Annotated in this window: 52 protein-coding genes, 1 tRNA gene, 2 other RNA genes and 2 pseudogenes (2 of these 57 running past the window's edge); 27 read left to right on the top strand and 30 right to left on the bottom strand. The window is 49.7% G+C overall.

Going from position 1 to position 57671, the window contains the following annotated elements; translation table 11 throughout:
* Positions 1-444, bottom strand: the beginning of a protein-coding gene (locus NWAT_RS02450; protein WP_013219572.1) for a beta-barrel assembly-enhancing protease. It extends 996 nt beyond the left edge of the window; 444 of the gene's 1440 nt are visible here — the first part of the coding sequence; it begins with the start codon at positions 442-444; its stop codon lies off the left edge, out of view.
* Between the two features lie 290 nt (positions 445-734).
* Here NWAT_RS02450 and NWAT_RS02455 point away from each other — a divergent pair, with 290 nt between their 5' ends.
* The 3 genes from NWAT_RS02455 to NWAT_RS02465 all read left to right on the top strand — a co-directional run bounded on the left by NWAT_RS02455 (position 735) and on the right by NWAT_RS02465 (position 3121).
* Complete coding sequence (locus NWAT_RS02455) at positions 735-977, top strand: sulfurtransferase TusA family protein (RefSeq protein WP_013219573.1); 243 nt, start codon at positions 735-737, stop codon at positions 975-977.
* Between the two features lie 88 nt (positions 978-1065).
* Positions 1066-1704: a protein-L-isoaspartate O-methyltransferase family protein gene (locus tag NWAT_RS02460; protein WP_013219574.1), complete on the top strand. Its 639-nt coding sequence runs from the start codon at positions 1066-1068 to the stop codon at positions 1702-1704.
* A gap of 64 nt (positions 1705-1768) precedes the next feature.
* Positions 1769-3121: a TolC family outer membrane protein gene (locus tag NWAT_RS02465; RefSeq protein ID WP_013219575.1), complete on the top strand. Its 1353-nt coding sequence runs from the start codon at positions 1769-1771 to the stop codon at positions 3119-3121.
* A gap of 9 nt (positions 3122-3130) precedes the next feature.
* Here the strand turns inward: NWAT_RS02465 and waaA are convergent, their stop codons facing one another.
* From waaA to hldE, 3 genes are read right to left on the bottom strand one after another with little or no spacing between them, the layout of a single operon-like run.
* On the bottom strand, positions 3131-4411 hold the full coding sequence (waaA, locus tag NWAT_RS02470; RefSeq protein ID WP_013219576.1) for a lipid IV(A) 3-deoxy-D-manno-octulosonic acid transferase: 1281 nt from the start codon (positions 4409-4411) through the stop codon (positions 3131-3133).
* A 34-nt stretch (positions 4412-4445) separates the two neighbouring features.
* A complete protein-coding gene (gene rfaD, locus NWAT_RS02475; RefSeq protein WP_013219577.1) occupies positions 4446-5399 on the bottom strand; it encodes an ADP-glyceromanno-heptose 6-epimerase in 954 nt (317 codons plus the stop codon).
* Positions 5400-5411: 12 nt separating this feature from the next.
* Positions 5412-6833, bottom strand: coding sequence for a bifunctional D-glycero-beta-D-manno-heptose-7-phosphate kinase/D-glycero-beta-D-manno-heptose 1-phosphate adenylyltransferase HldE (hldE, locus tag NWAT_RS02480; protein WP_013219578.1), 1422 nt, complete (start codon positions 6831-6833; stop codon positions 5412-5414).
* A 191-nt stretch (positions 6834-7024) separates the two neighbouring features.
* Here hldE and NWAT_RS02485 point away from each other — a divergent pair, with 191 nt between their 5' ends.
* Positions 7025-8146 carry a multicopper oxidase domain-containing protein gene (locus NWAT_RS02485; RefSeq protein ID WP_013219579.1) on the top strand — a complete coding sequence of 374 codons (1122 nt, stop codon included), beginning with the start codon at positions 7025-7027 and terminating at the stop codon, positions 8144-8146.
* 82 nt (positions 8147-8228) lie between these two features.
* Here the strand turns inward: NWAT_RS02485 and NWAT_RS02490 are convergent, their stop codons facing one another.
* Positions 8229-9731 carry a DEAD/DEAH box helicase gene (locus tag NWAT_RS02490; protein WP_013219580.1) on the bottom strand — a complete coding sequence of 501 codons (1503 nt, stop codon included), beginning with the start codon at positions 9729-9731 and terminating at the stop codon, positions 8229-8231.
* 48 nt (positions 9732-9779) lie between these two features.
* Here NWAT_RS02490 and NWAT_RS16570 point away from each other — a divergent pair, with 48 nt between their 5' ends.
* Positions 9780-10169, top strand: a complete 390-nt coding sequence (locus tag NWAT_RS16570) for a hypothetical protein (protein ID WP_157679782.1) — start codon at positions 9780-9782, stop codon at positions 10167-10169.
* Positions 10170-10269: 100 nt separating this feature from the next.
* Here the strand turns inward: NWAT_RS16570 and NWAT_RS02495 are convergent, their stop codons facing one another.
* The 7 genes from NWAT_RS02495 to NWAT_RS02525 form a co-directional block, all read right to left on the bottom strand.
* A complete protein-coding gene (locus NWAT_RS02495; protein ID WP_013219581.1) occupies positions 10270-10545 on the bottom strand; it encodes an RNA recognition motif domain-containing protein in 276 nt (91 codons plus the stop codon).
* 81 nt (positions 10546-10626) lie between these two features.
* Positions 10627-10836 carry a cold-shock protein gene (locus NWAT_RS02500; protein WP_013219582.1) on the bottom strand — a complete coding sequence of 70 codons (210 nt, stop codon included), beginning with the start codon at positions 10834-10836 and terminating at the stop codon, positions 10627-10629.
* 430 nt (positions 10837-11266) lie between these two features.
* On the bottom strand, positions 11267-12580 hold the full coding sequence (locus tag NWAT_RS02505) for a M24 family metallopeptidase (RefSeq protein ID WP_013219583.1): 1314 nt from the start codon (positions 12578-12580) through the stop codon (positions 11267-11269).
* Positions 12581-12668: 88 nt separating this feature from the next.
* Positions 12669-13808, bottom strand: coding sequence for an acetylornithine deacetylase (argE, locus tag NWAT_RS02510; RefSeq protein WP_013219584.1), 1140 nt, complete (start codon positions 13806-13808; stop codon positions 12669-12671).
* Complete coding sequence (locus NWAT_RS02515) at positions 13808-14848, bottom strand: threonine aldolase family protein (protein ID WP_013219585.1); 1041 nt, start codon at positions 14846-14848, stop codon at positions 13808-13810. The genes argE and NWAT_RS02515 overlap by 1 nt, the downstream gene beginning before the upstream one ends.
* A gap of 8 nt (positions 14849-14856) precedes the next feature.
* Complete coding sequence (locus tag NWAT_RS02520; protein ID WP_013219586.1) at positions 14857-16341, bottom strand: aldehyde dehydrogenase family protein; 1485 nt, start codon at positions 16339-16341, stop codon at positions 14857-14859.
* Positions 16342-16446: 105 nt separating this feature from the next.
* Positions 16447-17349, bottom strand: a complete 903-nt coding sequence (locus tag NWAT_RS02525; RefSeq protein ID WP_013219587.1) for a PLP-dependent cysteine synthase family protein — start codon at positions 17347-17349, stop codon at positions 16447-16449.
* Between the two features lie 1161 nt (positions 17350-18510).
* Between NWAT_RS02525 and tadA the strand changes: the two genes are divergently transcribed.
* A complete protein-coding gene (tadA, locus tag NWAT_RS02530; protein ID WP_041350849.1) occupies positions 18511-18978 on the top strand; it encodes a tRNA adenosine(34) deaminase TadA in 468 nt (155 codons plus the stop codon).
* A gap of 797 nt (positions 18979-19775) precedes the next feature.
* Positions 19776-21131 (top strand): porin, encoded by a 1356-nt coding sequence (locus tag NWAT_RS02540; protein WP_013219589.1) that lies wholly within the window; start codon positions 19776-19778, stop codon positions 21129-21131.
* Positions 21132-21182: 51 nt separating this feature from the next.
* Here the strand turns inward: NWAT_RS02540 and NWAT_RS02545 are convergent, their stop codons facing one another.
* Positions 21183-21710 (bottom strand): zinc ribbon-containing protein, encoded by a 528-nt coding sequence (locus NWAT_RS02545; protein WP_013219590.1) that lies wholly within the window; start codon positions 21708-21710, stop codon positions 21183-21185.
* 145 nt (positions 21711-21855) lie between these two features.
* On the opposite strand from NWAT_RS02545, the gene NWAT_RS02550 reads away from it, so the two are divergent.
* Positions 21856-22365 (top strand): disulfide bond formation protein B, encoded by a 510-nt coding sequence (locus NWAT_RS02550; protein ID WP_013219591.1) that lies wholly within the window; start codon positions 21856-21858, stop codon positions 22363-22365.
* A gap of 119 nt (positions 22366-22484) precedes the next feature.
* On the opposite strand, the gene infA is transcribed toward NWAT_RS02550, so the two are convergent.
* From infA to NWAT_RS02595, 9 genes and pseudogenes are all read right to left on the bottom strand, one after another.
* The gene (gene infA / locus NWAT_RS02555) at positions 22485-22703 is read right to left on the bottom strand and encodes a translation initiation factor IF-1 (RefSeq protein ID WP_013219592.1); all 219 of its coding nucleotides are present in this window, start codon (positions 22701-22703) and stop codon (positions 22485-22487) included.
* A 53-nt stretch (positions 22704-22756) separates the two neighbouring features.
* Positions 22757-23473, bottom strand: a complete 717-nt coding sequence (locus NWAT_RS02560; protein WP_013219593.1) for an arginyltransferase — start codon at positions 23471-23473, stop codon at positions 22757-22759.
* Entirely contained in the window at positions 23470-24192 is a 723-nt protein-coding gene (gene aat / locus NWAT_RS02565; protein WP_013219594.1) for a leucyl/phenylalanyl-tRNA--protein transferase, read from the bottom strand. Before aat ends, NWAT_RS02560 begins: the two co-directional genes overlap by 4 nt.
* Before the next feature lie 84 nt (positions 24193-24276).
* Positions 24277-24876 (bottom strand): recombination mediator RecR, encoded by a 600-nt coding sequence (gene recR / locus NWAT_RS02570; protein ID WP_013219595.1) that lies wholly within the window; start codon positions 24874-24876, stop codon positions 24277-24279.
* Positions 24877-24904: 28 nt separating this feature from the next.
* Positions 24905-25225 (bottom strand): YbaB/EbfC family nucleoid-associated protein, encoded by a 321-nt coding sequence (locus tag NWAT_RS02575; RefSeq protein WP_013219596.1) that lies wholly within the window; start codon positions 25223-25225, stop codon positions 24905-24907.
* 50 nt (positions 25226-25275) lie between these two features.
* Positions 25276-26865: a DNA polymerase III subunit gamma/tau gene (gene dnaX / locus NWAT_RS02580; RefSeq protein ID WP_013219597.1), complete on the bottom strand. Its 1590-nt coding sequence runs from the start codon at positions 26863-26865 to the stop codon at positions 25276-25278.
* A gap of 258 nt (positions 26866-27123) precedes the next feature.
* Positions 27124-27220: signal recognition particle sRNA small type (gene ffs / locus NWAT_RS15790), an RNA gene on the bottom strand.
* Between the two features lie 296 nt (positions 27221-27516).
* Positions 27517-28023 (bottom strand): annotated as a pseudogene (locus tag NWAT_RS17245) (hypothetical protein); the annotation flags it as partial.
* A gap of 865 nt (positions 28024-28888) precedes the next feature.
* Positions 28889-28979: transfer RNA gene (locus tag NWAT_RS02595), tRNA-Ser, on the bottom strand.
* A gap of 260 nt (positions 28980-29239) precedes the next feature.
* Here NWAT_RS02595 and rho point away from each other — a divergent pair.
* The 8 genes from rho (at position 29240) to NWAT_RS02635 (ending at position 38136) form a co-directional block, all read left to right on the top strand.
* The gene (rho, locus tag NWAT_RS02600) at positions 29240-30496 is read left to right on the top strand and encodes a transcription termination factor Rho (RefSeq protein ID WP_013219598.1); all 1257 of its coding nucleotides are present in this window, start codon (positions 29240-29242) and stop codon (positions 30494-30496) included.
* Between the two features lie 34 nt (positions 30497-30530).
* Positions 30531-31475, top strand: a complete 945-nt coding sequence (miaA, locus tag NWAT_RS02605; RefSeq protein WP_013219599.1) for a tRNA (adenosine(37)-N6)-dimethylallyltransferase MiaA — start codon at positions 30531-30533, stop codon at positions 31473-31475.
* 329 nt (positions 31476-31804) lie between these two features.
* Positions 31805-32077: an RNA chaperone Hfq gene (gene hfq / locus NWAT_RS02610; protein ID WP_013219600.1), complete on the top strand. Its 273-nt coding sequence runs from the start codon at positions 31805-31807 to the stop codon at positions 32075-32077.
* Positions 32078-32124: 47 nt separating this feature from the next.
* Positions 32125-33270: a ribosome rescue GTPase HflX gene (gene hflX, locus NWAT_RS02615; RefSeq protein WP_456299421.1), complete on the top strand. Its 1146-nt coding sequence runs from the start codon at positions 32125-32127 to the stop codon at positions 33268-33270.
* A 126-nt stretch (positions 33271-33396) separates the two neighbouring features.
* Positions 33397-34644 (top strand): FtsH protease activity modulator HflK, encoded by a 1248-nt coding sequence (gene hflK / locus NWAT_RS02620; RefSeq protein WP_013219602.1) that lies wholly within the window; start codon positions 33397-33399, stop codon positions 34642-34644.
* Positions 34644-35558: a protease modulator HflC gene (gene hflC / locus NWAT_RS02625; RefSeq protein WP_013219603.1), complete on the top strand. Its 915-nt coding sequence runs from the start codon at positions 34644-34646 to the stop codon at positions 35556-35558. Before hflK ends, hflC begins: the two co-directional genes overlap by 1 nt.
* 96 nt (positions 35559-35654) lie before the next feature.
* On the top strand, positions 35655-36848 hold the full coding sequence (locus NWAT_RS02630) for an ATP phosphoribosyltransferase regulatory subunit (protein WP_013219604.1): 1194 nt from the start codon (positions 35655-35657) through the stop codon (positions 36846-36848).
* A complete protein-coding gene (locus NWAT_RS02635) occupies positions 36841-38136 on the top strand; it encodes an adenylosuccinate synthase (RefSeq protein WP_013219605.1) in 1296 nt (431 codons plus the stop codon). Before NWAT_RS02630 ends, NWAT_RS02635 begins: the two co-directional genes overlap by 8 nt.
* Positions 38137-38213: 77 nt before the next feature.
* Here NWAT_RS02635 and NWAT_RS02640 read toward each other — a convergent pair whose 3' ends face one another.
* A complete protein-coding gene (locus NWAT_RS02640; protein ID WP_013219606.1) occupies positions 38214-38684 on the bottom strand; it encodes an RT0821/Lpp0805 family surface protein in 471 nt (156 codons plus the stop codon).
* 59 nt (positions 38685-38743) lie between these two features.
* Positions 38744-39076, bottom strand: coding sequence for a thioredoxin TrxA (gene trxA, locus NWAT_RS02645; RefSeq protein ID WP_013219607.1), 333 nt, complete (start codon positions 39074-39076; stop codon positions 38744-38746).
* Positions 39077-39310: 234 nt separating this feature from the next.
* On the opposite strand from trxA, the gene NWAT_RS02650 reads away from it, so the two are divergent.
* Complete coding sequence (locus NWAT_RS02650; protein WP_013219608.1) at positions 39311-40606, top strand: DEAD/DEAH box helicase; 1296 nt, start codon at positions 39311-39313, stop codon at positions 40604-40606.
* Between the two features lie 13 nt (positions 40607-40619).
* Here the strand turns inward: NWAT_RS02650 and NWAT_RS02655 are convergent, their stop codons facing one another.
* Genes NWAT_RS02655 through NWAT_RS02670 form a run of 4 tightly spaced genes read right to left on the bottom strand, consistent with a single transcriptional unit; the run spans position 40620 to position 44990 of the window.
* Complete coding sequence (locus NWAT_RS02655; RefSeq protein WP_013219609.1) at positions 40620-41867, bottom strand: UbiH/UbiF/VisC/COQ6 family ubiquinone biosynthesis hydroxylase; 1248 nt, start codon at positions 41865-41867, stop codon at positions 40620-40622.
* A complete protein-coding gene (gene ubiH / locus NWAT_RS02660) occupies positions 41864-43093 on the bottom strand; it encodes a 2-octaprenyl-6-methoxyphenyl hydroxylase (protein ID WP_041350850.1) in 1230 nt (409 codons plus the stop codon). The genes NWAT_RS02655 and ubiH overlap by 4 nt, the downstream gene beginning before the upstream one ends.
* Positions 43093-44424, bottom strand: a complete 1332-nt coding sequence (gene pepP, locus NWAT_RS02665; RefSeq protein ID WP_013219611.1) for a Xaa-Pro aminopeptidase — start codon at positions 44422-44424, stop codon at positions 43093-43095. Before pepP ends, ubiH begins: the two co-directional genes overlap by 1 nt.
* A 35-nt stretch (positions 44425-44459) precedes the next feature.
* Positions 44460-44990, bottom strand: a complete 531-nt coding sequence (locus tag NWAT_RS02670; RefSeq protein ID WP_013219612.1) for a UPF0149 family protein — start codon at positions 44988-44990, stop codon at positions 44460-44462.
* A gap of 137 nt (positions 44991-45127) precedes the next feature.
* Here NWAT_RS02670 and NWAT_RS02675 point away from each other — a divergent pair, with 137 nt between their 5' ends.
* The 3 genes from NWAT_RS02675 to ssrS all read left to right on the top strand — a co-directional run bounded on the left by NWAT_RS02675 (position 45128) and on the right by ssrS (position 45874).
* On the top strand, positions 45128-45337 hold the full coding sequence (locus NWAT_RS02675) for a TIGR02449 family protein (RefSeq protein ID WP_013219613.1): 210 nt from the start codon (positions 45128-45130) through the stop codon (positions 45335-45337).
* Positions 45334-45645: a cell division protein ZapA gene (locus tag NWAT_RS02680; RefSeq protein WP_013219614.1), complete on the top strand. Its 312-nt coding sequence runs from the start codon at positions 45334-45336 to the stop codon at positions 45643-45645. Before NWAT_RS02675 ends, NWAT_RS02680 begins: the two co-directional genes overlap by 4 nt.
* 43 nt (positions 45646-45688) lie before the next feature.
* Positions 45689-45874, top strand: a non-coding RNA gene (gene ssrS / locus NWAT_RS15910) — 6S RNA.
* A gap of 15 nt (positions 45875-45889) precedes the next feature.
* Here ssrS and aroE read toward each other — a convergent pair.
* Both aroE and hemB read right to left on the bottom strand, forming a co-directional pair.
* Positions 45890-46699: pseudogene (gene aroE, locus NWAT_RS02685) on the bottom strand (shikimate dehydrogenase); the annotation flags it as partial.
* Positions 46700-46713: 14 nt separating this feature from the next.
* A complete protein-coding gene (gene hemB / locus NWAT_RS02690; RefSeq protein WP_049773041.1) occupies positions 46714-47775 on the bottom strand; it encodes a porphobilinogen synthase in 1062 nt (353 codons plus the stop codon).
* Between the two features lie 138 nt (positions 47776-47913).
* Here hemB and carA point away from each other — a divergent pair, with 138 nt between their 5' ends.
* From carA to glmM, 7 genes are all read left to right on the top strand, one after another.
* On the top strand, positions 47914-49059 hold the full coding sequence (gene carA / locus NWAT_RS02695) for a glutamine-hydrolyzing carbamoyl-phosphate synthase small subunit (protein ID WP_013219617.1): 1146 nt from the start codon (positions 47914-47916) through the stop codon (positions 49057-49059).
* A gap of 81 nt (positions 49060-49140) precedes the next feature.
* On the top strand, positions 49141-52362 hold the full coding sequence (gene carB, locus NWAT_RS02700; RefSeq protein ID WP_013219618.1) for a carbamoyl-phosphate synthase large subunit: 3222 nt from the start codon (positions 49141-49143) through the stop codon (positions 52360-52362).
* On the top strand, positions 52359-52835 hold the full coding sequence (gene greA, locus NWAT_RS02705; RefSeq protein WP_013219619.1) for a transcription elongation factor GreA: 477 nt from the start codon (positions 52359-52361) through the stop codon (positions 52833-52835). The genes carB and greA overlap by 4 nt, the downstream gene beginning before the upstream one ends.
* Before the next feature lie 361 nt (positions 52836-53196).
* Positions 53197-53835 carry a 23S rRNA (uridine(2552)-2'-O)-methyltransferase RlmE gene (rlmE, locus tag NWAT_RS02710; protein ID WP_013219621.1) on the top strand — a complete coding sequence of 213 codons (639 nt, stop codon included), beginning with the start codon at positions 53197-53199 and terminating at the stop codon, positions 53833-53835.
* 75 nt (positions 53836-53910) lie between these two features.
* Positions 53911-55830 (top strand): ATP-dependent zinc metalloprotease FtsH, encoded by a 1920-nt coding sequence (gene ftsH, locus NWAT_RS02715; RefSeq protein ID WP_013219622.1) that lies wholly within the window; start codon positions 53911-53913, stop codon positions 55828-55830.
* Between the two features lie 94 nt (positions 55831-55924).
* Positions 55925-56785: a dihydropteroate synthase gene (folP, locus tag NWAT_RS02720; protein WP_013219623.1), complete on the top strand. Its 861-nt coding sequence runs from the start codon at positions 55925-55927 to the stop codon at positions 56783-56785.
* A 15-nt stretch (positions 56786-56800) separates the two neighbouring features.
* Positions 56801-57671: the 5' portion of a phosphoglucosamine mutase gene (gene glmM / locus NWAT_RS02725; protein WP_013219624.1), read on the top strand. The gene runs 485 nt beyond the window's last position; the window shows 871 of its 1356 coding nt (coding positions 1-871); its start codon is at positions 56801-56803; its stop codon lies off the right edge, out of view.

Raw genomic sequence — 57671 nt, forward strand, 5'->3', positions numbered from 1 at the left:
ACGGCTGCGTTGTTCGAAAGCTCGCGCCAGGTGACGTTGGGTGACATGGGCAATTTCATGGGCCAGTACGGCTGCTAGCTCACTTTCGGTCTGGGAATTTTCCACGAGGCCGGAATGGATCCCGATATACCCCCCTGGGGCAGCAAAGGCATTAATAGTCGGATCCTGAACGACAAAAAAAGTGAATCCTTGTCCCGGATTATCGCTATTGGCGACCAATCGAAACCCCAGCGATTGGATATAAGTCGTTATTTCCGGATCTTCAATAATGGTGACCGAATTACGCAGGCGGCGCATAAAGGCTTGCCCGATACTGCGTTCCTGTTCCGGCGATATGGCGACTCCAGAATGATCGCCGATTTCCGGTAACTCAATTTCATCGGCGCTTAGGGTGGGCGCTGTTAGTAAAATGACGCTCCATAAGACCGTGCTAAACAACTGCACTCGCAATTTCTCTATCCCTGATGTTTTTAATGTAAAGTTAACCTATTAAGACTCAGTCTGGTCAGTCCGGTTCAGTGAAGAAATCTATTTCCTTAACTTGGCTCAAACAGCTTGCTAGTATAGCCGTTGAAAATGAGCCGTCTGCTTACGATAATTGGATTAGGGCAGCAGGCGGGCGCGCCGCCGGGCAGCAGCACCCGTCTTCAAAAAACGCTTAGCTTATAAGTTAGCTTTTTCCAAGCTATGATGGCGCCTCATGTTGTTACTCATTATGTTAGAGTTAAGCTACCATGCCTGATTATGATGCCGAGCTCAATGCTATTGGTTTACCCTGTCCTTTGCCTGTATTGCGGATTCGTAAAGCACTACAGACTCTAGAAGGAGGACAGACTTTGTATGTAGTGGCCACAGATCCGGATTCTTTAAAGGATGTGGAAGCTTTCACCCGCATTACCGAGCATGAGCTTTTGGAAGCTCGCGAGGAAGAGAGCACATACCATTTCGTAATCCGTAAAGGTATGACTCCTAAATAGATCATTTTAAATGTGAGAGTTCTTTGTTGCACCGCCTGAAAAAAATCCTTACCCTTAAGCGTCCTACAGTGATGAAGGTGAAGCGTCGATGAACCTGGAGCAAGCTCGCGTTAATATGGTGGAACAGCAGATCCGCCCCTGGGAAGTACTCGATCAGCGGGTATTGGATCGGCTTGCCGCCGTGCTTCGGGAAGATTTTGTTCCGCCAGCATTTAGAAACCTGGCTTACGCGGATGTTCAAATACCTCTTGGGCAAGGACAAGTGATGTTGCCCCCCATCATCGAGGGCCGTTTACTCCAAGCTTTGGATCTTAAGGAGTCAGAATCCGTTTTGGAGATAGGAACCGGGACTGGTTATCTAACAACAGTTATGGCCGGTTTGGCTGGCCATGTTACTAGTGTCGATATTTTTCCTGAATTACGGCGCTTTTCTGAACAGCCACTAGCCAATATTTCTCTGGAGGTAGGAGATGCAGCCCGTGGCTGGTCTAAGGGAGGGCCTTTCGATGCCATTGCGATCACGGGCGCTCTTCCTGATTTGCCTCGTGCTTTTCTGGAAACACTCAAACTGGGTGGACGTTTGTTTGCGGTTCTAGGCCGGGCGCCGGTGATGGAGGCAGTGCTCATTACCCGCGTAGGTGAGCAAGAGTGGTCCCGGGAAGGGTTGTTTGAGACGGTTATACCACCCTTGCTTAATAGCGAGCCCAAGCCAAAATTCGTGTTTTAACCACCGGAAGTTTCGGGCTCAGGGAATTAAGTATTTTATGTATTGCACAGTAACAGAGTAAGCCGTGGCTTTCATAAAAAACGGCTTTTTTCTAATTATCCTTGGTTTTGTCGCCTCTTGGCCTGTCCAAGCTTCTGACCTGTTGGAGGTTTATCGCTTGGCGCGGGGGAACGATCCCCAGCTGTGGGCTCAGGTGGCGGAAGTGCAGGCCGCATTGGAAGCCAAGCCTCAAGCCAGGGCTTTATTTTTTCCGACGGTTGATATTTCCTCCAATTTTAACTGGACTAATCAGAATCTCACCTTGCTCCAGCAACGAGTAGATCCAAATACTGGTTTTACCATTCCTGGTTTTCAGGGCTCCTATATTAATTATGGTTATAGCCTGAACTTAGCTCAACCGGTGTACCAGCGGGAAAATTTTGTTCTTCTCAAACAGGCGGACGCTACTATTGCCCAGGCCCGGGCAAATTTGGTGGCTGAGGAGCAAGGATTATTGGTCCGGGCGTCTGAGCGTTATTTTGGCGTGCTTACGGCTCAAACAGGACTTTCCTTTGCCCAGGCGGAAAAAGAGGCCATTGCCAAGCAGTTGGAGCAGACCAAGCAGCGCTTCGAAGTGGGGATGAATACAATTGTGGATGTCAATGAGGCCCAGGCTGCTTATGATTTAGCGGTTGCGCAGGTGATCGCTGCCGAAAATGCCCTATCCAATAGCTATGAGCAATTACGAGAGGTGACAGGACAATATGTTCGAGATCTGGCCGATCTGAAAGACAATACCCCCTTACTGAAGCCAGATCCCATGAATATTGACCGATGGGCCGAGACCGCGCTGCAGCAGAACCCCCAAATTGATGCCTCGGCGGCGGCGGTGGATAATGCCCGCCAAGAAATACAACGGCAGAAATCCGGCCATTATCCTACGCTGGAGGTGGTGGGTTCTAAATCCACCAATGTGACGGGGGGAGGACGTTTTGGTGGGTTCCAAAATGATATGGATGTCATTGGTCTGCAATTTAATCTGCCACTCCTTCAGGGTGGGGCCGTAGTGTCCCGCACCCGGGAAGCCCAGCACCAGCTAAAACAAGCTCTGGAGCAGCTAGAGCAGGCCCGCCGGCAAGTTTTCCGCCAGACCCGCGAGGCTTATTTGGGTGTTGTGTCCGAAGCTAGTCAAGTCAAGGCTCTGCAGCAGGCTATTGTCTCCAATCAAAGCTCTCTCGAAGCAACCGAAGCAGGTTTTGACGTGGGGACCCGCACTACCGTAGATGTGCTCAACGTACGGCGTGACTTGTTCCGCGCCCTTCGGGACCATGCCCAGTCCCGTTATGAACACCTGCTCGATACCTTGCGCCTGAAGCAAGGGGCGGGCATTATTACGTTGCGAGATCTGGAGGAAATCAACCAGTTGTTGCAGGAATAACGCCCTAGGTTAGCCGCTTAAAAGGACAGTAATCTGTTGCATTATTTTGCTTGATGCGCCTTGATTTTGGGCGATTACCCGTTGTCCTGCCTTGCCCGCTTTAACCCGCAGTTGAGGGTCGCCTAGATAGCGCACTACCGCCTGGGTTAAATCTTGAATGGTTTGTATCTGGGTTGCTGCACCCGCTTCCAGTAATTGATGGCTGATCCCCTTAAAATTAAATAGATGGGGGCCTAGAATAACAGGCCGTTTTAGGGCGGCGGGTTCCAAGGGGTTATGCCCGCCCACAGGAACGAGGCTGCCTCCGAGAAAAGCTACATCCGAAGCTGCAAAGAATAAGAGAAGTTCGCCCATACTGTCCCCGAGGAAAATTTCGGTAGCGGGCGCGCATGCTCGCTGTTCGCTCCGGCGCTGGGTAATAAAGCCTTGCCGTTGGCACAATTGATGAACGCGGTTGAAACGCTCTGGATGGCGTGGTACCAGTATCAGCAGGGCGGTGGGGTAGTGTTTTCGTACCTGCTTAAAGGCAGCTAAAATCTGCTCTTCTTCCCCTTCATGGGTGCTAGCGGCAATCCACAGGGGACGCTGCGCGCCCCATTGGCGCCTTAATGACGTTCCCTGAGCAGCCAGGTGGGGGGGAAGCTTGAGTTCAAATTTGAGATTACCCGTTACCTGAACCCGCTCAGGAGGAGCGCCAAGAGTGATAAAGCGGTCGGCATCAGCTTTTCCCTGGGCGGCAATAAAAGCAAGCTTAGAGAGCATGTCACGGGTAAGCACGCCTAAACGATAATAGCCCAGCGCCGAGCGTTCCGAGAGGCGGGCGTTAGCTAAAATGACCGGGATCTTGCGGCGTTGGCATTGATGTAACAGGTTGGGCCAAAGTTCTGTTTCCAGGATAATGCCAAGTAGAGGCTGAACCCGCTGCAGGAAACGGGCGGTAGCATCGGGCAAATCGTAGGGCAAATAGCAGTGTGCCACGTTTGCTCCTAGTTGCTTTTGGACCTGGGCTGAGCCCGTGGGCGTGAGGGTCGTTAGTAACAGCGTATGATGGGGATAACAGCTCAATAAGGCCCTCATTAAGGGCAGACTGGCTTGGACTTCTCCTACCGATACCGCATGGACCCAGATAACCGCTTTCCCAGTCAGGAAGGGAGCGAAACCGAACCGTTCTCCCCAGCGGTGAAGATAAGCTGGGGCGCGGCAGCCTCGCCACAGGAGACGAATGATTACCAGCGGGATAAATAAATAAAACAATAGGCTGTAAAAGGTTCGGAAAGCTGAGACCGGCATGGCACACGGAAGGATTTTTCTGATCAGAAGTAAGTTAATTTTGATTTTCGCCTAGCCAACGCAGGTAGGTTGTCACCCCTTCTTCAACCAGGGCGAAAGATTCGGCATAGCCTGCTTCCCGCAAAGCACGGGTATCGGCCTGGGTAAAACTTTGATAACGTCCCCGTAAGTGGTCAGGGAAAGGGATATACTCAATTTCACCGTGCCCATGGAAAGCGAGTACGGCCTGAGCTACCTCATTGAAGGTTTGAGCTTGGCCCGTGCCCACATTAAAAATCCCGGATTGGTTGGGATGTTCCAGAAACCAAAGGTTGACCGCCGCTGCATCCGCAACGGAGACAAAATCACGTCGTTGCTCGCCATGTCCGTAGCCGTCGCAGCCTTCAAACAGTTTGATTCGGCCTGTTTCTATGAGCTGGCAATGGGCATGATAAGCAACGCTGGCCATGGTGCCCTTGTGGGCTTCCCTGGAACCATATATATTGAAGTAACGGAGGCCAACGATTTGGCTGGGGGCTGTGGGTAGATAACGCCGCACATATTGATCAAATAGCCATTTGGAATAACCATAGACGTTGCGCGGGGTCTCGAATTCGCGCTGTTCCCGAAAAATGGAGCCGCTGCCATAGACTGCCGCGCTAGAGGCATACAGGAAGGGAATACGGCGCTCTAAGCAATAGTGTAAAAGGTGTGTTGAGTAGCGGAAGTTGTTTTCCATCATATAGCGCCCGTCCCATTCCGTGGTGGCACTGCAAGCACCTTGATGTATAAGGACATCTACAGGATGGGGAAATTCCTCGCCGGCCTTTATTGCCTGCAAAAAAGCTTGTTTATCCCAATAATCCCAGATTTCGCAATCGACTAAATTGCTGAATTTTTCTCCCTGGGTTAAATCATCGACTACCAGAATATCTTCCCGCCCCCATTGATTGAGCGCCTTGATAATATTGCTGCCAATAAAGCCAGCGCCGCCTGTAACAATAATCAAAAAACCGTCTCCTTAACTTTTGCGAATAATCTCAATAATTTGGCTGGTGGAGCAACCCTGCTGGTAGTTGAGGATAATGATTTTTCCGCCATTAGCCACCACGGCGCTGGCCCCGGCGACCTGCTCCGGGGCGTAATCACCGCCTTTCACCAAAATATTTGGCAGAACTCGTTCAATCAGTCGTGCTGGGGTATCCTCCGAGAAAGGGACTACCCAGTCCACGTCATGGAGTGCCGCCAAGACTGCCAAGCGTTGAGCCAGAGAATTGATGGGCCGGCTTTTGCCCTTGAGGCGTTGAACCGAGGCATCATCATTGACGGCTACAATCAGGCGATCCCCCAATTGGTGCGCTTCGGCCAGGTAGCTTACATGGCCAGAATGAAGAATATCAAAACAACCATTGGTCATCACAATACATTCCCCACGGCTGCGAGCCAGGTTAATGAAATGCAGTAGTTCTTCCTCGCTAGTGATTCCCCGGCGGATCGCCCTGGGATGTAATACCTGCTGAAGCTCATTACGGGTGACGCTGGCCGTACCCAGTTTACCCACGACAATCCCTGCTGCTTGGTTGGCAAGGAGGGTAGCTTCCTTAAAGCTACCACCGGCGGCTAGCGCGGCACCCAGGACAGAAATTACCGTATCTCCAGCCCCAGTCACATCAAAGACCTCTCGTGCTTCCGTTGGCAGATGGAGAGGGAAGTGTTCCCGTTGTAACAGAGTCATGCCCTGCTCACCGCGGGTAATGAGCAGGGCTTCAAGCGCTAGCTGCTGCCGTAACTGTTCTCCTTTTTCAACGAGGACCATCTCATCGGCGCAAGGTCCGACCACAGCTTCAAATTCGGCCAAATTGGGGGTGATGATGCTAGCGCCACGATAGCGGGAGAAAGGAACGCCTTTAGGATCAATCAGAATGGGCACCCCAGCTTTCCGGCCGAGAGCGATGAGCCCCTGTGGTTCTTGGAGTGTGCCTTTGCCGTAATCAGAAAGGATCACGGCTGACTTGCCGCTCAAGGCGGCGTTATAGGCAGGGAGTAGTGCTTTGCTGTGTGCAGGGATAAAGCCATCTTCAAAATCTAGGCGGATCAATTGTTGGTGGCGGCTGATAACACGCAGTTTAGTAAGCGTAGCAATATCAGGGAATTCTTCCAAGCAGCAATGGACTCCCCGCTGAGTCAGCAAGGACCGTAGCGTAGCTGCGGCCTCATCGACGCCAATCAATCCGAGCAGCGTCACCTGGGCCCCGAGCGTCGCGACATTGACCGCGACATTGCCTGCTCCGCCAGGCCGATCTTCCCGCTCCGTTACCCGTACCACGGGTACGGGAGCTTCCGGTGAAATACGTGAAGTAGTACCGTGCCAGTAGCGATCCAGCATCACATCGCCAATGACGAGCACTTGGGCGCTAGTAAAGTCAGGTAAGCCGTGGGTCATGCTGTTGGAAGGATTGCTAAAAATCGGCCCATAATACCATAGGGATACTGGCTAAACCTCAAGCTTTTTAAGTTGTTCCTTACGGAACATGACTGCTTGCTTATCCGTGGGCGAATTTCAATTGCAATCAAATAATACATCTAATAAAATTAATGCGAATCATTCACAATAATTATAATTAGGAGATTACCATGGTATTTCGTATCAAACAGGGAGAGTTTTTATTATCGGGTTTGCTGCTTCTGGTATCGTTGCCGGTTAGTGGGAATGATGCCTGGCCGGGACGGTGGAGCGGTTGGGGTCAATTCCCGCCTTTTGCTGGCGAGAGTCCGGCCGCACCTGCTCCCGGAGAAGGCGCAGTCCGACATTACTACATTGCCGCGGAGGAGAGGAGTTGGGATTTTGCGCCCACCAATCAGAATCTCATCCGTTGCTCGGATCAGCATGCTCCCTGTTCCTTGCCGGAGCCCTGGACGAGTAGCCACATCTTTCCCTCAGTTCGTTATATAGAGTACACAGATGACACCTTTACCACCCCCAAGCCTCAACCTGAGTGGCTAGGAATTTTAGGGCCGATCATTCGGGCGGAGGTGGGGGATACGCTTAAGGTGCATTTTTGCAATCAGACCGCAACCGGCACTTACAGCATGCATCCCCATGGGCTGCGGTACACGAAAGATAATGAGGGGGCTCCGTATTTTGGGGCAAATTCAACCGATACTCTACCAGGCGCTGGAGCCCGGGTTCCAGCCGGCCAATGCTTCGATTATACTTGGGTCGTGAGCGAGGATAGCGGGCCGGGGAAGGGTGATCTTTCTTCTAAAGTATGGTGGTACCATTCCCATGTCGATACGCCAGCCGATACCAGCGCTGGCCTACTCGGCCCCCTTATTATTACCCGTTACGGCATGGCCAATGCCGATGGCGCTCCAAAGGATGTGGAGCGGGAGTTTGTGACGGCTTTTTTTATCTTCGATAAACTGGAGGGTGAAGAGGCCGGACTGATGCATAGCATCAATGGGCGTCTTTTTGGGAATCTGCGAGGGCTGGTGGCAAAACACGGCGAGCGGGTGCGCTGGCATGTGCTCGGAATGGGCAATGAAGTGGATCTCCATACTCCCCACTGGCATGGCGAAACGGTCTCGGTGGGTGCGCCTCACGTAGCGCGGCGGACAGATGTGCTGGAATTATTACCCGCCTCCATGATAACGGCTGATATGGAGGCTGATAATAATGGGGAGTGGCTATACCATTGCCACGTCGCCGACCATATCGAGGCGGGAATGAGCACTACTTTTCAAATTCTACCTTGAAGAATAACCCTGATTAACGTCTGGTTTTGCTTTTCCATGGACCTGAGTAAAAACAGGTCCATGGTGTCGCTCTCTTTTGGCGCTATGGGATAGCAAGAGGATGGCTGTTGTTGAGATAAAGGCTATGAAAACTCTTTTGCTTTTTTACCGTTTTTTTATAGGGTTTCTTTTTTTTCGTTGTCTCTGCAGGCGCCACTTTCCTGGGTTTATGCTTAGCCGTCTTGCGGGAGGAGGGGGTGCCATGGACTACCGGCTCAGAGCGCGGAGCACCCACCAGAGGGCGTTCCCGCTGCATGGAATAAGTCAACGCGGCGGCTATATCTAACGGGGAGAGATCTTCTTGTTGAGCCCATTGCTGGACTAAATGGCGGAAAGCAGAGAGATTTTCCTTTTCCAAGGTGTTCATAACTTGCTGCTTAAACCGTTCGATACGCCGGTCTATGACCTGTTGGTGGCTGGGCAGTTGCATTTCATAGAGGGGTTGCCCTGTCGCTCTTTTGATAGCACTCAACATTCGCCGCTCGCGGGGCGCAACAAACAACGTGGCGGTACCCGTGCGGCCTGCGCGGCCAGTGCGGCCGATACGGTGGATGTAGGTTCCGGTATCATAGGGAATATCATAATTGACTACATGGCCGATTCGTTTCACATCTAGTCCGCGAGCAGCCACATCGGTAGCGACGATGATGTCAATGGTATTTTTTTTGAGCTGATCAACCACTTTTTCCCGTGAGGATTGGGGCATATCTCCATTCAGTGCTGCTGCTGCATAGCCCCGCGCCGTTAGCTTTTTTGCCAGTTCTTCCGTTGCGATTTTAGTACGGACAAAAATAATCGTGGCGTCGTATTCCTCAGCCTCCAGCATGCGGGTGAGCGCATCTAGTTTATGCAAGCCGGAGACTAACCAGTAGCGCTGATTGATGGCCGGAAGAGAAGCAGTTTTTCCCTTAATTTTAATATCCTGGGGTGCATGTAAATGGCGGCTTGCGATATTACGCACGGACGTGGGCATGGTAGCGGAAAAGAGGGCAACCTGCCGCTTTGTCGGTACTTGTTTTAAAATCCACTCTACGTCCTCGATGAACCCCATCTTTAGCATTTCATCAGCTTCATCTAGGATCACTGTCGTTAATGTAGTTAGGATCAGACTCTTGCGTCGCAGATGATCCATGATTCTGCCTGGGGTGCCTACGATGACGTGGGCGCCTCGTTTGAGTTGGCGGAGCTGGTTTCCCATGGATTGACCGCCGTAGATAGGAAGGACGTGAAAATCCTCCAGATGGCGGGCGTAGCTTTGAAAAGCTTCTGCCACCTGAATCGCGAGTTCCCGCGTTGGGACGAGTACCAGCGCTTGCGGCTCTCTCCGTGATAATTCCAACCGTTCTAGGGTTGGAATGGCAAAAGCCGCTGTTTTTCCCGTGCCCGTTTGAGCCTGCCCTACCAGGTCATGGCCCGCTAAAAGGTGGGGAATAGCTCTTGCTTGAATAAGGGTAGGTGTTTCGTATCCTACTTGCTTGATGGCTTGCAGAATAGGGGCGCTGATGGCAAAACTGTCAAAAGATAAGGGTTCTGTAGAAGATGGCATGCAATTAAAATCCTGCTGATTTAAATAATCGATAATTGAAGTTTCATCGTGGCTAATTACGACTTTTCCATTCAAAATTTTTCCAGCCCAGTAGATCACGCCTTGGTGCTAACCAAGGTGGCGGTTTGCGCCCCCCTAGTCTTGGCGCTTCTCGCTCCACCCGCCTACGCAGGGGAATACGATCAGGTAAAAGCACACACAGGGAGCATGCTTTTATTCCTGAATCTAGGCTTCATGAGTGGGGGTGGTATGTTTTCTAGCGTTTCTCATCACCACCGTGACCGGTTTCAATTTTGCGTCTACAAAACCTTATCCGTTCGACAACTTCGCACGCTACAAGATGGCTCGGGCTTTGGCGATTGCAACGCACAAGACCCTTGCCATGCACATTGTTTTTCCGCCTACTGCAGAAAGATCGTCCTGCTAGCAATAAGATAGTGATACCAAGTCTTTACCGATGAAACAATAATGATTACGCTCTCGCGTTTGATGTCATTGGAGAGCGTCGTTCTAGGGTATTCAGAAATTAAATAGCCAATTAGCGGCGGCGTCTGCCGCCGCGGCCGCGGCGTTTTTCCTCTTTGGTCTGATTCACATAGATAGTTCGACCTTGGAGTTGCGAACCGTCCAACGCGGCGATAGCAGCACGACCTTCATGGCCTTCCATGTTGATTAGAGCGGTGCCGCGTGCCTGACCGGTAAATAAATCTTTATGTAAGGTCAAAGAGCGCACGGTACCGTAGTCAGCGAATAAAGCGGTAAGACTCTCCTCGGTTGTACTTGTTGGCAAACCACGCACAAAAAGTGTGATCATTGAGCCTCTCTAGGAAAAGTAAGAAGAGCGAAGAGGTCGGCTCTCGGGGAGTCGACCTCTTCATCAAAGGAATATTATCCGTTATAAAACGGTAACATTATCAGCTTGAGGGCCTTTCTGGCCCTGTACTTCAATAAAACTGACCTGTTGACCTTCCTTGAGGGTTCTGTGGCCGCTGCCAGTGATGGAACGGTAGTGCACAAACAGATCGCTGCCCCCTTCCCGTTGTATAAACCCATAACCCTTTGAATCATTGAACCACTTCACGGTTCCTGTCTGTTGTTCTGACATAGAAAGCTCTCAAAAAAATAATATAACTCTCTGACATCTCGAAAAAGATGCCAGCGGATGGAACTTGAGTATCGGGGAGCGAACGAGTTGGAGCAGAAATGCATTTGGAAGGAAGAACAAAAAATTCTACACTAACCGAAGACGCGATCCTTAATACTCTAGCATTTCGTATCATAGGAGACTGGAAGGAGAATTACAAGCTTAATAGACGCAGATCAATATATCCATTGCATTGTTGGCGGTAGAAGGGGTGGGTGATAAGCTGCTTAGGAGGGAGTTTTTTTCATGGGCTGAAGGTCAAGGGGTCAAATATCCGTTTGATCTAAAATAGTGATGGATCGGTTGGGAAATTTTTATTTTATTCATTGGTAATTCTTGACTTAACAAGGGAAATAGAATCAATAATTTATCCGCTTAAAAACATGATGCCCTAACGTGCGTTCAGCTCCCGTGGAGCCTTGGTTAAAAACTCGCCCCCCTTATCCGTGACAACTACCGTATCAGAGAAGAAGGCATCTCCTTCTCCCGTCCGCAAAAGCCAGGACATCAGATGGAAGACCATTCCTTTTTGAATAACCATGGTGGAGCCTTCGCGCAGTCCCTTGGGAACACCGGAACCTGACCAGCTTGGGGGAAACCCAATACCAACGATATAGCCGCAGTGATGGCGGCGGTAATGGGAAAATCCTGCTTTATCTACACACCGCTGCCAGGCTTTATAGACAGAATCAGCGGTAACGCCGGGTTTTAGAGCGTCCACTGCGCTATATAACGCGGCTAAACAGGTTTCATAGGCTTTTTCCGCTTTTGGTGAGATCTGCCCAATATGCGCCAAACGTCCAATCGGTGCATGATAACGCCAATAACAGCCAGCCATTTCCAAAAATAAAAGATCCTCCTTCTGTAGTATATCAGCGTCCCATTCGTCCCAGGTTCCATGTTCATGGGCTAGTGTGCGCGTGGACCGTACCAGGGGTACGAAAGCGGGGTAGGCGCCACCACGCAGAATCATGGTTTGATAGATAGCCCCCATCACATTACGGCTAGAAACGCCAGGACCGGCCATGGCAATCCCTGACATCATCATGGCATCGGAAATCTCTGCCGCCTTCCGGGTGCATGCCAGCTCGGTTGGTGATTGAACAATTCGGCACTCGGTAACTAGATCCTCTGCATCGGACCACTTCACGTCAGACATTCTATTTACAAAGGCTTCCGCAATTTTGTAGGGTAAAAAAGCACTGCTTTTTTCGAAGGCCACGTGGGCAGAGGTGAGTCCTAGTTCCTGGAGAGCTTGGCAGGTAGCCTTTACGGGTGCCGAATAATCCTTGAGTTCTGTTTCATCGTTATGATCGCTTTGGATGGAGATTCCCAAGCTCATGGACCAAGGACCCAGCCCGCCCGTTTCCGGTCCCTCCATGGGGGTACTTAAAGTGAGGTCTTTGTCCCGATGTTTGGGTTTGGGCAGCGGGGGAACACCGTCTGAGTAGAGGTAGCATTTTACGGTAGGTACCACCATATCCTCGACGATGGCTTTCTCCATCGCCCGGATGATGAGGGCGGGTTCCTTATCGAGGGACAATACTAAAGAAGTATAGGCGAAATAGCCTTGATGACTCAGGCCGGTGAGATAATAAATATTTTCCGGGTTAGTGATGATGATGGCATCGAGCTTTTGCTCCGCCATTTTTTCTCGAACCTGATGGACCCTTTCTTCAAACTCTTCGTCTGTGAAAAATCTCATTTCTTATTTCACCCTATTCTTGCGATTTTTGGTTCGAAAATAATTTATTTAATTTTTTCCTTCATAATGGGGTGGGTTCTTTGGCTCTTTACTCCTGTTCCATCAGGCTTCCAACTATTTTATAAAGAAAAAAACGGTAATTTTCCATGCTATGAATGCTAATGTTTTCGTCAGGTTGGTGGGCTTCCTGAATACTGCCCGGGCCGCAAACCACAGTGGGAAGGCCAGCTTGCTGATATAGCCCCGCTTCTGTCATGAAAGGGGCGGTGCCAATTTTTCCCTCTTCCAGAAATTCCTTCAGCCAAGTGGCGATTTCCCGATTGGATTCGGCTTTAAGCCCAGGAACAGCCGTTTTAATATGGTTTTCTACCTCAATTCCAGGTATTTGTTTTCGTAGGGCGTGGATCAGACGTTCCCATGCTTCATTGAGCTGAGCTGGATTTTGGGAAGGCAGGGTACGGCATTCCCAATCAAATTGACAATGTTCCGGAATGATATTGATAGCAGTCCCGCCTTGGATAGCGCCCACATTGAAGGTGGCCGCTGGAGGATTGAAATCTCTGTTCTCTTCTGGGGGTAGAATTTCCTCTAGGGCGGCAATTAGTTTAGAGGCAAATACAATGGCACTGGCGCCTAGCTGGGGGCAGCTTGAATGGGCCGGTTTTCCCCTGATGTGGGTGGTGGTAATTTGAATGCTTTTGTGAGCCGTGACCAACTCCATATCTGTGGGTTCACCGATCAAAACAAAGCGGGGCGGGGGAGATAGGGTTTTTAAATATCCGATAAGCGCTTTAGCGCCTCCGCAACCGATCTCCTCATCGTAAGTAAAACAGAGATAGAGGGGGCATTGCAGGCGATGGCCCTCGATAGAGGCCGCTATCTCCAACGCCAAAGCGAGAAACCCTTTCATATCGGAGGTGCCCCTGCCATACAGGCAGCCATTTTTTTCAACTAGCCGAAATGGATCGTTGGTCCAGGCTTGCTGGTCTACCGGGACCACATCGGTATGGCCGGCCAGCATCAGGCCGCCCTTCTTGTCGGGCCCAATCCGGGCCATGAGGTTTGCCTTGTTCCTTTGCTTATTATAGAAGCGCTGGGTTTGAAAACCCCGGCTGTTGAGAAAATCTTCGCTATACTCGATGAGGGGCAGATTGGTTTCCCTTGAAATGGTAGGAAATCTAATCAGTTTTTCCAGGATAGGGAGATAGGGAGCCTCGTTATTTTCCATTAGGGGACCTTGTCCTTGTTCATGTTTCGTATTTTTTGCGTAAAATCTCGCACTTCCTCCGCTGTAGTATCAAATGAAGTCATCCAGCGCACGATGGTGCTAGCAGAGTCCCAGATCGCAAAAGCATAATGTTGTTGTAAACAGGGTACCCAAGAGGGAGGTATTCGGGCAAATATCCCATTGGTTTCTACGGGGACGACAAATTCCACCTGCGGAATATTTTTGAGTCCTCGTTCCAGTAAAGCCGCCATTTCATTGGCGTGTTGCGCATTTTTCCTCCAGAGATCGTTGCTTAATAGAGCTAGAAATTGAGCTGAGATAAAACGCATTTTGGAGACTAGTTGCATGCCTTGTTTACGGTAGAAGCCAGTCTTTTTCGTCCACTGGGGATCGAAGAAAACAATCGCCTCAGCTGCTAGTAGCCCATTTTTGGTGCCGCCAAAGGAAAGTATATCCACGCCTACATCTGTGGTCATCTCTTTTAGGCTTAAATTCAGCCGGGCAGCGGCGTTGCTTAACCGAGCTCCATCCATGTGGAGTAGCAACCCTTGTTCATGGCAAAAATCCGCCAGGGTTTTAATCTCTTCAGGCGTATAGATAGTCCCCCATTCTGTGCATTGGGTAATGGAAAGGACTTTCGGCTGGGCGCGATGGACCATGGCCGTGCCGCGTAACAATGGCGCCACGGTTGCTACATTTAACTTGCCTTGCTGAGTGGGAGCAGTTAGTACCTTTGATCCTAGGAATTTTTCCGGCGCTCCGCACTCATCCCGGTGAAGATGGGCGCAGTCGGCGCAGATAACGGCCTCAAAGGAAGACATGACGCTTTGCAGGGCAATCACGTTAGCGGCGGTGCCTGTCAGTACAAAAAATGTTTCAGTCTGGGCTCCAAAATGCTGTTTGAATAGTTGGAGGGCCTGTTGGGTGGTGGGATCGTTGCCGTAGGCAACGGCGTGGCCGTGGCTGGTTTTTTCCAGCATGGCCATGACTTCTGGGTGTATGCCGGCTGCGTTGTCGCTGATAAAATGCCGTTCTCCCATCCCTCGACTTACCTCCGCAATACAGTGACTGTTTTGGTTTCCGTGTAGGCATCCAGGGCTTGTTCACCCAACTCCCGGCCGAGTCCGGATAGTTTAAAGCCGCCAAAAGGCGCTGCTGGATCGACCACATTGTAGCAGTTGACCCAGACGGTCCCGGCTTTTACCCCTGCGGCCACCGCATTGGCTTTGTCGATGTCTTGAGTCCATACGGCCGCCGCAAGGCCAAAGGGGGTATTATTGGCTTTTTCAATAACTTCATTGATGTCTTTGAAGCGTAGCACACTAGCCACTGGCCCGAAAATCTCATCCGTTGCGATGGCCATATCCTCCTTGACCTCCCTAAAGATGGTGGGTTGGATAAAATAACCTTGCTCAAAGGCCCGCTCGCCGCCGGTGACACATTTTGCGCCTTGCTCCTTGCCAAGGGCGATATAGCGCATAATTTTATCGAACTGGGCCTTGTCGATTTGAGCTCCATGCTCGGTAGCGGGATCGAAGGGATCGCCCAGTTTACGTTTGGCTGCCTTCTCGGCAAATTGCTCCACGAATTCATCATAAATATTGTTATGCACAAAGGCGCGGCTACCGGCGCAGCAGTTTTGTCCTTGATTTAGAAAAATAGCACCAAAGGAACCCGTAATAGCTTCTTCCAGATTGGCATCGTTAAAGATGATGTTGGGGCTTTTACCTCCTAGCTCAAAGGACAGACGTTTCATACTGTTAATCGTGGCCTGCTTAATCGTTTGGGCGGTTTTATATTCTCCCGTGAAGGCGATTTTCTCAACTAGGGGGTGCTGTACTAGGGCCGCGCCCGCCGTAGGACCGAAACCGGGCACAATATTGAGCACACCTGGAGGAATGCCTGCCTCCAGGGCCAGCTCACCGGCGCGAAGGGCCGTCAGGGGCGTTTGCTCCGCCGGTTTCAGAATAGCAGTGCAGCCAGCGGCCAGGGCAGGACCTAACTTCCAAGCCGCCATTGCCAGAGGAAAGTTCCAGGGAATGATCAGGCCGCAAACTCCCACTGGCTCCCGGCGCGTATAAGTGAAGAAAGGCCCGGAAATAGGAATAGTCTTGCCATGAATTTTGTCCGCCCAGCCGGCAAAATAACGAAGCGTAGCCGCGGCGCTGGGAATATCGTAGCCTAGGGCCTCGTTGATGGGCTTCCCATTGTCCAAGACTTCAAGCTTGGCCAGTTCTTCCATATGGTCTTCAATCAAATCGGCCCACTTCAACATTCGGCGGCCCCGTTCTCGGGCGTCCATTTGGCGCCAGGGGCCGCTATCGAAAGCTTTACGGGCCGCTTGGACCGCTAGGTCAATATCTTCCGCATCGCCTTCCGCCACCTGGGCAATCACTTCTTCGGTGGAGGGATCGACAGTAGCAAAGGTTTTACCACTGAGGCTGTTGCGGAATTCGCCATCAATCAGTAAGCGAGTCTGGCGCACCGCTACCTGCGCTTTGTGGGTGAGGGGCAATGGGGCTGGCTGGTTCATGGAGTGACCTCCTTGAATTCGGGTTGGTTAGCATGGTTCCGTTTCATAACTGGGACTGGCATGCTCCCTTTGCGGTTATGCTTTTTCCCTCAGAGAGTTTAGCTGTTAGCTATACATGAGGGACAGATATTTTTCCGCCTTGTCGCAGAGGAAGGTAAGGACGGTTTTGATTTCAGGATTGCGGCGCTTGATCTCCTGGGCTGCCCACACGTTGGCCCCGGAACTTGGACCGACAAAGAGGCCCCGTTGCCGCGCCAGTTCCTTGGAGACCTCAATCGCCGTTTCGCTTTCCACATGGACAATGTCATCGATCTCGTGTCGATGGCGCTGGTAAATGGTCGGAATAAAACCGTCGGAAATACCTTCAATTTGGTGATCAGCCACAATGCAGCATTCAAGGGTGCGAGATTCCTTGGGTTCCATGGCGTAAACCTTGATTTGGTCGTTATGCCATTGGCGCAAGGCTTGGGAAACGCCAATCAGGGTGCCGCCGGTACCAACGCCCTGGACGACGGCATCGATCCGCATGGTTTCCGGGATCTGGGCAATGACCTCCTGGCCGAGCCAGTCCCGGTTTTCATCTACATTCCATTCATTGTCAAATTGTTGGGGGCAATAATAGCCTGGCTGGGCGCCAAGTTCCTGGGCTGTGCGCAGGGCGTCATTGACCTGAAAATGGCCGACGAATTTGATTTCAGCGCCCAGGCCACGGGAAATTTTGACTCGCTCGGATGTATAGCCATCCGGCATGACCACTATCATGCGGTAGCCTTTGATGGCAGCAACCATACTCATGGCGTTTCCTGTGTTGCCGCTGGTCGCCTCAACGATGGTGTCGCCAGGCTTCAGCAAGCCTTCCGTTTCCGCTTTTTCGATCATATATTTAGCTATCCGCGCCTTGATGGAGCCAGAAGGATTCAGAAATTCGCATTTGGCAAGAATGCCGTCTCCCAAGTCTAGCAAAGGTGTCTTGCCAATGGCATCCAGAATTGTGTGACTAATGGTCATATAATGGCCTCGGTTCGGTGGATGGTTGCAGGATTTTTTATTCAGGATAAGCTATTTTGTTTTCATAGCCTATTGGGACTTGATCATAACTGCTTTTCACATAGAGGTTTGGCTTGGGTAGAATTAAGGGCCTGAATGCCTGCTCTTTTCAACCTATCCAAAACACGTTCCCGTGTATCATAAGTTTTATCAGACTAGAAACACGCCAATATCATGGAGGATATCGGGAAGCAAGATATCCGCTTCTTGCCCATCATGCCTCTGCCTGGTTTCCTAAAGCACATCGCATGGGGCATGAACTTTGGTGGTTAATCTGCTTTTGGAACGCCTCATGTATTCAGTGATTTTATCTCTCCTTTGCACCGACGGCGTGCTGATGAGCGTGGACAATCGTGGAATCAATCATCGCCTATGACCGTCACACCAACTGTTCTCACTCGTGCGGGCAGAAAGTGTTGCAGCCGTTTCCATACATAATCCTTCCTTAAGGTCTATAAATTATTAGTGAATCATAAATTTGCATATTTTGTGAATCCATCTGGCGAAAAATAATCTTCTCGCGCCTGATCTGGATAGACCTCAATGTCAAGTGTCTGCCGGGGGGGACAGGCGCCAGAGGTTTTAACCGAGCGTTGAAATATGCATTAATCTTTGTTTTATCATATACTTCGGTGGGTGCCCAGAATTACGGGGACTATGTATAGTTAAGAAAGAGATTCTTTCGTTGGCATTGATTTTGGTATTAAATCATCTGTCGTGATTTTAGGCTGTCAAGCCCCGCTAATAATAAATTAAAGAGGATTCTCATAGGAGTTTAGGAGATTAAATCGGAATCTATCCTAGAAGCAAAAAGCTCTTACCGCCGGATGATAGCCAAGTAGCGGCTTGCTAAATTGCATCACCGGTAAAGAAAAGCCGTGCTTCATGCTGCATTAATTTAAACCTAGTATCGTCAAGACAGACATTAAATGCACGCAAGAGTCGAGTAAGACCGCGTTGGCGATGTGAATAAGACTAGGTTTTCGTAGAGTATCCTAGGCTTTTTATGAGCGGATAGATGTTATGCGGGTAGATCAAAAGCAGAAAAAGTTTTTTTGCAACCAAGGAACCGCTATTGGCAGTAGCAACCACGCTTTTGTTCAACTTGATTCTTGTGGGGGTATGATTAGCAGCCCTCCCGGGGAGAAAGATATCCCATGGATGTACCATGCCCTGGCTCTCGCCCGATATGCTGAAGAGACGGGGGAAGTCCCGGTAGGGGCGGTAGTGGTGCAGGAGGATGAAATAGTGGGTGAAGGTTGGAATTGTCCTATTAACAGCCGTGATCCCACGGCCCACGCCGAGATCCAAGCCATTCGCGCGGCTAGCCAGCAGCTCGGTAATTACCGGCTAGTGGGGACAACTCTCTATGTAACGCTGGAGCCCTGTGCCATGTGTGCTGGTGCCATTATCCAGGCAAGAATTCGACGGGTAGTATTTGGTGCTTTTGATCCAAAAGGGGGGGCAGTAGGCAGTGCGCTGAGTATTCTTCCTGGCGAGCGACTCAACCACCAGGTCGAATGCCAAGGGGGCGTTTTGGCAGAGGCTTGCGGAGCGATTCTATCGGCCTTTTTCCGGGCCCGGCGGTAATTGTACTAACTCTTAGCAGAATTAACCCTTTTATACGCCTCCTTATTCGTCCACACTTACCCTCCCCTTGAAAATGGCCTGCTCAAAAAAGGCCAAACCCTTCCTGCAAAAAACCAAGTGCGAACCAAAAAAACATTCTACCGAGTCTTGGCTTAGCTACTCCCACATCCTCACTTCGCCAGTATGGCCCAAAACCTATTTTAAAGAGTACGTCTAATTAAATGGGAAGTAGGGAAGTCCCCGCAAGCCTCTTTATCAGGGAGAAAAATGGGTTTGTGGAATATTATCAACACACTCTGCACTTACCCATATTTTTTACTGATAGGTACTTACCTTCTTTAGAAGAGCTTAAGAAGCTTGATCCAGGTTTGGGATGCCATCGCGCGCTGTATCCTGCATGGGGGAAGAAGTTAATTTAATCGAATTTGCCATGGGTGTGCCGCTTCTCCGAAAGGGAATACGGGTTTGTTGTAAAAATCATACAAATAGATCCTATGGGTAGCAAAACTTATCAAATATATTTTAATGTAATTGCATATTGATCAAATGTTCCCAATGGTATAAAACTTAAAGAAGATTGTTTAACTATTGAAACAAGCTATTGAGGTAAGGAAAAATTAAATAAAAAATATGCCTTGTCGGTAAGTAAAGACAATTGAACGAGGAGGGCCGATAATATTGTTGCAGAAAACCTTGCAATGACCGATAAAGTGGTTAAAATGCCACAAACGCCTTAAACTCTGGAGTTAGGGCGCTGAATAATCATCAGTTTCTGTAGTCAACAAAAGGGAGTATTTATGAACAATTTCAAAAAAACCAAACTCGCGGTAGCGGCCGCCGCCGCCATGGGACTTTCGCTGCCGGCGGGGGCTGTCGTTGTGGTGGGGGGAGAGAACGGGTGGGAAGTCAGTTTTGACGGTAATATCAACCAGTTCTATGTCTGGACCGATCCGGATAGGCGGCCTGACGGCGTGATTGGCGGTAACATGCCTAGCAGCTTCACTCAGGATCAGAACGGTAATATTCGCAGCACGGCAGAAGAATCTAGCCGCTTCCGCACGGGTTTGATGCCGGCCCTGTTTAGTTTCAATGTGAAGGCACCCACCTGGAATGGGTTGGACATAGGGGGTCGAGTTAGCTTTGCTGGCCAGACCAACAATGCCAATACCAAGAACAGCGATTTGGGTGTCAATGGTGGCTTTGGCGATACAGGTATCGGCAAAATCAGAAGCGATTCCACGAGTGATCTTGGCGGCAATCTCGAATTCCGGGAAGCCTTCTTTACCGTGGATGGGGCTTTCGGCCAAGTGCTTCTAGGTCGAACCTTATCCTTGTTCATGGGCAAGAATATCCTCACTGACCAGACCTTGTTTGGTGTGGGTGCTACTGGCAGTGTCCATGGGGGCGGCTTTACCCTGGGGCGGATTGGTTATGGTTATCTTTATCCCAACTTTAACTCCCAGGCTCGTTGGACCAGCCCGGATATGATGGGTTTCAAGGTCTCCTTGGCGGCCGTGGACCCTTCTCAGGTCTGTGGTGAAGGAGCCGGCCTTGCAGGCGGTGTGAACTGTGCGAGGGAGACTCAGTCGCCTCGGGGAGAGGGCGAAGTGAGTTATGCCGGCACCTTTAATAACGGCAGCTATCAGGTTTGGGGTTCGGGGATGTGGCAGAATGTCCGCTACAGCGGCAACTCGTCTAATGACTTTAACGTCTGGGGCTGGACTGCGGGGGCGCAAGTCCAATTTATGGGTTTTGAGGTCAATGGCTCCTACTACGATGGCGAAGGTTTGGGTACTTCCTTCCTCATGGATGCGGATTCCCTGGATGCCACGGGACAAAAGCGCGACAATAGGGGATGGTTGGCTCAGGGAGGCTACACCATCCTGGGCCACACCAAGTTAGCGGTCAGCTATGGCATCTCCAGGGCAGATGAGACCAGTAACGACAGTATTTGCCGTACCGGTGGGATTAATTGTGTAGGCGCTGCCGGGGCCCGGCTTGAGAAGCAGCAATCCTATGTGGCGGGTATCTATCACGATGTTAATGCCAACTTGAAGTTGGTAGCGGAATATTCCCGGCTAGAAAACGAGTGGCACGGCGGCCAGAAACAAGAGGCCAATGTGGTGGGCGTTGGCGGTTACTTCTTCTGGTAAGTAATAATCCTTGCAGCTTGAAAGGGCGCCACAATGAATGGCGCCCTTTTTTTAGCTGTGCTCCTCGCTTCGCTTGAGGCGCTGAAAGAGGGTGTGCTGGCATTTGGGGCAGGGCGGCAGGGGACTAGCCTGATGAAAATGGAGCCGCTCACCGCAATTTAGGCATGCAAAAGTTCCGATGCCAATAATCTCCCCCGTTTGGTAATCCTGGGCATGGCGGGCCTGCTCTGCCCAGAGGGCGAGCTCAAAGCGGGTTTTATCCGCGACTTGGGAAAAGGCGTCGAGCAATTGCTCTTCAATGAGTTCGAGATCCAACATGAGCCAGTCGCCAAGGGCCTTGCCAGTATTGCTCAAGTATCTTGCCGCGTCTTCCAGATCGCGGCGAAGATATTCTCCTAGCCGATCTGCTTCTTCCTGGCTCAGTTCACCCGCTTCAACGGCTTTTTGTTTGGCGGCTTCGATTCCTTTGGAGACCTCGGGCTCGGCTTTGCTTTCTTCCTCGCCTACGAGGGAGCGTACCCGGCTCACCATTTTATGGTAAGCGTGGGCGAGTCTATCGTCTTTGTCCCGTGTATCCATCTTGGCTTTCCTTTTTTTCTAAAATACAGTGTAGTTTGGCCGAGAAATCTAGGAAGAGCAAAATGAGTAATTACCCTTCTTCATTAGGGATAATAGCAAAAGTTTTTCTCTAGAATATTTATTTTTGCTTCGAGGAGCATGTTTTATGAGGCTTTCAGTCCGTTGGGTTTTCTTTTTAGGTTTCTTTCTGTGCGCTTTAATGCTAGCGATAGCGGGCTATTTTCAATTTGTCGAGGACTTGGAACCTTGCCCGCTCTGCATCTTATCTCGCGTGGTGGTATTGGCTATCGGGGGGATATTTTTAGTAGCTGCGCTCCATAATCCTAGAAGCTGGGGAGTAAAAATATATGCCCTATTGGGATTTGTAGTTACCCTAATCGGGATAGGTGTAACGGGGCGCCATGTATGGTTGCAGAATCTTCCGGCCGATCAGGTGCCTGCTTGCGGACCTGGGCTCAACTTTATGCTAGACAATTTCCCTTTGACCGAGACTCTGGAATTGGTGTTTCGTGGTTCTGGAGAGTGTGCCGAAGTTCAATGGAGCTTTTTAGGGTTGACCATCCCCGGATGGACGCTGGCAGCTTTTCTGTTGTTAGGGGTAATAAGTCTATGGCAAATGGGGCGAGCAGGCAGTGGCGTAGAGAAGTTGACCTAATAATGGTAAGGACGGTGTGGGTGGGGTGGTGACTGCCCCACTCGGTCCAATCGCCTAGAGTACGCAGTAACCACTTGGAAATATAAAGTTATAAGAGGACCAGCAAGGAGGGTAAAAGGTTAGCGGGCGCGATAAACGATCCGGCCTTTACTGAGATCATAGGGCGTTAATTGGACGGTCACTTTATCCCCGGTCAGAATACGAATATAGTGTTTGCGCATTTTTCCAGAAATATGGGCAGTAACGACATGGCCGTTTTCCAATTCTACCCGAAACATGGTGTTGGGTAGGGTATCTACCACTGTTCCTTCCATTTCGATATTATCTTCTTTTGCCATGCAGTTTCAATGATCTCCTATTAGTGGATAAAATGGTTAGGGCTTGGATTTTATCATGTTTCCTTAAGGATGCTCCACTTTTTTTCTTGATAGACTTCTAACGGATGAAAAGCGGATTTATAGTTCATTTTATGGCTATTTTTAATCCAGTAGCCCAGGTAGACGTAGGGAAGGTTCAGCGCTTTGGCTTCACTGATTTCCCACAGGATAATATAAATCCCTAAACTGCGTCTTTTTTCGTTTGGGTCGAAAAAGCTATAAACTGCTGACAGTCCATCGGTGAGAGCGTCTAGGGCCGCGACGGCAAGCAGGCGTTCCTCGCCGTCGCGAAATTCAATTAGAGATGTTTCATTCCAGCCGCTAACGATAAAGTTAAGATAATCCTCGGGCGTTGAGTCGTCCATGCCGCCTTGAGGGTGACGGCTATTCAGATAGCGGCGGAAAAGGTCAAAGTGCTCGTCGCTAAATTCCACGGGGCGGTAGAAAGCGCTTAGATCTTGGTTAAATTTCCAGGCCCGTCGTTGGCTCCGGTTAGGTCGAAATTGAGCCACCGGAATCCGCGCTGGTTGGCAGGCGGAACAATGGGGGCAGCGGGGGCGGTACACGAGGCGGCCACTACGGCGGAATCCAAGGCGCACTAGGGTGCTATAGCGGGCAATATCTATAACAGCCTCCGGATCGGCAAAAAGATTGGTAGCGGTTTGATCCGGTAGGTAGCTACAAGGTTGGGGAGGGGAAAGGTAAAAGTCAAAATTCCAATAGGAAGTCATAAGGGCTTCTGTAAAAGATCCTGATCAAAGTACCATGGCCCTTTGAGCGAGGGGCTATGAGAGAGTTCCTGGAGCCAGTGGAGAAACTTGCTCCGGGGAAGGGTTTGAGCCCCCAAGCGTTGCAGGTGTTCAGATTGGATTTGGCAATCAATGAGAGGAAAGCCCCACCGCTGGAGCTGACGGCAGAGATAAACGAATGCTATCTTAGAGGCATCGGGGCGCTTGCTGAACATGGATTCGCCGAAAAAGATACGGCCTATACTGACTCCATACAGTCCTCCAATCAGCGCCTTGCCTTCCCAAGTTTCTACTGAATGTGCTATTCCCATTTTGTGGAGACGATTATAGGCGCTTTTCATCTCAGGGGTGATCCAGGTTCCCCCCTCATCCTGGCGGGGGCTAGCGCAGGCTTCAATTACCCCTGGAAAGTCTAGGTCTAACGTAACCTGATAAGTTTCCCTGCGCAGCCGTTTGCGTAAACTTCGGGAAATATGCAGTTGTTGTGGGAATAAAACCAGCCGTGGATCAGGCGACCACCAGAGGATAGGTTGTCCTTGCTCGTACCAGGGAAAGATACCCTGCCTATAGGCCATTATAAGCCGTTCTGGTGACAGATCGCCGCCAATAGCCAGCAGTCCGTTTGGTTCGGCCAGCGCTAGCCTAGGGTGGGGGAATGTGTTGGCTAGCTTCTTAGAATCAATACAATAAAATTCCTCCATGGGGGTTTATCCAAATATCGCAGTGAGATAAGAGAAAGGCATTGTAAACAGTATACTGGGTAAGCCATAAGCCGTGCCAGGGTCTTAAAGATGCTGGCGGCTTTGGAAGGCGTGGGATAGGGTGTTACTATCAATGAATTCAAGCTCGCCGCCTAGAGGAACTCCATGGGCAATACGGGTGGTAGTGATCCCGCGAGTTTGCGCCAATTCACTGATGTAATAGGCGGTTGCTTCACCTTCAACGGTTAGATTAGTGGCAAGGATAACTTCGCGAATTTGATCTGTATCCAGTCGTTTTGCCAGTAAGTCCATACCCAATGCTTCGGGACCCACGCCATCAAGGGGAGATAAGTGCCCCATTAGAACGAAGTACCTACCAGCATAGTTTGTTGCTTGCTCAATGGCTTGGACATCACTGGGCATTTCCACAACACAGAGCTGTCCGTGATCCCGCCTGGAATCGGCACAGAGGGAACATAGATCGGTTTCACTGAGGATGCGGCAAGTTTGGCAGTGCGTCATCTTATCCAGCGCCTCCAGCAATGCTTGGGCAAGGCGTTGCCCCCCTTCCCGATTAGATTCCAAGAGGTAAAAGGCCATGCGCTGCGCAGATTTAGGGCCAACGCCAGGGAGGCAGCACAGGGCCTCAATGAGGCGTCCTAGAGAAAGGCCGAATAAACTCACAGAGAGTTAAGATGCTAGATTAATGAGCTTAGAGAGGCAGCTTAAAGCCAGGGGGGAGCATGCCAGAGGTCATACTCGACATCTTTTCCTTTGATTGGGTTTCTACTTGGCGCACAGCATCGTTAATGGCTGCTGCTACCAAGTCTTCCACCATCTCCTTATCTTCCTGCCATAGCTCATTGTTGATGCTGATACGCCGGCAGTCGTAACGTCCAGTCATGACTATGCTGACCATGCCGCCTCCTGCTTGACCGGTGACTTCCATGTTAGCCAGCTCTTCCTGGGCTTTCTCCATATTGGATTGGAGTTGCTGAGCTTGCTTCATCAAATTGCCAAGTCCACCTTTCATGTCTCAAATCTCCTCGATGTAATGTGAATCTGGTTTCTGAAATCAGGGTGTTATTTCTGTTCGGGCTTAGTAAGGGGGCGAACGCTATCTAGCGGTAGCCGGGCATTGAAGGTTTCGCTAAGCGCCTTAATATTGGCATCATTCTGAATAGATTCTACTGCGGCTTGCTGCCACGCTGCATCTTCCTGTTTGCGTCTGGTTGCTACCGTATCGGTGCCAGGGGTTGAATCCACAATCCGAATAGTTAATTGAATGGCTTCGCCATAATATTCCGCTAAAGCTTGTTGTAGACGATCTTCTGCCCGTTTGCTATGAAGGTTGGCCATATTGGGGGCGAGTTGTAAATAGATAGCACTCTCTTCACGCCGCTCTAAGGCGCAGTTTTCCGCCAGTTGTCGCGCAATAGCGGTTAATTTCAGCCGGGTAACCAGTCCTAGCCAATGATCGTTGCCGGATAGGGAGTGAGGGGCGGTTTCTTGGATTAAGGGCGGATCAGGTGAAGTCGTTCCCCTTCTTTCTGGCTTAGGGCTAGCCAGTGTTTGAGAAGAAGAAACCCCTTCTGCTGGGCGGAAACATAGCATCCGTAGCAGAATCATCTCGAAGGCCGTATGGGGATCAGGGGCATAGGTCAAATCGCGACTACCAATAAGACCAATCTGGTAAAATAGCTGAACTTCTTCGGCGGTTATTCGGGTAGCAAGATTGGAGAATGTTTCTCGTTCATCTATATCGTCAATCGTATCTGGAGCAAGTTGATAAAGGGCAAGACGCTGTAGCAAATGTAATAAATCCGCTAGCATGGAGGATACATCTACCGAATAGGCGCAGATTTCCCGTACTTTTTCAATTAACCCCTGCCCGTCACCGGCTAGTAGGGCGTCAAGCAAAATGAATAACTCTCCCTGTTCGATGCTGCCTAGCATAGCATACACGTCGGCTACTATCACCTGGCCTCCGCCATAATTGATGGCCTGATCCAGAAGGCTAAGAGCATCCCGTACGCTGCCTTCAGCGGCACGGGCGATCAGCGTTAATGCGTGGGATTCTGAGGGAATTTTTTCCGCTTGCAGAATCCTAGCTAAGTGTTCAGCAATGACCTTGGAAGCAATCCGCCGCAGATTGAATTGGAGACAGCGGGAAAGGACGGTAACAGGTAATTTTTTGGGATCGGTCGTAGCTAGCAAAAACTTAATATGCGGCGGCGGTTCTTCTAGGGTTTTGAGCAAGGCGTTAAAACTTGAAGTGGAGAACATGTGAACTTCATCAATAAGATAAACCTTATAGTGACCGCGGCTCGGTGCGTAATGAACATTTTCCAGTAATTCGCGGGTATCATCCACGCCGGTGCGAGAGGCAGCATCCACTTCGATTAGATCCACAAAATTTCCCCCATCAATTGCTTGGCAGTTCTGGCACTTTCCGCAGGGGGTCGATCTTACTCCCTCTTTACAATTAAGGGATTTGGCGAGAATACGGGCTAGAGTTGTTTTGCCTACTCCTCGAGTTCCAGTAAATAGAAAAGCATGATGTAAGCGGCCTTTATCAAGGCCATTAGTTAAAGCACGGACTACCTGCTCCTGACCCACCACTTGGGAGAAGTCGCAGGGTCGCCATTTTCGTGCAAGGACTTGATAACTCATGAAATCCTAAATAAACCGCTTTCTTCCAGCAGCAATGATATACCGATTTATCATATTTTAGCTCTTAGCGTCGATTAATTCGGATAAAGTTTGGGAGAATTTCAATCGGGACAAGCTGTAAAAAGAAATAAAATGTTTATTCTCTTAGCTTAAGGAAGCTATTTGCGCAAGCAAAATCTAGAGAATAAGCCTGGAAACTAATCCATGGTGGACAATTATAGAGGGAATAAGATATCTGGATTTAATAATGGCGGCGGCTCGTACTAGCCACACCCCGGCACACAAATCTGTTGTTACCGCTGCTCCCTTCCAGGCCTGACGGGGTTCACAACTTATTGTTGCGAGGGGACCAGCCGAGCCACCATTGTAAATCTCTCTATTTATTCTGCGCTATGGTTTAGAATTAGACAAGGTTTACTTAAGGGAGCTTCTAAAAAGCCGAGCACCGACCCAGCGAACTTATTGCTTACCAGCTACCCTGATGATTTTCACAGCGACGTGCCCTTTCTTTTCTATTTCTCACTGATCAAGCAGCCAACCACGCCAGACGGCGCATGTTGTAAACTAAGTTCATCATTCTGATCTTAACCTCGGCCCTGGATTGGCCAATAGTCCGTATCAAACGATCCGACTGCTGGACACACACATGCTCTACCCGTGCCCGCACCTTCGATCTCTTTCGATTGGCAGCTTTTTCCCGCTCATTAAGCGGTCGTTTTCGGGTTCCCTTCCGGTGTATATGACTTCGATAGTTCGCCGTTGGTAGCTCCTTTTCCCTTGCTGGGTCGCGATAGGCCGCATCTGCTCCGACATCTCCGCTGCTATTGTTCTCATCCAACAGCTCCTCTGCTTCTTGGTCCAGCGGGCATCAACATCTTTCTGCGCCGCCTTGGCATCACGCCAGCTTTCGGCAGTTTCTCCCTCCTTGATCTGGGCATTCTCATCCCCGCTGTTGCGCCGCTCGGATGCCGGAACAATGGCTCCATCTACGAGCTCTCCCTTGTGGGCAGTGAAACCGGCTGCATCAATCTGGCGTAGCACCTCGGTGAAAAGTTTATCGACAAGTTCGAGCTTCTTTAGCCTCTCCCCCCGAAATACCCCCATCGTCTTGGCATCTAGCACCTTCCCCTCAGAACTCAAACCAAGAAAACGACAGAAACTGTAGCGATCCCGGAGCTGGAATTCAGTCTGATCATCCGAGAGATGTAGAAATGCTGCAGCACAAGAACTTTCAACCTCAGCACTGCATCAAAAGGAGGATGCCCTCCTTGACGTGGATCACCATTCCGATAGATCGATCCGAGTATTTTTCGGAATACCTCCCACTGTACCGTTCGCTCCAATGTTGGCAGCGGGCCTCTGAGGCGCTCAAGTAGATCGAGCCGGACTCCATGGTCAAAAAAACTAGGTTGCATGCCTGTTTCTATAATTAGGGTCCTAGATGACCTCCATTATCGCAGATTGGGATGGGTTTTTAGAGGTTCCCTTAATGTTTATGGTTATGGCGCTTGTAAAGTTACAGCTACGCTGTTATTATAAAAAACTGAAGCGTTTTCGAGTATCCCGTAGCCATAGGGATGGCTTTATTTATACGCGGTTGAAGCCGACGCTGTTGAACGAACGCTCCACTTTTGAAATATTATTTGGTCCCTAAAGCGACTCCTTTAGAGAGCTATTTCCTTCCGCATCATTTGGATCAATGCTTGATGTATCTTCGTAGCGAAGGCGAAGAATTTCTAAGCTAGCGCACTCTAAAGAGAGATCGGCGAGTAATGGCCGTCCCCGTGAGGGCGGAAAATTCCCAAAAATTTAAAATGCAGCTTGGATAAGACTAACTAAGTTGGCAGGGAGAGAAGTGACTCCTCGGTATGGCCATCTAGCAAACGAGCTTAAACATAGAGGCCCATAAGAAGGATCGCTTTTTAATATCCCTTACTTGTCTTCACTATGCAGCATCTGCTTTAATCCGCGTTGATTGAATGGGTATCCAAATTTCACAAAAGTGTGGGATAAGGTTTGAATTTGGCGGAGAGGGAGGGATTCGAACCCTCGATACGCGGTTAACGTATACACACTTTCCAGGCGTGCGCCTTCAACCGCTCGGCCACCTCTCCGAATATGGTAGCTTTTAAGATTAACCTAAGAACGGCCCTAGGGGCAACTTACAATAATACATACTTAGACAAATTTTCATCATATTGCTGGAATTTCTATAAGGGCTAGACGGGGAGTACTTTTGCTGGTAGGTTCACAACTTAGCCAAACGTTGCCTTTCTAAAATACTCAACTCGCTCAAATCTCCTTGTCGTGCCAGGGCAGCTAACGCCTGCCAACCATTCGATTTATTGCATTACAAACAACTAGACCAACTTTCATGAATCTGACTGAACTCAAGACGAAGAGCGCTTCCGAACTCTTAGACATTGCCCAGTCCATGGGGCTAGAAGGTATTTCCCGTCTGCGCCGACAAGATCTTATCTTTGCACTTCTCAAAGCGCATGCGAAGAATGGCGAAGATATTTACGGCAACGGAGTATTAGAACTGCTCCAGGATGGATTTGGTTTTCTCCGCTCGGCCAGTGCTTCCTATCTTGCCGGGCCTGATGATATTTATGTCTCGCCTAGCCAAATAAGGCGTTTTGGACTTCGTACTGGGGATACCGTTGAAGGTAAAATTCGACCTCCTAAAGAGGGAGAGCGTTATTTTGCCCTACTTAAGGTCAGCAGCATCAATTTTGAGCCGCCAGAGCAGTCTCGAAATAAAGTACTGTTCGAAAATCTGACCCCTTTATTTGCTAATGAACGCTTAGTCTTGGAGCGAGGCAATGGGAGTACGGAAGATCTCACCCCCCGGGTAATAGATTTAGTGGTGCCGGTAGGTAAGGGGCAGCGAGGGCTCATTGTCTCTTCTCCCAAATCGGGAAAAACCGTGATGCTTCAGAATATTGCCCAATCTATCGCCGCTAACCACCCGGAATGCTATCTTATAGTGCTACTTATCGATGAGCGACCCGAAGAGGTAACGGAAATGGCCCGTTCGGTACGAGGCGAGGTCGTTTCTAGTACTTTCGATGAGCCTGCAAGCCGCCATGTTCAAGTGGCGGAAATGGTGATAGAAAAAGCTAAGCGGTTAGTAGAGCATAAGCGGGATGTCGTTATTCTACTCGATTCCATTACCCGTTTGGCCCGCGCCTATAATACGGTAATTCCTTCCTCTGGCAAAGTCCTCACCGGGGGGGTCGATGCTAATGCTCTGCAACGGCCAAAGCGTTTTTTTGGCGCGGCCCGTAATCTAGAGGAGGGGGGTAGTTTAACTATTATTGCCACTGCCCTTATTGATACCGGTTCACGCATGGACGATGTGATTTATGAAGAATTCAAAGGCACGGGTAATATGGAGATCCATTTGGAACGGAAGCTTGCTGAAAAGCGAATCTACCCCGCAATTAATATCAGCCGCTCGGGCACGCGGCGTGAAGAGCTTCTCACCCATCCAGAGAATCTGCAAAAGACATGGATTTTACACAAATTGCTTGCCCCAATGGACGAGGCGGAAGCCATGGAGTTTTTACTTAGTCGGCTCAAAGAAACCAAAACCAACGACGAATTTTTCGATTCTATGAGACGATAAAAATTCACTTTGTGTCATCTTTTCTCAATAAAGTATGTCTATTCGGCCGCCCGCGGTGTTTCTTATGGGGCCGACCGCTTCAGGGAAAACCGAATTAGCTTTAGCGCTTGCTGAACGCTTGTCCTGTGAAATTATTAGTGTCGATTCAGCCCAAGTGTATTGCGGCATGGATATTGGTACTGCCAAACTAAGCTTAGCGTTACGGCAGCGCTACCCCCATCACCTGATTGATATTCTTGATCCAGCGGAGGCTTACTCAGCGGGACGCTTTCGTGCTGATGCTTTAACCTTAATGAGGGCTATCAGCAAACGAGAACGAATTCCCCTCCTAGTAGGAGGAACCATGTTGTATTTTCATGCCCTAACCTATGGAATTTCCCCTCTTCCTCCGGCTGATCCGGAGGTTCGGGCCGCTATAGATAGGGAGGCAGAGATGAGGGGCTGGAAGGCTTTGCATCGCCGCTTGGCTAAGTTGGACCCCATGGCGGCGCAGCGAATCCATCATCATGACCCGCAGCGTATCCAACGTGCGTTAGAAGTTTTCCAACTGACCGGTAGACCCTTAAGTGAGCTAATTGCTAATTCTCGAGAAATGGTGCTACCTTATCGGGTGATTAGGCTGATTTTAGCGCCTGCCGAACGGACGGTTCTTCACAGCCGCATTGAGCAGCGCTTTCGGGCTATGTTGAAAGCAGGTTTTTTGGAGGAAGTTAAAGGCTTATTTATGCGCCCGGATCTCAGTCTAGAGTGTGCTTCTATCCGTGCAGTAGGCTATCGCCAAGCCTGGCTTTATTTACAAGGCCGATTTTCTCTCCCTACCATGGCTGAACAAGCTATTAGCGCAACCCGGCAGATGGCTAAGCGACAGTTGACCTGGCTGCGGCGGGAGGGCAACGCAATCCATGTTGATCCAGAAGAAAAGGATCATGTAGAGCAAGCATGGAGACAGCTAGAGATAGCATTGGTCCAGGCTTCTTAAATTTGTCGTGCCTATTCGCGGGCCTATGCTAGACTTTAGTTTGGGCCAGTGAATGGACAAGGCGGGAAAATTGAACTATAGAATGAGGTACAGTACTAAGCAAGTGTAATTCCTATGTTAAGGAATAATGGATAAAAATGTAGATTTTGGTGGCAAAATGAGCAGCTTGTCGCTAGACAATTAATCTCTCCATACTTAAATGATGGGCGAGGGGAAAAACAATAATATTTTATAATGCGATCATCTTGAAGCCGGATAGGCGCTTAGCACGCCTTCTCTCTGGCCTTAATCTATCATTGAAAACAAAAATTACGAGGGAGAAAAGGCCAATGTCACGTGGGCAGTCGTTACAAGACCCATTTCTTAATGCCTTGCGTAAGGAGCGAGTTCCAGTCTCGATATATCTTGTTAATGGAATTAAATTACAGGGGCAGATTGAGTCTTTTGATCAATTTGTTGTTTTGTTGAAAAATTCTGTTAGCCAAATGGTATACAAACATGCTATCTCTACGGTCGTTCCCGCACGCAACGTTAAATTATCTAGCAATGAGGGAGAAAATATTCATCCTATTGGAGGAACGCGTTCTGCTGATGTCGATTAGGGCTGGGTTTTATTTCAGGCTGACCGGCAGGTTCTGGGAGGCTTGTGTTGTTTAGCCATTCTGAAGGCAGTAAGGGGTATAATTATAGCGCAATCTTGGTCCATATCGACTTTCATGGGCCTGCTTATCATGAGATGCAAGCAGAGTTTATCGAACTTGTTTCCTCTACAGGGATGCAAATAGTTACGATACTTTCTGGAAAGCGTCAGAGTCCCCATCCTAAATACTTTATTGGCCGTGGCAAGGTAGATGAAATTCGTGCTTGGGTAGATGCTGAACAAGCAGATTTAGTGATATTTAATCATGATCTAAGTCCGGCTCAAGAGCGTAATCTGGAGCAATTCTTGCAATGCCGGGTACTGGATCGGACGGAACTTATTCTAGATATTTTTTCCCAGCGGGCCCGCTCCCATGAAGGTAAATTGCAGGTAGAATTAGCGCAGCTACAACACCTGTCTACTCGTTTAGTGCGAGGTTGGAGCCATTTGGAACGCCAAAAGGGAGGAATCGGTTTGCGGGGACCGGGTGAAACGCAGCTGGAAACCGATCGTCGCCTGATTGGCAATCGTATCCGGCAGTTGCGTAAACGGCTGGAACGGGTGAGAAAACAGCGAGATCAGGGGCGCCGCTCGCGGCATAAGGCGCAAGTACCCACGGTGTCTCTGGTAGGTTATACTAATGTTGGGAAATCCACCTTATTTAATCGTTTAACAGCATCTCGGGTTCTGGTGGATGATAGATTGTTTGCGACTTTAGATCCTACATTGCGGCGCTTGCGGTTAGCGATGGTTCAGCCTTTGATATTAGCTGATACCGTCGGTTTCATTCGCCACCTACCCCATGAGCTGGTGGAGGCTTTTCGCTCCACCTTAGAAGAGACCCGCGATGCCGCTCTGTTGCTTCATGTGGTCGATGCTTCTTCGGAAGAGCGTGGGAGTCTCATTGCTCAGGTGAACAAGGTTCTGCAAACAATAGGTGCAGAAGAAATTCCTCAACTGGAAGTTTATAATAAAATCGATCAAGTAGAGGGCTGCCAGCCAAGATTAGAAAGGGATGCTTCTGGCCGTGTTCATCGAGTATGGTTATCGGCAACTAGTGGTGAGGGGCTTGAATTGTTGCGACAAGCGTTAGCTGAATACTTCCCGGTGAAGAGGCCTGTGGACCTGCCGCAAGGGATTCATGCTTATCAGTAGCGAAACTTGCCGGGTAGAGTTATGTCCCTGTAGAATGTCAAATCATTGTCAGTATTTCTCCTTGTAAACAACTTGTAGGCATGTGGTTATGGATGTCTACACCAACTATTTGGAGTAGGTAGATTAATGGCTTGGAATGAGCCGAACGGGAACAAAGATAAAGATCCTTGGAATAAAGAAGGGGATCAATGGGGTAAAGACGGCGACCGACAAGGGCCTCCGGATCTTGATGAAGTTATCCGCAATCTAAAAGCCAAGCTTAGCGGGTTATTTGGTGGTAAAGGGGGTGGAGGACCTGGCGGTAGCCGCCCAACTTTAGGTCGAGGGGGGAGCCTCTTGGGCTTGGCGCTCTTAGTGCTGGTCCTTGCTGTAATCTGGCTGCTGTCAGGTATCTATATTGTTGCCCCCGCTGAGCGTGGAGTAGTATTGCGCTTTGGTGAATACGTTGCTACTACTGAGTCGGGACCCCATTGGCACATTCCTTATCCTATTGAGAAGGTAGAGCTGGTTGATGTGGCGCAAATCCGAAGCTACGAGATTGGCTACCGTTCTACGGGTAGAGGGCAGGCTGGGTCACCGGTGCCAACCGAGGCATTGATGCTCACCCAAGACGAAAACATTGTAGATGTTCGGATTGCAGTCCAATATCGAGTTAAAGATGCGGCTAATTATTTATTTAATGTACGTAATGCGGATACTAACCTACGCCAAGTGGTCGAAAGCGCCCTTAGGGAAGCTGTAGGTAAAAGCAAAATGGATTTTGTTTTGACCGAAGGACGCAGTGATATTGTGCTTCGGACAGAGGAATTGGCACAGCAGGTTTTGGATCAATATCATGCGGGGCTGATTATTACTAGTGTCAACATGCAAGATGCTCAGCCGCCAGAGCAGGTGCAGGCAGCCTTTGCGGATGCCATTAAGGCGCGGGAGGATCAGCAGCGGCTAAGAAACGAGGCTGAGGCGTACGCCAATGATATTATCCCTAGAGCGCGTGGTGCCGCTTTCCGCAAGGTCCAGGAGGCGGAAGCTTACAAAAGCAAAGTTATTGCCCTTGCGGGAGGTGAGACGGCTCGTTTTGCGCAGGTGCTGAAAGAATACCTAGATGCGCCAGAAATTACTGAAAAACGGCTTTATTTGGAAGCTATGGAAACGGTAATGGAACGCAGCCGTAAGGTTCTGGTGGATGTGCCTGAGGGTACCAATGTTTTTTATCTTCCTCTTGACCGTATGGTGAACGAGGGAAATCCTAAGGGGCAGCGTCTTATTTCTCTTGATCGGTTATCTTCTTTTAATAGTGAAACCTCGGACAGCGAGGAGCAGCGTAGGCGCCAGAATAGCAACAATGATGATAGTCGGAGTCGGAGGGGGCGGTAATGGGTAGAAGCTTTAGTATTTTGGCCGGTCTCGTAGTGCTCTTGCTTGTTATCGGTTCGCAGAGTGTTTTTACTGTCAATGAGCGGGAGAGGGCTCTATTATTATGGCTGGGTAAAATCGAGCGCTCGGATTTCGAGCCTGGCCTCCATTTTAAAGTACCGTTCTTTAATTCAGTACGTAAATTCGATGGCCGGATTCTTACCCTCGATGCGGAGACTGAACGGTATCTCACGATTGAGAAGAAAAATGTTCTAGTCGACTCCTTTATGATGTGGCGAATTGGGGATGTAGCCCAGTACTATCGCTCTATGGGGGGAGATGAGAGTCGCGCTGCCCTGCGACTTTCTCAAATCATCCGGGCTGATCTGCGCAGTGAATTCGGACGGCGTACGGTGCAGGAGGTGATTTCTGGCGAGCGTTCCTTGATCATGGAGCACATGCAGCGGCGAGCTAACAAGGAAGCCAAAGAATTTGGAATTACTATTGCTGATGTACGCATCAAGCGTGTTGATTTGCCCAAAGATGTAAGTAGTTCGGTTTATGCTCGTATGGAGGCTGAGCGGCAGCGGGTAGCCAAGGAGCTACGCTCACAAGGTGCCGAGACGGCTGAGCGTATCCGCTCGGAGGCGGACCGGCAGCGTACTATCGTTTTGGCGAATGCTCAAAAAGAGGCTGAGAATATTCGAGGTGCGGGGGACGCTATAGCAACCGGTATTTATGCGGAAACCTTTGGTCAAGAACCAGCATTTTATGCTCTTTATCGTAGTTTAGCAGCTTATCAGAAGGTTTTTTCCCAGGAGAGCTTGTTATTGCTAGAACCAAAGGGGGAATTTTTCCGCTTCTTCAATCCTAATAAGTTAGGGCTTGAAGAAGTAGAACCTAATTCCAGACTTGCTACACCAGAACTGGAATAATAGAGAGGACTTGCTCTAGTTGTGTGCGGATGCGAAGCGAGGCATCCGCCGCCTTTCCGTTTTTCTCGCCACCGTATAAAGTCTAGTTAGCCAGTAATGCCGATAACTGAACGTTGGCTCCTGCCTGAAGGGGTGGGCGAACTTTTGCCTATCGAGGCGGAACAGATGGAGTGCGCGCGACGCGTGCTTATCGATCTTTTTCATTCCTGGGGTTACGATCTCGTAGCGCCCCCTCTCATTGAGTATTTGGAATCTTTGCTCACGGGCGTGGGGACTGATTTGGAGTTACAGACTTTTAAGCTTACGGATCAGCTCACAGGCCGACTAATGGGGGTACGTGCTGATATTACCCCTCAAGTGGCTCGAATCGCAGCTCATTGTATCCAACGAAAGGGTGTTACCCGATTGTGTTATATAGGTAGTGTGCTGCATACCTTATCTCAGGGGCTAGGGGGGACACGCAATCCAATCCAGGTGGGGGCTGAACTCTACGGGCATAGCGGAACCGAGAGCGATCTAGAAGTCCTGCGATTGGCTTTAGAGGCGCTAGACAGTGTAGGGATTAAACAAGTTCATTTGGATCTGGGTCACGTGGGAATATTCCGGGATCTTGTATTGCAAGCGAACTTGTCGCCTGAGGAAGAATATGCTTTGTTTTATATTTTGCAGCGTAAGGCCCGAGATGAGATTGATACGATGCTGCAGAATAGAGACGTGAGCCCAAAGCTTCGCCATATGTTTATGGCCTTAACAAGCCTTAATGGGGGCCGTGAGGTACTTAACGAAGCGGAGCAGGTTTTAGCAGGGAGCGGAGTGGAGCAAGCGTTATCAACCCTCAAGGAAGTAGCAGCTCTGATTGATAGATATTTACCTCGTGTACCTATGCATTTCGATTTAGGTGAATTGAGGGGTTATCGTTACCATACGGGTCTTGTTTTTGCCGCCTATATTCCTGGTCGTGGACAGGCTGTTGCACAGGGGGGGCGTTATGATGATATTGGGCGGGTTTTTGGCCGAGCACAGCCGGCAACAGGTTTTAGTATGGATTTAAAGGAATTAGTAACTCTTGGTAGTAGCACGAGGACTGCCCGCTTAGGAATTTTCGCACCCTGGTCGGAGGCCCCCGGTTTTGAACGAGAGGTAGCCCGATTACGCCAGCAGGGGGAACGTGTCGTCTATGGGTTTCCCGATATCGTTAATGATTATGATGAATTGGGATGTGACCGGGAGTTAGTGTTGGAATCGAAGCGATGGCAAATTATAGAAATAAGGAAGTTGGGGCGTGGCTAAAAACGTTGTGGTGGTAGGCTGCCAGTGGGGCGATGAGGGCAAGGGGAAATTAGTCGATCTTCTAACCGATCGGGTTGGGGCGGTGGTTCGCTTCCAGGGTGGCCACAATGCGGGCCATACCTTAGTTATTAGAGGCAAGAAAACCATCTTGCACCTTGTTCCTTCTGGTATATTACGGGATAACGTACTCTGTGTGATTGGTAATGGAGTTGTGGTCTCTCCTAGTGCTTTAATGGAAGAGATTAGGATGCTTGAGCAAGAGGGTGTGCCTGCCCAAGAGCGCTTGAAGATTAGTCCTGCCTGTGCCCTTGTCTTACCTTACCATGTTGCGCTTGATCGGGCCCGGGAAACCGCTCGGGGTGAGCGGGCTATTGGGACCACTGGGCGGGGCATTGGCCCGGCTTACGAAGATAAAGTCGCGCGCCGCACTCTGCGGGTAGGTGATTTATTTGATGAAGATAGATTTGCAGCTAACCTAGCCGAAATTATGGATTACCATAATTTCATTCTGCGGGACTATTATCGAGCTGAGGTTGTTAGCTACGAGCAGGTGCTAGAACAAGTTTTAGAATTTAAGGCAAATTTTAACCACTTAGTTACTGATGTGCCAATGTTGCTCGCAAAGCTTCGGCGAGAGGGTAAGAATATTTTGTTTGAAGGGGCTCAAGGGGCCTTTTTAGATATTGATCACGGTACTTATCCTTTTGTCACTTCTTCTAATACTACTGCTGGCAGTGCGGCCACGGGAAGCGGTGTAGGACCCCATGATTTGGACTGCGTTGTTGGGATCACCAAGGCCTATGCGACGCGAGTCGGTCACGGTCCTTTCCCTACGGAGTTGGAAAATGATACGGGTGCTCATTTAGCCCAGCGAGGGCAGGAATTTGGCGCTACTACCCATCGCCCTCGGCGTTGCGGTTGGTTAGATTTAGTGGCATTACGGCGAGCCGCTATTATTAATAGCATTTCTAGTCTTTGTATCACTAAGCTGGATGTACTGGATGGTCTAGAGAGATTATGTCTCTGTGTAGCCTATCATTATAATGAAGAACAATGCTCTGAAATGCCGCTTGATAGCGATGCCCTTGCTCGTTGCAAGCCTATCTATATGGAACTGCTGGGCTGGCAAGAGTCGACAGTGGGAATAACCGAATACGAGCAATTACCGTTAGCTGCTCGCCTCTACCTTGAGAAGATAGAAAAGCTATCCGGCGTTCCCATTGATATTATCTCAACAGGAGCAGATCGAGAACAAACCATAATTTTGCGGGATCCCTACGGGACTTAGAATTCTCTTTGATTATCAAAGTAGGTTAAATATTATACTTCCCTTTGGGGAAGCGTCGTTTTTCGTGACTTCAACTTTTATCGAAGTAGCTTCCATCTTCCATCCGGTTGCTGGCAGGCCGTTCCATAAAGCCGTTCACTCTTGCCATCAATAATAACTGACTGTTGGAACTCTCGGCAATAATTGCCAGAGGAGGAGACGCCATCCCGTACCGGCGTGACTGAGCCTCGGTTCCCGCTATTTGGGTTATTCCAGGTGATCGTTTCCCCAATAGGAGCGTAGGAGGCATGCTCCATAGCTTGGCGAGCCTTCATTTGATCAACCTCATCCATGGTGCGACCAACGTTGCTGCCGACTAGGGCACCCAATAGGGTGCCCGCAGCAGTAGCCGCCAATTGTCCACTTCCTGAACCGAACTGCGCTCCTAAAAGACCTCCGCCCGCGGCGCCAAGGGCCGTGCCAATAGTCTCTTTTCCCCCTGTATTCCCGGCACAGCCTCCAAAGAATATACTGAAGGCGATCACGACAGTGAGGGGTCTAATTTCCATAGTTTCATCTCATTTAAATTTGAATGGTTTTTACATAATCGTTGCTTCGGGAAGCCGCATTATAGGTTACTATCGATAAAAGCCGAGAGCTGTGATTTTGATAGGGCACCAACCTTTGTTGCTTCTACGTTTCCGTTTTTAAATAACATCAAGGTTGGAATACCGCGGATTCCGTAACGCGGTGGGGTTGAGGGATTCTCGTCAATATTAAGTTTACAAATTTTGATTTTTCCTTGGTAATCATTTGCAATTTCTTCCAAGATAGGCGCTACTGTTTTGCAAGGCCCGCACCATTCGGCCCAATAGTCTACTAAGGCGGGCTGTTCCGATTTAAGCACTTCTTCCTCGAAGGTGGCGTCGGTTACGGTTACTGGTATGATGCGATCAGTCATTATAGATGCTCCAATTATTAAATTTAAATTGCCTATATTTTTATAGAGTGTATTGTTTTTACTTTAAGATTTTTATGTAAAGTTTAATTATCCTTCCATGATTATATGATATGGATTTTTCGATATGCTGAAGAACATTGATATAATATATAATGAAGCAATTATTATAAATACGATTTCAGCGCAATTTGCGCTTATTTTCAAGCCGTAAGCTTTTTCTGATATTCAAGATCCATGACTGATCCTGGTTTTTCTGAAATTTCATTTGACAGCTTAAATTTGGCGGAGGCATTGATACAAGGGATTCAAAAGGCGGGTTTTGTCATTTGTACGCCGATTCAAGCTTTAGCGTTGCCATTGTTGCTAGCCGGAGAGGATGTGGCGGGGCAAGCCCAAACAGGTACCGGTAAAACAGCTGCCTTCCTGCTAGCGACAATGCAACGTTTATTGAGGGAGCCTAGCGTCGGAGTGAGTCAGCAGCCTCGAGGGCTAATCGTAGTTCCAACTCGTGAACTAGCTATTCAGGTAAGCAAGGATGCTCAGCTTCTTGGGCAGCATACCGATTTGCGATGTGTTGTCGTTTATGGCGGCACTAATTACCGTAAACAGCGCCATCTCCTGGAGCAGGGCTGTGACATTCTGATTGGTACGCCAGGACGACTTATTGATTATTATCAACAGGGAATAATCGGTTTTAAAAAAATTCAGACAGTGGTTTTAGACGAGGCCGATCGGATGTTCGACTTGGGTTTTATACGGGACATTCGTTATATCTTACGCCGTCTCCCACCACCCGATAAGCGTCTTGGAATGCTATTCTCGGCCACTCTTTCTTTACGGGTGATGGAATTGGCATACGAATATATGAATAATCCCCGGTTGCTGCGGATCGAGCCGCAGAAGGTAACCGTCGATAAAATCACGGAAAGAATTTATTTTCCCGCTAACGAAGAAAAAATTTCCCTGCTGCTTGCCCTTCTCAAACGCTTGGCGCCTCGACATGCGATTGTATTCGCCAATACTAAACATGGTGCAGAACAAGTATGGGGTTACCTGGAAGGTAACGGTTTTAAAGCTGCTCTGCTTTCTAGCGATGTTCCTCAGGGTAAACGTCAACGTCTACTCACGGCGTTCCAAGATGGAATCTATCCTATTCTAGTCGCCACGGATGTTGCGGCGCGAGGTCTTCATGTCTCTACAGTGACCCATGTCTTTAATTATGATTTACCCCAAGATCCAGAAGACTACGTGCATCGCATAGGCCGAACCGCTCGGGCTGGAGCTAGCGGTTCGGCAGTGAGTTTTGCTTGCGAGGATTATGCCTTTTCCCTGCCTGATATCGAGGAATATATTGGTCATAAAGTCGTTCCTTTCTCAGTGGAGGAGGAGGAATTGCTAGTGCCTAAACAACGGGTATTTTTATCTTATAAAGATAAGAAAAAGTCGCGCAAGGAGGCGTCTTACTCTGGTCAAAAAAAGAGAACTTTTCGGAAGAAGGAGACACCTTCAGGTGGCAAAAATCGTACGTAGCTGTTGGTGTGTGCTATATTCCAGACTTTATAACGCCTGATTTGGCGAGAAGGGGAAGATCGCCCGCTAAGCCTGAGGCTCGGCGCATGATCAGGCACTTGATAGGGGTTGCTGTATTAGTGGCTGTGAGGCCGAAATTGCGAATTAGCCGCGTTGGAAATTGAGTATTACCAAAAAGGCGTTTAAATCCATCCATAACCAATTGGGTGGCAAGATTATCCCCTTTCCGCCACCGCTCAAAGCGCCGCAATACGGTTAAATTGCCTAGGTCTTTTTTACGCCTTTGGGCAGCAATCAGTACTTCTGCTAGGGTGGCGGCATCTAGTAACCCTAAGTTAGCACCTTGTCCAGCCAGAGGATGAATCGTGTGGGCAGCATCCCCAACAAGGGCTAGGCGAGGTTGAATATAGGTCTCTGCATGCCGCAGTCGCAGGGGGAAAGTGGCACGTGGGCTGAGCGTTTGAAGCGCGCCTAAGCGATACTTGAAAGCAGTGGCTAACGCTGTAGTAAACGCCTGATCTTCTAAGGCCAGCAAGCGAGCGGCTTCTTCCGGTGTCGTGCTCCAAACAATGGAGCAATGATAGGGGTGAGCTAACGGTAAAAAAGCCAGAGGCCCATGGGGAAGGAAGCATTGCCACGCAGTTTCCTGATGAGGTTTTTCTGTCTGCACCGTGGCGACTAACCCTTTTTGCTGATAGTCCCAACCCCGGTTGCTAATACCCGCCCATTGCCTTACCCGCGAATTAGCGCCATCTGCACCGATGAGCACGCGCGCCCCTAAACGTTGACCTTCCGCTAGCTGTAAATAAATTTTCCGTTCATGTTGGCTAATCCCGCATGGCCGGACAGGGGCATAGAAATCAATATTATTGAAGTTCTGGCATTGCTTTAGAAGCGCATTTTGAATCACCCGATTCTCAATAATGTGCCCTAAATGGGGTTCCCCAATTTCGGCGCTGTCAAAATGAATTTCCCCGCTCCCAGTCCCGTCCCACACATGCATTTCCCGAAAGGGACTAAGGCGTTGTGCCGCCATTCCTTGCCAAGCACCCAGATTTTTAAAAACATTCTCGGAAGCGCGGCTAATAGCCCTAACCCGAAGGTCATAAGTATCCTGAAGAGTATCCTCAGGATCAGGTGGATTGGCCTCTACTAAGGCAATTCTGAGCGTGGGAGATTGCCCTAGGGCTAATGCCAAACAGGAGCCTATTGGGCCAGCACCGACAATCAGGACATCATAGGAAGGAAAAGGTGAGGTCATAGCAGGCTTAACCCCCGGGCTAGTCGTGGTTGCCGCCCTGCTAGCCCCGTGGCCTGGCGCATGAGTCGTCGCTTGAGGAGGGGAAGTAAATCCAAGGCAGTTAGACCCAAGCCTCGCGCTAGGCCGAGTCCAGCGTAATTGTTGGAAAACAGGCGCACGAGAATATCGGTCGATTTGGCGATTAGGCGTTGATCCCACTGGCGCCATTGGACATAAGTCGATAAAGTTTCTGGTGCCCCTAAGTCATGGTCGGCTTTATGGGCATCGGCAAGCGTTTGCGCCAAGGCAGCAACATCCCGGAGTCCTAAATTAAACCCCTGGCCAGCAACGGGATGGAGGTTATGGGCGGCATTACCGATGAGTATAGCGCGGTGTGCGAGTTGTTGCTGTGAGCGGAGCAATTGGAGAGGGTAGACATGACGTTTACCAATCCGGGTAAATTGGCCAAGGCGTTGCCCGAAACGTTGCTGCAAATGGGCAAGAAAGGTTTTGTTGTCCACCGCAGCGAGATAAGGAACCTGCATGTTTTTCACCGTCCAGACCAGATTGGATCGTTTTTCACCGAGAGGTAATAACGCTAAAGGGCCGGTATTGGTAAAGCGCTCGAAAGCTGTGCATTCATGAGGGTGTTCGGTTGCTACATTGGCGATAATGGCTGTTTGGCCATAGTCTTTTCGCTGGACTGGAATTTGTAGTAATTGTCGTACGAGGGAAGATCCTCCATCGGCAGCGATGAGCAAACGGGTAGAGAGGGTGCGGATGTGGTCTTGGGAAATGATTTGTACGCGCATCTGATCCCCCTCACCGCTAACGTTGATGACCTTGGCAGGAGAGAGAAGCTCAATTTGGGAAAAATTTTTAAGCGCTTGATAGATGATTTGGCCAAGCACTCGTGCTTCTACAACGTAACCCAATGCGGGAAGGGATGCCTGGGCAGCTTCTAGGCGTGTTACCCCAAAATGGCCCCGGTCGGATATATGGATATGGCGGATGGGGGTGGTTTTAGGGGCAATAGCGGACCAGCAGCCTATGCCTTCAAAGATTTGCCGGGAGCCAAAGGCTAGGGCAATAGCTCGGGAGTCAAAGCTGGGTTGTTCGTGCGTGGTTGGGGGGACAGCTTCGATAATGCCAATACGCAAGGGTTGGTGCGCCAAGGCTAGGGCCAAGCCACTGCCGATAAGACCACCGCCGGCGATAAGTAGGTCATAGTCGGGGGGCGTCGCCATCATAATGCGGATGCTCCTCTCTGGGAGGAAGCCATCAAGGTTTCAATTTCGTCTACCGTTTTAGGGACATCCGCACTCAGAAGCTCACAGCCCTCTTTGGTAACGAGCACATCATCCTCAATTCTAACGCCGATATTCCACCATTTTTTAGCAATCCCCTGACTATCGGCGGGTATATACACGCCTGGTTCTACCGTTAGCGTCATGCCAGGCTCAAAAGTCCGCCATTCACCATCGACTTTATAATCCCCTACATCATGAACGTCCATGCCAAGCCAGTGACCCGTGCGGTGCATATAAAAGCGGCGATAATGCTCCTTTTTTAGTAGCGTACTCACGCGCCCCTTGAGCAGGCCAAGAGCTGCTAGGCCCTCGGTGAGCACCTGGACGGCCGCTTCATGGGGTTGATTCCAGTGATTGCCTGGTTGGACCTCGGCAATAGCGGCAAGCTGCGCTTCCAGGACGAGTTCGTAAATAGATCTTTGGGCCGAAGAAAAGCGGCCGCTCACTGGAAATGTACGGGTAATGTCCGCAGCATAATAGTCATACTCGGCGCCGGCATCGATCAAAAGTAGATCGCCTTTTTTTAAGCGGGCATTATTATCGGTATAGTGGAGAATACAAGCATTGCCGCCGCTGCCTACAATGGAGGGGTAAGCGGGGGCGCGACAGCCGTGGCTGAAAAAATGGTGAAGGTACTCCGCTTCTATCTGGTATTCCATGATGCCAGGCTGGCAGATTTCCATAGCACGGATGTGAGCTTGAGCAGAAATCCGGGCTGCCTCCCGCATGGTTTTAATTTCTTGTGCACTTTTAATCAGACGCATTTCATGAAGTAGATGATCAAGGGCGATAAACTCCCCCGGCGGGCGTTTGCCTGCACGGGATGCCCGTCGGATATGGTTGACCCACCCTATCATCCGTTGATCGAAAGCAGGATAGTAGCCCATGGCGTAGTAGACCCGGGCCTTGTCTTCTAGGAGGCCAGGCAAGATATCGTCGATATCAGTAATAGGAAAGGAATCGTCAGCACCATAATACTTGCAGGCGCCTTGGGTACTAGCGCGGCGGCCTTCCCAGATTTCTTTCTCCGGATCTTGCTCCCGGCAGAAGAGGAGATATTCCCCGTGTTTGCGTCCAGGAACGAAGACTGCCACTGCTTCGGGCTCGGGAAAGCCCGTCAAATAGTAGAAATCGCTATCGGCGCGAAAGGGAAACATCACATCTCGATTTCGAGGATAAATACTTGCTGTGGGAAGGATAGCTATGCTGTCTTCCCCCATCATTTGTAATAAGCGTTTACGGCGGCGTGCGAATTCCTTGGCTTCCATGGCTAAGTAAGGTGGCTCATGCCTTAATATAAAGTTTAAAGGGAGGAATTGCTAGCAGCGAGATGAAGACTTTCGTACACTAGCAATAGCCCCATACGGAGGTATTCGGCAATCTCGTTATAGGCTGCTTCGTTTTCTTGGGAGCCGTCGCTTGGAGAATGTACCATGTTTGCAATCTCTGCGGCATCTTTGAGGAATTCCTGGGTATCGCCGTCTAGGTCAGTTTCTCTTCTTAGGCCACCAATGCCCAAACCATAGAGGAATCCTCGCGACCAACTGGCAAGGGCCTCGGTTCGTTGAGCAAGGGGCTGTTCATCATGGGGGAGCAAAAGACGGATATCTAAATCGGGACTATTTATTTGCTGTTCGGTGAATTCAAATAGCGCTTCCAGCTTTTTTTTATCTTGGTTGTTGGCCTGGGGGGCAATCTCCTCGATCCAAGTTTTAGCAGTTTGGTTTTTTCTGGCGCAAAGAAATCCGCACAAAGATCCATGAATCTCGGGGAGATCCGCACAGGAATCGAGGTTACGGAGAGCCTCCAAAAGCTTTGAATAAATGTCAGCCATTATTTTAATGCTAAAATAATTTTTTATCCTAACATTAAATGGCGGTTTTAAGGTACCTTTGCGCCTTGTTCGGTTGTCGTCGTTGACCCACTTCTGCTGCCGCTCTATATTGGGTAAAAATCAAGAGGCTACCGAATATGGTAGAGAATATGGTTAAGCAATTAGAGTGGCGAATTGAGGAACTCATCGATCTGTGTAATCACCTCAGGGAAGAAAATCAATTTTTACGGGAGCAGAACGCGGATCTCATTTCTGAGAGGGCAAAACTGATTGAACAAACTGAACTTGCACGAAGCCGGGTTGAGGGGATGATCACACGCCTCAAATCTATGGAGCAGGCATCATGAATGATGAAGCCCAGCCAGTGGTATTGCATATATTGGGTAAGGAATATCGGGTGGTTTGTCCTCCTGGCGAGGAAGAAGCGTTACTAACAGCAGCTCGCTACCTCAGTCAGAAGATGGAGGAAATCAAAGCTGGCGGTAAAATTATCGGAGTGGAACGGGTAGCCGTAATGAGCGCTTTGAACATTGCCCATGAATTGCTGCGAGAGCAAAGCAGGAAAGAAGGAGAACGAGAATTAAATGAGCGAATCAAATCGCTTCGACATAAAGTGGAAGCTGTGTTAGAAGAATGTCGCCAGGTCGATCCGTAAATCCCAGATGGCTGGATTTTATTACCAATTAGGGTACAATATAAATACCCTGCGGTGTGCGCCAGTGAATTGTATTCCTTGAGCCTATATTTAAACGCTAGGGGGGCAGGATTCGATGATGCCAATGAGCATATCCGCTGAGTAGCGGAGAGCCTACGACATCACGCGGAGCTCCCACTTGAACTGTTCGGTTCAAGAGCGATGTTCACAGCGGCATTGCGGGGTTTTTAATAGCCATTTCTCGCCTTAATTGTGCAATAATCGGCGTTGATTTCGGGCGTACCTTACGCCAAATAAAGAATGCTTCCGCGGCTTGTTCTACTAACATCCCTAATCCATCTAGCGACTGCGCCGCCCCGTGAGTTTGACCCCATTTCATGAAAATAGTGGGCTCATTGCCGTACATCATGTCGTAAACCCAGCCACCAGGATGTAATATGCCTCTGGGAAGGGGCGGGAGCTTACCTTGAAGGCTACTAGCGGTAGCATTAATAATAAGATGGAAAGAATTATTTTCAAGTAGCTCATAGCCGCCGCCTGTAATTACCCCAAACGGACTAAATCGGGCTGCTAGTTCTCTAGCCTTAGTCGGAGTACGGTTAACTACAACGAGGTGATAAGGTTGTTCTTTTAGTAATGCTTCTATAACGCCAGAAGCTGCGCCACCGGCGCCGAGCAGCAGAACCCGCCGATTGGCAATACGGCCTCCGTGGTTATCAATAAGATCCCGTACCAGCCCTACGCCATCGGTATTATCCCCTAGGAGTGATCCGTTCTTCTCTAAGAGAATGGTATTGACTGCCTTGGCCCGTTGCGCTTGAGGGCTGCATTGATCCACCAGCCTCCAGGCCTCGGCTTTCAAGGGAATGGTAATATTTAATCCTTCACCCTCTTGCTGTTGGAATGCAGTGATTGCATCTGCTAGCTTGCCAGTTTCTACTTGGAGCGCCTTATAGGTGAGTATTTGGCCTGTTTGCTGCGCAAAGGCTGTATGAATTTGAGGTGATTTGCTATGGGCGATAGGATTGCCCATGACGGCGTAGCGGTCTGGCATACGGTTGGTTTCCGCTACTGCTCGTTTTTTAGCCAGCGGGCCGCGTCTTTAGCAAAGTAGGTCAAGATGGCATCGGCCCCAGCTCGCTTCATGGCAAGCAGAGATTCCATCACAACTGCTTGCCGATCTAGCCAGCCGTTCTGAGCGGCGGCGGTTAGCATGGCATACTCGCCACTGACCTGATACATGAAGGTGGGAACCCCAAAGATGGTCTTAACGCGCTGGACAATATCCAGATAGGGCATTCCCGGCTTGACCATGACCATATCCGCGCCTTCTTCTAAATCTAAAGACACCTCTTGCAGTGCTTCATCACTATTGGCTGGGTCCATTTGGTAGCTGTACTTGTTGCCGCCGCCAAGGTTATCCGCCGAACCGACCGCATCCCGGAAAGGTCCGTAAAAACTAGAAGCATATTTTGCTGAATAGGCAAGAATCCGAGTATTAGTGTGACCGGCGCTTTCTAGGGCCTGGCGAATAGCACCGATACGACCATCCATCATATCGGAGGGGGCGACAATATCGGCGCCAGCTTCTGCATGGGAAAGGGCCTGCCTTACTAACACCTCGACGGTTTCATCGTTCTTTACATAACCATGGGCATCTATTAGACCGTCCTGGCCGTGGCTGGTAAAAGGATCTAGGGCAACGTCAGTGATCACGCCTAATTTAGGAAAATGCTGTTTTAGAGCCCGTACCGCCCGTTGTGCGAGGCCATCTGGATTATAGGCTTCACAGGCGTCGTCCGATTTTTGGGTAGGCGGCGTTACTGGAAATAGGGCAATGGCGGGGATGCCAAGGGTAATAAGTTCTTTAGCCTCATCTAGTAGACCATCGATAGTGACCCGCTCAATACCCGGCATGGAGGAGATCGTCTCGCGGTGGCCTTGGCCATCAAGAATAAATACCGGATAAATAAGATCATGGCAGCTTATATGATTTTCCTGCATCAGTCGTCGGGAGAAATCATCACGCCGCATCCGACGGGGACGAGTGCGAGGGAAAGATCTGCTATTCCAAAGGTGCGCCGACAAGTTTACAATTCCTCCATTAGAGCCACATGTAAAATCAATCATCCCATAGGAAACCGCCACTGTCATGTTCTATGCTTACTCATAGACAGTCTAAGGGGTGATAAAGTAAAATTTGTTTTTATTTTAGAGTAACCTTATAAATTATTCTGTTTTCGTTTTTTATCCTTGCTGGAGGTTTATTTGCGCCCTGAAGCCCTACTTGCCCTTGAAGATGGCAGTGTATTTCGAGGCACCGCTATTGGCTGCCAAGGGCAGACAGTAGGCGAAGTTGTGTTTAATACTGCTATGACAGGGTACCAAGAAATTTTAACGGACCCTTCCTATTGCCAGCAGATTGTTACTTTAACCTATCCTCACGTTGGAAATGTGGGTGCTAACAGTGAAGATCAGGAATCGGATCGAGTTTATGCCAGCGGCTTGGCTATTCGTGATTATTCCTTTGCTGTCAGCAATTGGCGGGCGCGAGAACCACTAGGTGCTTTTTTAGCCAGGCATCAGGTGGTAGCTATTGCCGATATTGATACCCGCAGGCTTACCCGGCACTTGCGCCAGCACGGTGCGCTCAATGGCTGCATCATGGCCGGTGAAGGCATTGATGAAGCAGAGGCGCTAGTACAAGCACGGGCATTTCCAGGTCTCAAAGGTATGGATCTTGCCCAAGCTGTGACTACGGATGCTTCCTATGGCTGGTCCGAGGGAAGCTGGCGCTTGGAGCAAACAGCATTTGCCGCCGGTAAAAAGATTAAAGAGCGATTTCATGTCGTAGTCTATGACTTTGGTGTTAAACGTAATATTTTACGGATGTTGGTGGATCGGGGATGCCGGGTCACGGTGGTGCCGGCCAAGACTTCCGCCAAGGAAGCACTGGCTTTGTCTCCGGATGGAATCGTGCTTTCTAATGGCCCTGGCGATCCGGACCCTTGCGGCTATGCCATTACGGCGATTCAGGAGTTTTTGGCTCAGCCTATACCGTTATTTGGTATCTGTCTGGGCCATCAATTACTCGCCCTCGCTAGCGGGGCTACGACGGTAAAGTTGAAATTTGGCCACCATGGTGCCAACCATCCAGTACAGGATCTGGCGACTGGAGAAGTACTTATCACCAGTCAGAATCATGGTTTCGCGGTGAATGAAAAAACCTTACCCCCGTGCCTAGAGCCTACCCACCGTTCTCTGTTCGATGGTACCTTGCAAGGTATCCAGCATAGGGATAAGCTAGTCCTTGGTTTTCAAGGACATCCTGAGGCCAGCCCTGGCCCGCGTGATATAGCCCCATTATTTGACCGTTTTATTACTCTGATGCAAAAAGCCCATACCCAGCAATAGGCGCTTAGTGTGGCTGTTGGTGCAGTGTTATGAGTATTTGCCTAAGGTAGATAGAAGCGGCCTGCTGAGAATAAATGACCCATGCCGAAACGGAACGATATTAATAGCATAGTGATTCTCGGTGCTGGACCTATTGTAATTGGCCAGGCCTGCGAGTTTGACTATTCTGGTGCCCAAGCTTGCAAGTCCCTCAAAGAGGAAGGCTATCGGGTAATTCTGGTGAATTCTAACCCAGCAACCATCATGACTGATCCAGGACTAGCCGATGCTACTTACATTGAGCCGTTAACCTGGAAAACGGTGGCCAGAATCATTGAAAAGGAGCGCCCCGATGCGTTATTACCCACTATGGGTGGGCAAACAGCTTTAAATTGCGCGCTGGACTTGGCTCGCGAGGGCATTCTGGAACGTTATGGCGTGGAAATGATAGGAGCGAACCAGGAAGCTATTAATAAAGCCGAAGACCGGGATCTCTTTCGCCAGGCGATGCAGAAAATTGGCTTGGATATGCCCCGTTCGGCGATCGCCCATAGTCTAGAAGAAGCGCAGCAGGCTCAGAGGGATTTAGGATTCCCGATTGTTATTCGGCCGTCGTTTACCTTGGGGGGATCGGGGGGTGGTATTGCCTACAATCGGGAAGAGTTCGTGGAAATCTGCGAGCGAGGCCTAGATCTCAGCCCCAGTTCAGAGTTGCTTATCGATGAGTCTGTGCTTGGCTGGAAGGAATTTGAGATGGAGGTGGTGCGGGACAGCAAGGATAATTGCATCATTATTTGCGCTATTGAAAATTTAGATCCAATGGGGGTGCATACGGGGGATTCCATTACCGTGGCGCCCGCTCAAACCCTTACGGATAAGGAATACCAGGTGATGCGCGATGCCGCCATTGCAGTATTGCGCGAGATTGGGGTGGAGACCGGCGGCTCTAACGTGCAGTTTGCCGTCAATCCAGAGGATGGGCGATTAATCATTATTGAAATGAATCCCCGGGTCTCTCGTTCTTCAGCCCTAGCTTCTAAAGCCACGGGCTTTCCCATTGCGAAGGTGGCCGCAAAACTAGCCGTTGGCTATACGCTGGATGAGCTTCAGAATGAAATTACTGGTGGTCTGACTCCGGCTTCCTTCGAGCCTAGTATTGATTATGTAGTCACGAAAATACCCCGTTTTACCTTCGAAAAATTTCCTAAAGCGGATGCCCGCTTAACCACGCAGATGAAATCCGTGGGCGAAGTAATGGCCATTGGCCGAAACTTTCAAGAATCCCTGCAAAAAGCGCTTCGTGGTTTAGAAACGGGCGCGGATGGTTTCAATGAAAAAGTGGATCTAACGGCGAAAGATGCCGCGGAAACCTTACGTTACCAACTGCGGGTGCCTTCTGCGGATCGGCTCTATTATCTTGCGGATGCCTTCCGGGCTGGCTTTTCCATGCAGGAGGTTTATGGCTTAAGCCATATTGATCCTTGGTTCTTGGCTCAGATTCAAGAATTGATTCAGGTTGAGCAAGGGTTACAGGGGATCTCTCTGAAGCAAGTGGAGAAAGATCAGCTCTATCGTTTGAAGCGCCAAGGCTTTTCAGATCGTAGGTTGGCCATTCTCCTTGGGGTAGAGGAAAAGGAAGTACGGCAGCGGCGGCATACGCTTGGTATCCGCCCCGTTTATAAGCGAGTGGATACCTGCGGGGCTGAATTTGCTACCACCACGGCCTATCTTTATTCCACCTATGATGAGGAGTGTGAAGCGGCCCCTAGTCAGCGTAATAAGATCATGGTGCTTGGAGGTGGACCCAACCGTATTGGCCAAGGGATTGAATTTGATTACTGTTGTGTGCATGCCGCGTTGGCATTACGGGAAGATGGTTACGAGACTATCATGGTCAATTGTAACCCAGAGACGGTTTCCACCGACTATGATACTTCCGACCGGCTCTACTTTGAACCTTTGACTCTGGAAGATGTTCTGGAGATTATCTCCCTGGAGCAGCCCCAAGGGGTTATCGTTCAATACGGCGGCCAAACGCCCCTCAAGCTAGCGCGGGCTTTGGAGGCGGCAGGGGCGCCGATTATCGGTACTTCCCCGGACTCTATCGATTTGGCCGAAGATCGGGAACGGTTTCAAAGGCTCATTGAGAAACTTGGGCTTAAGCAGCCCCCTAATCGTACTGCCCGCACCCAGGAAGAAGCTCTCCGCTTAGCCGCTGAAATTGGCTACCCTTTAGTGGTCAGGCCCTCCTATGTGCTTGGGGGACGCGCCATGGAAATCGTCTACACTGCGGATGAACTCGCCAGATACATGAAAGAAGCGGTGAGTGTTTCTAACGATTCTCCGGTGCTATTGGATCGGTTTTTAGATGAAGCCACCGAGGTGGATGTCGATGCCATCTGTGATGGAGGGCAAGTCATGGTCGGTGGTATTATGGAGCATATTGAACAAGCCGGTGTCCATTCTGGCGACTCGGCATGTGCTTTGCCGCCTTTTAGTTTGAACGCTGCGGTGCAGAATCGGCTGCGGGAGCAAGTGTGTAACATGGCCCGTGAGCTTAAGGTGGTGGGTTTAATGAATACCCAGTTTGCTATCCAAGCAAACGAGATTTATGTACTTGAGGTTAATCCTCGCGCCTCCCGGACCGTGCCTTTTGTTTCCAAAACGATTGGCATTCCCCTTGCCAAGATTGCCGCCCGTTGCATGATGGGTCAGAGCTTGGCAGAGCAAGGGATGATAGAGGAAATAATACCCCATTATTTCGCGGTAAAAGAAGCAGTTTTTCCCTTTATCAAATTTTCCGGTGTTGATCCTATCTTGGGGCCAGAGATGAAATCAACGGGGGAGGTAATGGGAACTGGACGCTATTTTGGCGAGGCTTTCTATAAGGCGCTTTTGGGAGCCGGAGTAGTACTGCCCCAACAAGGCAAGGTCTTTATTAGTGTTCGAGATGCTGATAAGCAGCGGATCATTCCGATTGCGCAGGAACTCTCTAGGTTGGGTTTTGAGCTTTTAGCTACCCGGGGGACTAGCGCAGTATTGGGCCAGGAGGGAGTTGCTTGCCTCCAGGTTAATAAGGTGCTCGAAGGTCAGCCCCATATTGTAGATATGATAAAAAATGACGAAATTGCGCTTATCATTAACACCACAGAAGGTCGTAAGGCAGTTTCCGATTCTTACGCCATTCGTCGTTCAGCTTTACAACATAAGGTGACCTATACCACTACCGTAGCTGGCGCGTGGGCCACTTGTGAGGCCCTGCGTGCAGAGACCACCGATTCGGTCTACCGATTACAAGATTTACAGCGGGAGGCGCAAAAATGAATAAGGTACCCTTGACGGAGAAAGGGGCGCAGCAATTGCGCGAAGAGTTGCGGGAACTTAAGACCGTAGTTAGGCCGAAAGTGGTGGCGGCCATTGCTGAAGCCCGTGCCCATGGTGATCTTAAAGAAAATGCAGAATACCATGCCGCCCGGGAAGAGCAGGGGTTTGTTGAAGGGCGTATCAGGGATTTGGAGCATCAGCTTGCCCATGCCCAGATAATTGATGTGAGTAAACTCCAGAAAGACGGCCGAGTAGTCTTTGGCGTGACTGTTGATTTAATTAATATAGAAACTGACGAGAAAGCAAGCTATCAAATCGTTGGCGATCTAGAAGCAAATATTAAAGAGAATAAAATCTCTATAAACTCTCCCATTGCTCGCGCCCTCATTGGAAAAAGAGAAGGAGATGAAATCCAGGTGCAAGCACCCAGTGGAGTCATTCTCTATGAGATTGCTGCCATAGGCTATCAATAAATAAATGGAAATGATGGTGGCACTGGCGGATGGTAGTAGAGGTTAGGGCAATATTCATTTGGAATTAAACATGGATGTTGAATGCCCCCTAGCGAGGGTCGCGAAGTGCAAACGGCGTCCCACGCGCGAGGGGCAGGTTACTTGCCTTTTGCCATGAATGGGCGCTACGGTTTTCTCGCTTTCGGAGCCTAGGGTCGGGAGGACCCGAGGTGAAAGCGCGTGGAGCGGCAAACCAACGGAGGCCAAGGTAAACTCTTTGCCGAAGGCTGCTAGGAAGCGCGAATTCTTCAGGTTGATGAGGTTTTGTAGGAACAAAACTGACATCAGTTATGGCGAAACTCCAACGATCCTCCATAAATCCATGGCGAAACGTAAAAGTCATAGCGCTCGTTGGTTACGGGAACATTTCCGTGATTCCTATGTCACACAGGCTAAGGCGCAAGGGTATCGATCTCGTGCCGTTTTTAAGCTCCAGCAGATAGATGCACGGGAACGTTTATTATGTCCAGGTAGTGTTATTGTCGATCTCGGTGCAGCTCCAGGAGGTTGGTCCCAGTGGGCCGCTGATCGGGTCGGAGAGCGGGGTCAGGTGATTGCTCTGGATATTCTCCCCATGCTTCCATACCCTGGTGTACGGTTCATCCAGGGAGATTTTCGTGAGGATAATATTCTAGTTGAGTTACAGAATACCCTCACAGACTGTGCGGTAGATCTTGTAATGTCGGATATGGCTCCTAATATGAGCGGTATGGCGGCAGTAGATCAACCTCGTGTCATCTACCTTGGGGAGTTAGCGCTAGCCTTTGCCCAAGAAAGCTTAGGGCCAGAAGGCTCATTTTTACTTAAAACCTTCCAGGGTGAGGGGTTCGATACACTTTATGAAGTCATACGCCAGGATTTTTCTCAAGTGCGGATTCATAAGCCGCCGGCCTCACGAGGACGTAGTCGCGAGGTCTATATCGTCGCCAGGCGATCACGGAAGGATAATGGCGGGGAGTGAAATTGGTAGTCGCAGGGATTTGCGAGTGCTACCAGCACAGGAACCTAATGTACGAGGCATAACAGATTGAGCGACATGGCAAAAAATATTATCTTGTGGGTAGTGATTGCCCTAGTACTGATGTCGGTTTTTAATAGCTTCGACACGCGTCAGGTAAGCGGCCATCACATTGATTACTCTCGATTCATCGCTGATGTTAAAAGTGGGCAGGTGAATAAAGTGGTGATCGACGGACGTCACATCAGTGGCGAAACAAGTGAAGGAAAGCATTTTACGACCTATAGTCCAGGCAACGATCCAGGTTTGATCGGTGATCTTCTGGGTAATGGTGTTGTCATTGAAGCCAAGCCAGAAGAGGGAACAGGGCTTTTAATGCAGGTGTTTATCTCCTGGTTCCCGATGTTATTGCTCATTGCAGTATGGATTTTCTTCATGCGACAGATGCAGGGCGGCGGAGCTGGAGGCCGTGGAGCAATGTCGTTTGGTAAAAGCCGCGCGCGTATGCTGAGCGAAGAGCAGGTAAAAGTTACCTTTGGTGATGTCGCTGGGTGTGACGAGGCAAAGGAAGAAGTCCAGGAATTGGTAGAGTTTTTGCGCGAGCCCGGTCGTTTTCAAAAATTAGGAGGTAAAATTCCCCGGGGCGTGCTTATGGTGGGACCGCCAGGAACAGGAAAAACCTTATTGGCGAGGGCAATTGCTGGCGAAGCCAAGGTTCCCTTCTTCACTATTTCCGGCTCTGATTTTGTGGAAATGTTTGTGGGTGTGGGAGCCTCACGGGTACGGGATATGTTTGAGAACGCCAAAAAGCATGCGCCTTGCATCATTTTTATCGACGAAATTGATGCTGTTGGGCGCCAGCGTGGTGCTGGCCTGGGGGGTGGCCATGATGAGCGAGAGCAGACCCTCAATCAAATGCTGGTGGAGATGGATGGGTTTGAAGGCAACGAAGGCGTTATCGTGATTGCTGCAACCAACCGTCCTGATGTGCTGGATCCAGCTCTATTGCGGCCAGGGCGCTTTGATCGGCAGGTTGTGGTTTCTCTCCCAGATATCCGGGGGCGGGCACAAATCCTTAAAGTTCACCTTCGTAAGGTCCCAGTCGCGGAAGATGTTGCGCCAGACCTCATTGCACGGGGTACCCCAGGTTTTTCTGGCGCCGATCTTGCTAACTTGGTCAATGAGGCTGCTTTGTTTGCCGCCCGTGGCAACAAGCGCTTAGTCGATATGCAAGACTTAGAGCAAGCCAAGGATAAAATCCTGATGGGTGTTGAGCGGCGTTCAGCGGTGATGAGTGAGGACGATAAGAGGCTCACTGCTTATCATGAAGCTGGGCACGCTATCATTGGCCGTTTGGTCCCCTCGCACGATCCTGTTTACAAGGTAAGCATCATTCCTCGGGGCCGGGCACTAGGCGTGACTATGTTCTTGCCCGAAGAAGATCGCTATAGCATGAGTAAGCTGCAGATAGAAAGCCAAATCTCTAGCCTCTTTGGCGGGCGTTTGGCAGAAGAATTGATCTTTGGCGCAGAGTCGGTAACCACGGGTGCTTCCAATGATATCCAGCGTGCTACTGAGTTAGCCCGCAATATGGTGACCAAGTGGGGGCTTTCGGAAAAGCTAGGTCCACTGGCTTATGGTGAAGAAGAAGGTGAAGTTTTTCTGGGCCACTCTGTGACTCAGCATAAGGGTATTGCGGATACGACTGCTTCGGAAATTGATGCTGAAGTACGGGCTATTATTGACCGCAATTACCTGCGGGCAAAACGGCTTTTAGAGGAGAATATGGATAAATTACACCTCATGTCCGATGCTTTAATGAAATACGAGACCATCGATAAGGAACAAATCGATGACATTATGGCCGGTAAGGAAGCACGACCACCTAAAGCGGGTGGATCTTCTGATGCGGAACCACCCAGTGGGAGTGACGCAGTACCACCTAAAGGGAAGGAAGAACGGCCTGTAGGGGGGTCTATCCCAGCTGGTCAGCATTAATTTAACTGGAGAGTAAGCGAGCAGTGCTCAGCGTGTAAGTTAAGAATTTCACGCTGAGCACTTTTTTATTTTTCAGTTTTAAAGGCTGAAGTTGATGGCGCATTGCGCAACCCCTCTGCCACGATGCCTTGATTGTGGGGGTAAGGTTCTCAAGCTTAATCGTCCCCAAGTTATGGGGGTTCTCAATGTCACCCCTGACTCTTTTTCCGATGGCGGTAAATATCTGATTTTAGAGCGGGCGCTTTGGCGTGCGCGCCAGATGATGCAAGAGGGAGCGGCCATTATTGATGTGGGGGGGGAATCAACTCGTCCTGGTGCAGCTCCCGTTTCTGTAGAAGAAGAGTTACACCGGGTCATTCCTGTCATTGAGGCCCTTAGCAGAGAAATTCCTATTCCTCTTTCCGTTGATACTAGTAAGCCCGAAATAATGCGTGCTGCGGTTGCAGCGGGCGCCGGTTTTATTAATGATATAAACGCCCTGCGGCAGGAGGGCGCGCTAGCAGCAGCTAGTGAACTGGGCGTGCCTATTTGTTTAATGCATATGCGGGGCAAGCCCCAGACTATGCAACAAAATCCTGTATATAGTGATGTAGTGGAGGAAGTGCGGGAATTTTTGTTAGAGCGGATAATTGCCTGTGAACAGAGTGGTATTCCTAGCGAGCGGCTAATGCTTGACCCTGGCTTTGGTTTTGGCAAGCAATCTGTTCATAACCTATTGTTACTCAAGTACCTCAACCGTATTTGTGAGCTTGGTTTTCCGGTGTTGGTGGGGCTTTCGCGTAAGTCTCTTATTGGTACAATGCTAACATTACCGGTAGAAGAGCGTCTCTATGGTGGTTTAGCTTTGGCTACCCTAGCTGCTTGGCAAGGCGCTACCATAGTACGGACCCATGATGTTCAAGCGACGATGCAAGCACTCACTCTCTGTGATAACGTCCAAAAGGCGGAAGAATAAGATAAGTCACGAATAATGGAAAAAAAATATTTTGGTACGGATGGAATACGCGGCCAGGTGGGGGAATACCCTATTACTCCAGACTTTATCCTCCATTTAGGATGGGCAGTTGGAAGGGTACTGGCTCGAGGCCGTCAAAGCAAGGTTCTAATTGGTAAAGATACGCGGATTTCGGGTTATATGTTTGAATCGGCGCTCCAGGCAGGGCTTTCAGCAGCGGGTGTGGATATCCGCTTACTGGGACCTATGCCGACTCCAGCGATCGCCTATCTTACTCGGACTCTTCATGCCAAAGCTGGGATCGTCATTAGCGCCTCTCATAATCCTTATTATGATAACGGGATTAAGTTTTTCTCAAGCGCCGGCACCAAGCTGCCTGATGAGATTGAAGTTGCTATTGAAGCGGAACTTGAGAAGCCCATGCAAACCACCGTTTCCTCTTGTCTTGGTAAGGCAGAACGAGTGGTAGATGCTGCCGGCCGTTATATCGAGTTTTGCAAGAGTACCGGGCCAGCAAGTGTCGATCTCTCAGGGCTGCGATTAGTGGTGGACTGTGCCCATGGAGCGACTTATCAGGTGGCACCCGAGGTATTTGCTGAAATGGGAGCGGACATTACGGTTATTGGCGTTTCTCCCGACGGTTTGAATATTAATGAGAATTGTGGTTCCACTGCCCTTGAGTCCCTCCAACACAAAGTGCTCGAATGTAATGCGGATGCGGGCATTGCTTTGGATGGAGATGGTGACCGGGTCATTATGATTGATCATAGAGGAGAGATCGTTGATGGGGATGATATACTTTATATCATTGCTCGGGCACGCCAGCGAACCAGTAAGTTAATGGGAGCGGTAGTTGGAACCTTGATGAGCAATCTAGGATTAGAGA

The organism is Nitrosococcus watsonii C-113, assembly GCF_000143085.1.
Taxonomy (GTDB): Bacteria; Pseudomonadota; Gammaproteobacteria; order Nitrosococcales; family Nitrosococcaceae; genus Nitrosococcus; species Nitrosococcus watsonii.

Bases quoted from the DNA above. Each gene is read 5' to 3' on its own strand.
- NWAT_RS02520 (WP_013219586.1), bottom strand. From the start codon at position 16,341: ATGAACCAGCCAGCCCCATTGCCCCTCACCCACAAAGCGCAGGTAGCG.
- miaA (WP_013219599.1), top strand. From the start codon at position 30,531: ATGTCTATTCGGCCGCCCGCGGTGTTTCTTATGGGGCCGACCGCTTCA.
- tadA (WP_041350849.1), top strand. From the start codon at position 18,511: ATGATTAGCAGCCCTCCCGGGGAGAAAGATATCCCATGGATGTACCAT.
- NWAT_RS02515 (WP_013219585.1), bottom strand. From the start codon at position 14,848: ATGGGAGAACGGCATTTTATCAGCGACAACGCAGCCGGCATACACCCA.
- infA (WP_013219592.1), bottom strand. From the start codon at position 22,703: ATGGCAAAAGAAGATAATATCGAAATGGAAGGAACAGTGGTAGATACC.
- ftsH (WP_013219622.1), top strand. From the start codon at position 53,911: ATGGCAAAAAATATTATCTTGTGGGTAGTGATTGCCCTAGTACTGATG.
- argE (WP_013219584.1), bottom strand. From the start codon at position 13,808: ATGGAAAATAACGAGGCTCCCTATCTCCCTATCCTGGAAAAACTGATT.
- dnaX (WP_013219597.1), bottom strand. From the start codon at position 26,865: ATGAGTTATCAAGTCCTTGCACGAAAATGGCGACCCTGCGACTTCTCC.
- NWAT_RS02525 (WP_013219587.1), bottom strand. From the start codon at position 17,349: ATGACCATTAGTCACACAATTCTGGATGCCATTGGCAAGACACCTTTG.
- NWAT_RS02675 (WP_013219613.1), top strand. From the start codon at position 45,128: ATGGTAGAGAATATGGTTAAGCAATTAGAGTGGCGAATTGAGGAACTC.
- carB (WP_013219618.1), top strand. From the start codon at position 49,141: ATGCCGAAACGGAACGATATTAATAGCATAGTGATTCTCGGTGCTGGA.
- pepP (WP_013219611.1), bottom strand. From the start codon at position 44,424: ATGGAAGCCAAGGAATTCGCACGCCGCCGTAAACGCTTATTACAAATG.
- folP (WP_013219623.1), top strand. From the start codon at position 55,925: ATGGCGCATTGCGCAACCCCTCTGCCACGATGCCTTGATTGTGGGGGT.
- NWAT_RS02540 (WP_013219589.1), top strand. From the start codon at position 19,776: ATGAACAATTTCAAAAAAACCAAACTCGCGGTAGCGGCCGCCGCCGCC.
- NWAT_RS02545 (WP_013219590.1), bottom strand. From the start codon at position 21,710: ATGGATACACGGGACAAAGACGATAGACTCGCCCACGCTTACCATAAA.
- NWAT_RS02630 (WP_013219604.1), top strand. From the start codon at position 35,655: ATGCCGATAACTGAACGTTGGCTCCTGCCTGAAGGGGTGGGCGAACTT.
- greA (WP_013219619.1), top strand. From the start codon at position 52,359: ATGAATAAGGTACCCTTGACGGAGAAAGGGGCGCAGCAATTGCGCGAA.
- NWAT_RS02640 (WP_013219606.1), bottom strand. From the start codon at position 38,684: ATGGAAATTAGACCCCTCACTGTCGTGATCGCCTTCAGTATATTCTTT.
- NWAT_RS02485 (WP_013219579.1), top strand. From the start codon at position 7,025: ATGGTATTTCGTATCAAACAGGGAGAGTTTTTATTATCGGGTTTGCTG.
- hldE (WP_013219578.1), bottom strand. From the start codon at position 6,833: ATGACCCACGGCTTACCTGACTTTACTAGCGCCCAAGTGCTCGTCATT.
- hflC (WP_013219603.1), top strand. From the start codon at position 34,644: ATGGGTAGAAGCTTTAGTATTTTGGCCGGTCTCGTAGTGCTCTTGCTT.
- aat (WP_013219594.1), bottom strand. From the start codon at position 24,192: ATGGAGGAATTTTATTGTATTGATTCTAAGAAGCTAGCCAACACATTC.
- ubiH (WP_041350850.1), bottom strand. From the start codon at position 43,093: ATGGCGACGCCCCCCGACTATGACCTACTTATCGCCGGCGGTGGTCTT.
- NWAT_RS02490 (WP_013219580.1), bottom strand. From the start codon at position 9,731: ATGCCATCTTCTACAGAACCCTTATCTTTTGACAGTTTTGCCATCAGC.
- rho (WP_013219598.1), top strand. From the start codon at position 29,240: ATGAATCTGACTGAACTCAAGACGAAGAGCGCTTCCGAACTCTTAGAC.
- rlmE (WP_013219621.1), top strand. From the start codon at position 53,197: ATGGCGAAACGTAAAAGTCATAGCGCTCGTTGGTTACGGGAACATTTC.
- NWAT_RS02680 (WP_013219614.1), top strand. From the start codon at position 45,334: ATGAATGATGAAGCCCAGCCAGTGGTATTGCATATATTGGGTAAGGAA.
- NWAT_RS02650 (WP_013219608.1), top strand. From the start codon at position 39,311: ATGACTGATCCTGGTTTTTCTGAAATTTCATTTGACAGCTTAAATTTG.
- NWAT_RS02500 (WP_013219582.1), bottom strand. From the start codon at position 10,836: ATGTCAGAACAACAGACAGGAACCGTGAAGTGGTTCAATGATTCAAAG.
- NWAT_RS02460 (WP_013219574.1), top strand. From the start codon at position 1,066: ATGAACCTGGAGCAAGCTCGCGTTAATATGGTGGAACAGCAGATCCGC.
- waaA (WP_013219576.1), bottom strand. From the start codon at position 4,411: ATGCCGGTCTCAGCTTTCCGAACCTTTTACAGCCTATTGTTTTATTTA.
- hemB (WP_049773041.1), bottom strand. From the start codon at position 47,775: ATGATTGATTTTACATGTGGCTCTAATGGAGGAATTGTAAACTTGTCG.
- NWAT_RS02505 (WP_013219583.1), bottom strand. From the start codon at position 12,580: ATGAGATTTTTCACAGACGAAGAGTTTGAAGAAAGGGTCCATCAGGTT.
- NWAT_RS02455 (WP_013219573.1), top strand. From the start codon at position 735: ATGCCTGATTATGATGCCGAGCTCAATGCTATTGGTTTACCCTGTCCT.
- NWAT_RS02575 (WP_013219596.1), bottom strand. From the start codon at position 25,225: ATGAAAGGTGGACTTGGCAATTTGATGAAGCAAGCTCAGCAACTCCAA.
- hfq (WP_013219600.1), top strand. From the start codon at position 31,805: ATGTCACGTGGGCAGTCGTTACAAGACCCATTTCTTAATGCCTTGCGT.
- NWAT_RS02560 (WP_013219593.1), bottom strand. From the start codon at position 23,473: ATGACTTCCTATTGGAATTTTGACTTTTACCTTTCCCCTCCCCAACCT.
- NWAT_RS02495 (WP_013219581.1), bottom strand. From the start codon at position 10,545: ATGATCACACTTTTTGTGCGTGGTTTGCCAACAAGTACAACCGAGGAG.
- hflK (WP_013219602.1), top strand. From the start codon at position 33,397: ATGGCTTGGAATGAGCCGAACGGGAACAAAGATAAAGATCCTTGGAAT.
- NWAT_RS02550 (WP_013219591.1), top strand. From the start codon at position 21,856: ATGAGGCTTTCAGTCCGTTGGGTTTTCTTTTTAGGTTTCTTTCTGTGC.
- NWAT_RS02655 (WP_013219609.1), bottom strand. From the start codon at position 41,867: ATGACCTCACCTTTTCCTTCCTATGATGTCCTGATTGTCGGTGCTGGC.
- trxA (WP_013219607.1), bottom strand. From the start codon at position 39,076: ATGACTGATCGCATCATACCAGTAACCGTAACCGACGCCACCTTCGAG.
- NWAT_RS02670 (WP_013219612.1), bottom strand. From the start codon at position 44,990: ATGGCTGACATTTATTCAAAGCTTTTGGAGGCTCTCCGTAACCTCGAT.